The 57671-nt window shown below is 26.8% G+C and carries 62 protein-coding genes and 3 pseudogenes (1 of these 65 running past the window's edge); 50 read left to right on the top strand and 15 right to left on the bottom strand.

The annotated features are described in order from the left end of the window. Window positions 1-520, bottom strand: partial view of a tungstate ABC transporter permease TupB gene (gene tupB / locus GQV94_RS05100; protein ID WP_200169965.1) — the 5' portion only. 167 nt of this gene lie to the left of the window's left edge; the window shows 520 of its 687 coding nt (coding positions 1-520); it begins with the start codon at window positions 518-520; the stop codon falls past the left edge of the window. 82 nt (window positions 521-602) lie between these two features. Here tupB and tupA point away from each other — a divergent pair, with 82 nt between their 5' ends. The 4 genes from tupA (at window position 603) to cydB (ending at window position 4534) form a co-directional block, all read left to right on the top strand. After that, window positions 603-1412 carry a tungstate ABC transporter substrate-binding protein TupA gene (tupA, locus tag GQV94_RS05095; RefSeq protein ID WP_200169964.1) on the top strand — a complete coding sequence of 270 codons (810 nt, stop codon included), beginning with the start codon at window positions 603-605 and terminating at the stop codon, window positions 1410-1412. A gap of 217 nt (window positions 1413-1629) precedes the next feature. After that, window positions 1630-1860 (top strand): DUF4492 domain-containing protein, encoded by a 231-nt coding sequence (locus GQV94_RS05090; RefSeq protein ID WP_200169963.1) that lies wholly within the window; start codon window positions 1630-1632, stop codon window positions 1858-1860. Next, a complete protein-coding gene (locus GQV94_RS05085) occupies window positions 1860-3410 on the top strand; it encodes a cytochrome ubiquinol oxidase subunit I (protein WP_200169962.1) in 1551 nt (516 codons plus the stop codon). The genes GQV94_RS05090 and GQV94_RS05085 overlap by 1 nt, the downstream gene beginning before the upstream one ends. Continuing rightward, entirely contained in the window at window positions 3410-4534 is a 1125-nt protein-coding gene (gene cydB, locus GQV94_RS05080) for a cytochrome d ubiquinol oxidase subunit II (RefSeq protein ID WP_200169961.1), read from the top strand. Before GQV94_RS05085 ends, cydB begins: the two co-directional genes overlap by 1 nt. A gap of 335 nt (window positions 4535-4869) precedes the next feature. On the opposite strand, the gene rplQ is transcribed toward cydB, so the two are convergent. The 8 genes and pseudogenes from rplQ to GQV94_RS05040 all read right to left on the bottom strand — a co-directional run. After that, window positions 4870-5223: a 50S ribosomal protein L17 gene (gene rplQ, locus GQV94_RS05075; protein WP_200169960.1), complete on the bottom strand. Its 354-nt coding sequence runs from the start codon at window positions 5221-5223 to the stop codon at window positions 4870-4872. 3 nt (window positions 5224-5226) lie between these two features. Next, on the bottom strand, window positions 5227-6240 hold the full coding sequence (locus GQV94_RS05070) for a DNA-directed RNA polymerase subunit alpha (RefSeq protein WP_200169959.1): 1014 nt from the start codon (window positions 6238-6240) through the stop codon (window positions 5227-5229). Window positions 6241-6252: 12 nt separating this feature from the next. After that, window positions 6253-6879 carry a 30S ribosomal protein S4 gene (gene rpsD / locus GQV94_RS05065; RefSeq protein WP_200169958.1) on the bottom strand — a complete coding sequence of 209 codons (627 nt, stop codon included), beginning with the start codon at window positions 6877-6879 and terminating at the stop codon, window positions 6253-6255. A 27-nt stretch (window positions 6880-6906) separates the two neighbouring features. Further along, a complete protein-coding gene (gene rpsK, locus GQV94_RS05060) occupies window positions 6907-7299 on the bottom strand; it encodes a 30S ribosomal protein S11 (protein WP_131163940.1) in 393 nt (130 codons plus the stop codon). A gap of 9 nt (window positions 7300-7308) precedes the next feature. Then, window positions 7309-7674, bottom strand: a complete 366-nt coding sequence (rpsM, locus tag GQV94_RS05055) for a 30S ribosomal protein S13 (protein WP_200169957.1) — start codon at window positions 7672-7674, stop codon at window positions 7309-7311. Between the two features lie 2 nt (window positions 7675-7676). Further along, complete coding sequence (gene rpmJ, locus GQV94_RS05050; RefSeq protein ID WP_131163938.1) at window positions 7677-7790, bottom strand: 50S ribosomal protein L36; 114 nt, start codon at window positions 7788-7790, stop codon at window positions 7677-7679. A 160-nt stretch (window positions 7791-7950) separates the two neighbouring features. Continuing rightward, window positions 7951-8169 carry a translation initiation factor IF-1 gene (gene infA / locus GQV94_RS05045; protein WP_027305093.1) on the bottom strand — a complete coding sequence of 73 codons (219 nt, stop codon included), beginning with the start codon at window positions 8167-8169 and terminating at the stop codon, window positions 7951-7953. A 63-nt stretch (window positions 8170-8232) separates the two neighbouring features. Then, a pseudogene (locus GQV94_RS05040) lies at window positions 8233-8727 on the bottom strand (WYL domain-containing protein); the annotation flags it as partial. A 120-nt stretch (window positions 8728-8847) separates the two neighbouring features. Here GQV94_RS05040 and GQV94_RS05035 point away from each other — a divergent pair. Beyond that, the gene (locus tag GQV94_RS05035) at window positions 8848-10485 is read left to right on the top strand and encodes a multidrug ABC transporter permease/ATP-binding protein (protein WP_200169956.1); all 1638 of its coding nucleotides are present in this window, start codon (window positions 8848-8850) and stop codon (window positions 10483-10485) included. A 7-nt stretch (window positions 10486-10492) separates the two neighbouring features. Here the strand turns inward: GQV94_RS05035 and cgb are convergent, their stop codons facing one another. The 4 genes from cgb to GQV94_RS05015 form a co-directional block, all read right to left on the bottom strand. Beyond that, window positions 10493-10921: a single-domain globin Cgb gene (cgb, locus tag GQV94_RS05030; RefSeq protein ID WP_200169955.1), complete on the bottom strand. Its 429-nt coding sequence runs from the start codon at window positions 10919-10921 to the stop codon at window positions 10493-10495. Window positions 10922-11308: 387 nt separating this feature from the next. Next, on the bottom strand, window positions 11309-12604 hold the full coding sequence (locus GQV94_RS05025; protein ID WP_200169954.1) for a Cj0814 family flagellar-dependent secreted protein: 1296 nt from the start codon (window positions 12602-12604) through the stop codon (window positions 11309-11311). Between the two features lie 9 nt (window positions 12605-12613). Then, window positions 12614-13900 (bottom strand): Cj0814 family flagellar-dependent secreted protein, encoded by a 1287-nt coding sequence (locus tag GQV94_RS05020; RefSeq protein WP_200169953.1) that lies wholly within the window; start codon window positions 13898-13900, stop codon window positions 12614-12616. A gap of 103 nt (window positions 13901-14003) precedes the next feature. Further along, window positions 14004-14435 (bottom strand): hypothetical protein, encoded by a 432-nt coding sequence (locus GQV94_RS05015; protein ID WP_200169972.1) that lies wholly within the window; start codon window positions 14433-14435, stop codon window positions 14004-14006. 290 nt (window positions 14436-14725) lie between these two features. On the opposite strand from GQV94_RS05015, the gene GQV94_RS05010 reads away from it, so the two are divergent. The 20 genes from GQV94_RS05010 to GQV94_RS04915 all read left to right on the top strand — a co-directional run bounded on the left by GQV94_RS05010 (window position 14726) and on the right by GQV94_RS04915 (window position 35306). Next, complete coding sequence (locus GQV94_RS05010; protein WP_200169952.1) at window positions 14726-16264, top strand: ABC transporter substrate-binding protein; 1539 nt, start codon at window positions 14726-14728, stop codon at window positions 16262-16264. Continuing rightward, window positions 16245-17201: an ABC transporter permease gene (locus GQV94_RS05005; protein WP_200169951.1), complete on the top strand. Its 957-nt coding sequence runs from the start codon at window positions 16245-16247 to the stop codon at window positions 17199-17201. The genes GQV94_RS05010 and GQV94_RS05005 overlap by 20 nt, the downstream gene beginning before the upstream one ends. Beyond that, complete coding sequence (locus tag GQV94_RS05000; RefSeq protein WP_200169950.1) at window positions 17194-17976, top strand: ABC transporter permease; 783 nt, start codon at window positions 17194-17196, stop codon at window positions 17974-17976. The genes GQV94_RS05005 and GQV94_RS05000 overlap by 8 nt, the downstream gene beginning before the upstream one ends. Continuing rightward, on the top strand, window positions 17976-18728 hold the full coding sequence (locus GQV94_RS04995) for an ATP-binding cassette domain-containing protein (protein ID WP_325099650.1): 753 nt from the start codon (window positions 17976-17978) through the stop codon (window positions 18726-18728). Before GQV94_RS05000 ends, GQV94_RS04995 begins: the two co-directional genes overlap by 1 nt. Continuing rightward, a complete protein-coding gene (locus tag GQV94_RS04990) occupies window positions 18712-19380 on the top strand; it encodes an ATP-binding cassette domain-containing protein (RefSeq protein ID WP_200169948.1) in 669 nt (222 codons plus the stop codon). Before GQV94_RS04995 ends, GQV94_RS04990 begins: the two co-directional genes overlap by 17 nt. Before the next feature lie 115 nt (window positions 19381-19495). Then, window positions 19496-19885: an NAD(P)H-quinone oxidoreductase subunit 3 gene (locus tag GQV94_RS04985; RefSeq protein WP_200169947.1), complete on the top strand. Its 390-nt coding sequence runs from the start codon at window positions 19496-19498 to the stop codon at window positions 19883-19885. Then, window positions 19867-20370 carry a NuoB/complex I 20 kDa subunit family protein gene (locus GQV94_RS04980; protein WP_200169946.1) on the top strand — a complete coding sequence of 168 codons (504 nt, stop codon included), beginning with the start codon at window positions 19867-19869 and terminating at the stop codon, window positions 20368-20370. The genes GQV94_RS04985 and GQV94_RS04980 overlap by 19 nt, the downstream gene beginning before the upstream one ends. Further along, window positions 20370-21161, top strand: coding sequence for an NADH-quinone oxidoreductase subunit C (locus GQV94_RS04975; RefSeq protein ID WP_200169945.1), 792 nt, complete (start codon window positions 20370-20372; stop codon window positions 21159-21161). Before GQV94_RS04980 ends, GQV94_RS04975 begins: the two co-directional genes overlap by 1 nt. A gap of 1 nt (window position 21162) precedes the next feature. Beyond that, entirely contained in the window at window positions 21163-22389 is a 1227-nt protein-coding gene (gene nuoD, locus GQV94_RS04970; protein ID WP_200169944.1) for an NADH dehydrogenase (quinone) subunit D, read from the top strand. Beyond that, a complete protein-coding gene (locus GQV94_RS04965) occupies window positions 22386-22619 on the top strand; it encodes an NADH-ubiquinone oxidoreductase subunit E family protein (RefSeq protein WP_200169943.1) in 234 nt (77 codons plus the stop codon). The genes nuoD and GQV94_RS04965 overlap by 4 nt, the downstream gene beginning before the upstream one ends. Beyond that, complete coding sequence (locus GQV94_RS04960) at window positions 22609-23313, top strand: hypothetical protein (RefSeq protein ID WP_200169942.1); 705 nt, start codon at window positions 22609-22611, stop codon at window positions 23311-23313. The genes GQV94_RS04965 and GQV94_RS04960 overlap by 11 nt, the downstream gene beginning before the upstream one ends. Beyond that, window positions 23310-25772: an NADH-quinone oxidoreductase subunit G gene (locus tag GQV94_RS04955; protein ID WP_200169941.1), complete on the top strand. Its 2463-nt coding sequence runs from the start codon at window positions 23310-23312 to the stop codon at window positions 25770-25772. Before GQV94_RS04960 ends, GQV94_RS04955 begins: the two co-directional genes overlap by 4 nt. After that, window positions 25765-26763 carry an NADH-quinone oxidoreductase subunit NuoH gene (gene nuoH / locus GQV94_RS04950; RefSeq protein ID WP_200169940.1) on the top strand — a complete coding sequence of 333 codons (999 nt, stop codon included), beginning with the start codon at window positions 25765-25767 and terminating at the stop codon, window positions 26761-26763. Before GQV94_RS04955 ends, nuoH begins: the two co-directional genes overlap by 8 nt. A gap of 9 nt (window positions 26764-26772) precedes the next feature. Then, entirely contained in the window at window positions 26773-27441 is a 669-nt protein-coding gene (gene nuoI, locus GQV94_RS04945) for an NADH-quinone oxidoreductase subunit NuoI (RefSeq protein ID WP_200169939.1), read from the top strand. Beyond that, complete coding sequence (locus GQV94_RS04940; RefSeq protein ID WP_200169938.1) at window positions 27438-27953, top strand: NADH-quinone oxidoreductase subunit J; 516 nt, start codon at window positions 27438-27440, stop codon at window positions 27951-27953. The genes nuoI and GQV94_RS04940 overlap by 4 nt, the downstream gene beginning before the upstream one ends. Then, on the top strand, window positions 27953-28249 hold the full coding sequence (gene nuoK, locus GQV94_RS04935) for an NADH-quinone oxidoreductase subunit NuoK (RefSeq protein WP_200169937.1): 297 nt from the start codon (window positions 27953-27955) through the stop codon (window positions 28247-28249). The genes GQV94_RS04940 and nuoK overlap by 1 nt, the downstream gene beginning before the upstream one ends. A gap of 1 nt (window position 28250) precedes the next feature. Next, window positions 28251-30047 carry an NADH-quinone oxidoreductase subunit L gene (nuoL, locus tag GQV94_RS04930; RefSeq protein ID WP_200169936.1) on the top strand — a complete coding sequence of 599 codons (1797 nt, stop codon included), beginning with the start codon at window positions 28251-28253 and terminating at the stop codon, window positions 30045-30047. A gap of 1 nt (window position 30048) precedes the next feature. Further along, window positions 30049-31539, top strand: coding sequence for an NADH-quinone oxidoreductase subunit M (locus GQV94_RS04925; protein ID WP_200169935.1), 1491 nt, complete (start codon window positions 30049-30051; stop codon window positions 31537-31539). Further along, window positions 31529-32923 carry an NADH-quinone oxidoreductase subunit N gene (locus GQV94_RS04920; protein WP_200169934.1) on the top strand — a complete coding sequence of 465 codons (1395 nt, stop codon included), beginning with the start codon at window positions 31529-31531 and terminating at the stop codon, window positions 32921-32923. Before GQV94_RS04925 ends, GQV94_RS04920 begins: the two co-directional genes overlap by 11 nt. Before the next feature lie 19 nt (window positions 32924-32942). Then, window positions 32943-35306, top strand: a complete 2364-nt coding sequence (locus GQV94_RS04915; RefSeq protein WP_200169933.1) for a tetratricopeptide repeat protein — start codon at window positions 32943-32945, stop codon at window positions 35304-35306. On the opposite strand, the gene miaA is transcribed toward GQV94_RS04915, so the two are convergent. After that, window positions 35295-36164, bottom strand: a complete 870-nt coding sequence (gene miaA, locus GQV94_RS04910) for a tRNA (adenosine(37)-N6)-dimethylallyltransferase MiaA (protein WP_200169932.1) — start codon at window positions 36162-36164, stop codon at window positions 35295-35297. The genes GQV94_RS04915 and miaA overlap by 12 nt on opposite strands. A 67-nt stretch (window positions 36165-36231) precedes the next feature. Between miaA and mqnP the strand changes: the two genes are divergently transcribed. From mqnP to trxB, 19 genes are all read left to right on the top strand, one after another. Next, on the top strand, window positions 36232-37107 hold the full coding sequence (gene mqnP, locus GQV94_RS04905; protein ID WP_200169931.1) for a menaquinone biosynthesis prenyltransferase MqnP: 876 nt from the start codon (window positions 36232-36234) through the stop codon (window positions 37105-37107). After that, window positions 37098-37595: a hypothetical protein gene (locus GQV94_RS04900; protein WP_200169930.1), complete on the top strand. Its 498-nt coding sequence runs from the start codon at window positions 37098-37100 to the stop codon at window positions 37593-37595. The genes mqnP and GQV94_RS04900 overlap by 10 nt, the downstream gene beginning before the upstream one ends. Continuing rightward, on the top strand, window positions 37592-38101 hold the full coding sequence (locus GQV94_RS04895) for a DUF6115 domain-containing protein (RefSeq protein WP_200169929.1): 510 nt from the start codon (window positions 37592-37594) through the stop codon (window positions 38099-38101). Before GQV94_RS04900 ends, GQV94_RS04895 begins: the two co-directional genes overlap by 4 nt. A 10-nt stretch (window positions 38102-38111) precedes the next feature. After that, on the top strand, window positions 38112-39074 hold the full coding sequence (gene moaA / locus GQV94_RS04890) for a GTP 3',8-cyclase MoaA (protein WP_200169928.1): 963 nt from the start codon (window positions 38112-38114) through the stop codon (window positions 39072-39074). Window positions 39075-39079: 5 nt separating this feature from the next. Continuing rightward, complete coding sequence (locus GQV94_RS04885) at window positions 39080-39829, top strand: 7-carboxy-7-deazaguanine synthase QueE (RefSeq protein WP_200169927.1); 750 nt, start codon at window positions 39080-39082, stop codon at window positions 39827-39829. Then, on the top strand, window positions 39826-40407 hold the full coding sequence (locus GQV94_RS04880; protein ID WP_200169926.1) for a 6-pyruvoyl trahydropterin synthase family protein: 582 nt from the start codon (window positions 39826-39828) through the stop codon (window positions 40405-40407). Before GQV94_RS04885 ends, GQV94_RS04880 begins: the two co-directional genes overlap by 4 nt. Beyond that, window positions 40407-40829, top strand: a complete 423-nt coding sequence (locus GQV94_RS04875) for a cytochrome c (RefSeq protein WP_200169925.1) — start codon at window positions 40407-40409, stop codon at window positions 40827-40829. Before GQV94_RS04880 ends, GQV94_RS04875 begins: the two co-directional genes overlap by 1 nt. Continuing rightward, entirely contained in the window at window positions 40829-41236 is a 408-nt protein-coding gene (locus GQV94_RS04870) for a hypothetical protein (protein WP_200169924.1), read from the top strand. Before GQV94_RS04875 ends, GQV94_RS04870 begins: the two co-directional genes overlap by 1 nt. Beyond that, window positions 41237-41890 (top strand): 16S rRNA (uracil(1498)-N(3))-methyltransferase, encoded by a 654-nt coding sequence (locus GQV94_RS04865; RefSeq protein WP_200169923.1) that lies wholly within the window; start codon window positions 41237-41239, stop codon window positions 41888-41890. A 62-nt stretch (window positions 41891-41952) separates the two neighbouring features. Then, entirely contained in the window at window positions 41953-42153 is a 201-nt protein-coding gene (gene rpmE, locus GQV94_RS04860) for a 50S ribosomal protein L31 (protein WP_200169922.1), read from the top strand. 3 nt (window positions 42154-42156) lie between these two features. Beyond that, entirely contained in the window at window positions 42157-42990 is an 834-nt protein-coding gene (gene rsmI / locus GQV94_RS04855; RefSeq protein WP_200169921.1) for a 16S rRNA (cytidine(1402)-2'-O)-methyltransferase, read from the top strand. A gap of 4 nt (window positions 42991-42994) precedes the next feature. After that, window positions 42995-43681 (top strand): 23S rRNA (guanosine(2251)-2'-O)-methyltransferase RlmB, encoded by a 687-nt coding sequence (rlmB, locus tag GQV94_RS04850; protein ID WP_200169920.1) that lies wholly within the window; start codon window positions 42995-42997, stop codon window positions 43679-43681. Beyond that, complete coding sequence (locus tag GQV94_RS04845) at window positions 43674-44612, top strand: hypothetical protein (protein ID WP_200169919.1); 939 nt, start codon at window positions 43674-43676, stop codon at window positions 44610-44612. Before rlmB ends, GQV94_RS04845 begins: the two co-directional genes overlap by 8 nt. After that, the gene (locus tag GQV94_RS04840) at window positions 44606-45409 is read left to right on the top strand and encodes a hypothetical protein (protein ID WP_200169918.1); all 804 of its coding nucleotides are present in this window, start codon (window positions 44606-44608) and stop codon (window positions 45407-45409) included. The genes GQV94_RS04845 and GQV94_RS04840 overlap by 7 nt, the downstream gene beginning before the upstream one ends. An 8-nt stretch (window positions 45410-45417) precedes the next feature. Next, a complete protein-coding gene (locus GQV94_RS04835) occupies window positions 45418-46626 on the top strand; it encodes an LL-diaminopimelate aminotransferase (RefSeq protein WP_200169917.1) in 1209 nt (402 codons plus the stop codon). Next, a complete protein-coding gene (locus GQV94_RS04830; protein ID WP_200169916.1) occupies window positions 46623-47876 on the top strand; it encodes a homoserine dehydrogenase in 1254 nt (417 codons plus the stop codon). Before GQV94_RS04835 ends, GQV94_RS04830 begins: the two co-directional genes overlap by 4 nt. Then, window positions 47876-48214 carry a YraN family protein gene (locus GQV94_RS04825; protein WP_200169915.1) on the top strand — a complete coding sequence of 113 codons (339 nt, stop codon included), beginning with the start codon at window positions 47876-47878 and terminating at the stop codon, window positions 48212-48214. The genes GQV94_RS04830 and GQV94_RS04825 overlap by 1 nt, the downstream gene beginning before the upstream one ends. Before the next feature lie 51 nt (window positions 48215-48265). Then, window positions 48266-48580, top strand: coding sequence for a thioredoxin (gene trxA, locus GQV94_RS04820; protein ID WP_200169914.1), 315 nt, complete (start codon window positions 48266-48268; stop codon window positions 48578-48580). Window positions 48581-48707: 127 nt separating this feature from the next. Next, the gene (gene trxB, locus GQV94_RS04815; protein WP_200169913.1) at window positions 48708-49646 is read left to right on the top strand and encodes a thioredoxin-disulfide reductase; all 939 of its coding nucleotides are present in this window, start codon (window positions 48708-48710) and stop codon (window positions 49644-49646) included. A gap of 34 nt (window positions 49647-49680) precedes the next feature. Here trxB and GQV94_RS04810 read toward each other — a convergent pair whose 3' ends face one another. After that, complete coding sequence (locus tag GQV94_RS04810; protein WP_200169912.1) at window positions 49681-51126, bottom strand: DASS family sodium-coupled anion symporter; 1446 nt, start codon at window positions 51124-51126, stop codon at window positions 49681-49683. A gap of 138 nt (window positions 51127-51264) precedes the next feature. Here GQV94_RS04810 and dapB point away from each other — a divergent pair, with 138 nt between their 5' ends. The 6 genes and pseudogenes from dapB to GQV94_RS07950 form a co-directional block, all read left to right on the top strand. After that, complete coding sequence (gene dapB, locus GQV94_RS04805) at window positions 51265-51993, top strand: 4-hydroxy-tetrahydrodipicolinate reductase (protein WP_200169911.1); 729 nt, start codon at window positions 51265-51267, stop codon at window positions 51991-51993. Continuing rightward, window positions 51994-53331, top strand: a complete 1338-nt coding sequence (purF, locus tag GQV94_RS04800; RefSeq protein ID WP_200169910.1) for an amidophosphoribosyltransferase — start codon at window positions 51994-51996, stop codon at window positions 53329-53331. It begins immediately after the preceding gene. A 117-nt stretch (window positions 53332-53448) separates the two neighbouring features. Continuing rightward, window positions 53449-54018 carry a cytochrome c3 family protein gene (locus GQV94_RS04795; RefSeq protein ID WP_200169909.1) on the top strand — a complete coding sequence of 190 codons (570 nt, stop codon included), beginning with the start codon at window positions 53449-53451 and terminating at the stop codon, window positions 54016-54018. 12 nt (window positions 54019-54030) lie between these two features. Next, on the top strand, window positions 54031-56544 hold the full coding sequence (locus GQV94_RS04790; protein ID WP_200169908.1) for a molybdopterin guanine dinucleotide-containing S/N-oxide reductase: 2514 nt from the start codon (window positions 54031-54033) through the stop codon (window positions 56542-56544). 59 nt (window positions 56545-56603) lie between these two features. Continuing rightward, window positions 56604-57341: pseudogene (locus GQV94_RS04785) on the top strand (cache domain-containing protein); the annotation flags it as partial. 210 nt (window positions 57342-57551) lie between these two features. Then, a pseudogene (locus GQV94_RS07950) lies at window positions 57552-57671 on the top strand (hypothetical protein); the annotation flags it as partial.

Here is a 57671-nt window from a genome sequence, read left to right as displayed (position 1 = left end):
CAACTCCAACTTCAGCAACAATGCGTCCATAGGCTAGAGCAATAACACTAATTAAAGCAAATCTTAACTCATAAATAATGGTTAAAATAAGTTTTGTAGAGCTTAAATGAAAAGATTTGATAAGTAAAAAATGTTTTGGATTCATATTTTCAATTAAATTTGAAAAAAGTGCTATGATTATAGGTAAAGCTAGAATAAATTGCCCTAAGATTAAAGCTTTTGTTGTAAAAAGTAAATTTAGATTTCCTAAAGGACCTTTATAAGAAATAAAAGCATAAATTATCAATCCTATAGCAACGGTTGGAAAAGAAAGGCTAGTATTGATTAAAAGTTTAATAAAACGTTTAAATTTAAAATTAAAAAATCCCAAAGCAAATCCTAAAGGAAATCCAATTAAAAGAGCTAAAATAATAGAAACACTAGAACTTAAAAGTGTGGTATAAATAGCAGAATAAATACTTTTATCTCCACTAAAAAGTAAAAATATGCTTTGTTTTAAACCTTCTAAAATATAATCCACATAAAACCTTTTTAATATTGAGAAATCTTAGCATAATTATGCTAAGATAAAAATATTTATTTACTTATAAAGGAAATTTCTAATGAAAAAATTATTTTTTTTATGTGTATTTATACTTAGCATTAATGCCATAGAGCTTAAAATGGCAACAACAACAAGCACAGATAATACAGGTTTACTTGATGCTTTAAAGCCTCTTTATGAGAAAGAAAGTGGAAATACTCTTAAATGGGTTGCTGTTGGAACAGGTGCTGCTTTAAAACTTGGTGAAGATTGTAATGCAGATGTTGTTTTTGTTCATTCTCCAAAGGTAGAAAAAGAATTTATTGCCAAAGGTTTTGGTGTAGATAGAACGCCTTTAATGTATAATGACTTTATTTTAATTGCTGATAAATCTTTAGCGCCTTTGTTTAAAGATAAAAGTTTAAAAGAAAGTTTAGAGCTTATTAAAGATAAAAAATTAACTTTTATTTCAAGGGGAGATAAATCAGGTACAGATAATAAAGAAAAAAGTCTTTGGAAAAATTTAACAGGCGAAGTTCCTGAGAAACAAGCTTGGTATCAACAAAGTGGTCAAGGAATGTTAGCTTCTATTATGATAACTGCAGAAAAAAAAGGTGTTATTTTAACAGATCGTGGCACTTATATTAAATATGAAGCAAATGAAAAAAATAATCCAAGTTTAGTTATAGTTAATGAAGGAGATAATAGTTTAAAGAATTTTTATTCTATTATAGCTGTAAATCCAAAGCATTGTAAAAATGTCAATTATATAGAAGCGAAAAAATTTATTGAATGGATAAGTAGTGATAAAACTCTTAAATTTATTAGTGATTTTAAATTGTTAAATAAGCCTTTATTTATAGTTGATTCTAAAACAAGAAAAGAATAATTTTTTATAAAAATTTCAAATTTTGAATTTACAAATTAGATTAGAAAATAAAGATAATTATAATTTTATAATTATCTTTATTCTTAGATATTTTCAATTTGCTTTAATTCTTTGTTTAATACTTTTAATAAAGTTTATTTTTAATTTAAAATATTTTATCATTTTTTAAAACAAAACATACTAAAATAGTCCTTTTAATACTAATGATTAGGTATAAATGTTTTTTAAATATTTCTATTCTATTTTAATCAAGATTTTTTGCTTTTATAAAGATGGATTTAAAAGTTTGACTCTTGGAAAAACTTTGTGGAAAATTATCTTCGTTAAACTTTTTATTATCTTCATTATTTTTAAAATTTTTCTTTTTGATGTTAATTTTAATTCTATTTTTAAAAGTTTTGAAGAAAAAAGTGATTTTGTATTTAAAAATTTATTAAAGGAAAATTGATGAGTGAGCTAAGTAGTGTTGATTGGTCTAGAGCACAATTTGCTTTAACGGCACTTTATCATTTTTTATTTGTGCCTTTAACTTTAGGACTTTCTTTTATTATTGCAATAATGGAAAGTATTTATGTTAAAACAGGAAATGAAGTTTGGAAAAAAATTACAAAATTCTGGCTTTCCTTGTTTGCTATAAATTTTGCCATTGGTGTAGCAACTGGTATTATTATGGAATTTGAATTTGGAACAAACTGGGCTAATTACTCTTGGTTTGTAGGTGATATTTTTGGTGCTCCTTTAGCAATAGAAGGTTTAATGGCATTTTTTCTAGAGGCTACTTTTTTTGCTGTTATGTTTTTTGGATGGGATAAAGTTTCAAAAAAATTTCATCTTTTTTCTACTTGGTGTGTAGCTATTGGAAGTAATTTAAGTGCTTTTTGGATTTTAGTTGCTAATGCTTGGATGCAATACCCAGTAGGCATGAGGTTTAATCTTGATAGTGCAAGAAATGAAATGGAGAATTTTTTTGAAGTGGCTTTTTCTCCGGTTGCTATTTCAAAATTTTTACATACCATAGGAAGTGGTTATGTAATTTCTGCACTTTTTGTTATGGGAATTTCAGCGTGGTTTTTACTTAAAAAAAGACATATATTAGAAGCTAAAAAAAGTCTTGTAGTAGGAGCTAGTTTTGGTTTAATATGTTCTATTTTTTTATTTTTTAGTGGAGATGAAAGTGCTTATCGTGTAACGCAAACTCAACCGATGAAACTTGCTGCTATGGAAGGAGTTTATCAAGGAGAACATAGAGCCGGCATTGTGGCTTTTGGAATTTTAAATCCTAGAAAAAATATTGATAATAATGAAAGTGTATTTTTGTTTAATATTAGCATTCCTTATGCTTTATCTATTTTAGGCAATCGTGATCCTAATAGTTTTGTTCCTGGCATTGAGGATTTAATATATGGCAATGAAGCTAAAAATATAGAACCTATGCAAAATCGTATCGATAGAGGAAAGATCGCACTTAAAGCTTTAAAAGATTATAAATTTGCAAAAGAAAATAATATGAGCGACTTAAAACATTCAAGTCAGATTTTATTTGAACAAAATTTTAAAGATTTTGGTTATGGATATTTAGAAAAACCTGAAGATGCTATTCCTCCTGTTGCTTTAACTTTTTATAGTTTTCACATTATGGTAGGACTTGGAACTTTCTTTTTCTTGCTTTTTATCATCACTCTTTACTTGAGTATGGCTAATGATATTGAAAAGTTTAAAAAAATACTTTGGATTTGTGTTTTTTCTATACCTTTTGGATATATAGCAGCAGAAGCAGGGTGGATAGTAGCAGAAGTAGGAAGACAGCCTTGGGCTATACAAGATCTTATGCCAGTAAGTATTGGCGCAACTCATCTTGGAAAATTAAATGTCCAAATTTCATTTTGGTTATTTGCTTTTCTTTTTACAGCACTTTTGATTGCTGAAATTAAAATAATGCTTACTCAAATTAAAAAAGGATTTAATACACATCAAGATCATACAAAGGAGGCTAAATAATGTTTTTTGGCTTAGAACTTTCTCATTTGCAAATTTATTGGTGGGTTATTATTAGTTTGCTTGGTGGTTTTTTAGTATTTATGTTTTTTATACAAGGGGGTCAAACTTTAATTGATGAGCTTTCAAAAAATGAGCTTGAAAAAACTATGTTTATAAATTCTTTAGGTAGAAAGTGGGAGTTAGGATTTACAACTTTGGTTATGTTTGGAGGAGCTGCTTTTGCTGCTTTTCCTCTTTTTTATAGCACCAGCTTTGGGGGTGCTTATTGGGCTTGGCTTAGTATATTGTTTTGTTTTATTATCCAAGCTATTTCTTATGAGTATCGTAAAAAAGATAATAATCTTTATGGTGCTAAAACTTATGAATTGTTTTTAAAGATTAATGGATTTTTGGGAGTATTTTTAATTGGTATAGCATTAAGTAGTTTTTTTAGCGGTTCTTATTTTAGACTTAGTGAATATAATTTTGTTTTTTGGGATCATCCTTTACGTGGTTTGGAACTTTTATTTAACCCTTTAAATTATTTACTTGGTTTTGCTTTGGTTTTTTTAAGTAGAATACTTGGTGCAGCTTATTTTATGAACAATATTAAAGATGATGAGATAAAAATGCGTTGTGTGCGTAAAATCTATATTAATACTTTTTTATTTTTACCATTTTTTATAGCTTTTATTATATGGATTTTTTTAAAAGATGGATTTTTTATAGATGAACAAAAAGTTGTTTCTATAAAATCTTATATCTATCTTTTGAATTTTTTAAATCATCCTTTAATATTGATATTTTTTATTTTAGGAATTTTATTAGTCCTTGCAGGAATTTTTCAAGCTATTAAAAAATGCACTAAAGCCATTTTTACTTTAGGTATTGGTGTTGTTTTGGTTGTTTTTAATTTATTTTTGAGCTTAGGGCTTGGAAATAGTCCTTTTTATCCATCTATAAGCCATTTGCAAAGTTCTTTAACTTTAGAAAATGCAAGTTCAAGTTATTATACTTTAAGTGTAATGTCTTATGTATCTTTGCTTATACCTTTTGTTTTGGCTTATATTATATATTCTTGGAATGCAATGGATAAGATTAAGATTACAAAAGAAGAAATGTCAAATAACGAACATATTTATTAAGGAGAAAATTTATGTTTCATGCGTTATTTTTATTGATTTGGCCTTTGGTGATATTTTTATCTTATAAATTTATTTTGCTAAATATTAATCATTTAGAAAAAGATAAAAAACTATAAAGTATTTTGAAAATATAACGATATAGTAATTGAATCTTTTCAAAATATTGCTTAAGACCTTATTTTTATAAGGTCTTTTTTCTTACTTAAATAAATTATATATTTTTAAATTAACTGTTTTAGAATTGATAATTTTATAATATAAATTATTTTTTAGAAGAAGTTAAATTTGAGATTTTAAAAAAGAAAGATTTGTTTAAAAAAGCTTAAGCTTAAAGCTTAAGCAACGAATTCGATAAAAGCCATCTCAGCTGCATCGCCACGACGGATTCTAGTTTTAATAATTCTAGTATATCCACCATTGCGATCTTTAAATTTAGGTGCAATTTCTGTTACTAATTTATTGGTTGCAAATTTATCTTGTAAGCTTGCAAAAACAACTCTATGAGCATTAAAATCTCCAACTCTTGCACGTGTAATTAATTTTTCTATATAAACTCTAAGCTCTTTTGCTTTTGGTAGAGTTGTTTCTATTTTATTATTATTTACAAGAGCTATAGTTAAATTCTTAAGTAAAGCAGCACGATGAGATGATGTTCTACCAAGTTTTCTATATCCATGTTTGTGTCTCATTTTTTATCCTTCATTTTGTGCTTTTAATTCGTTAATTTTTTTCTTAAGAGCTTCTTTGTTTTCATTTAAATTTGAAGTTCCTACAGGAAAACCTATATTTTCCATAATGCTTTTAATTTCATCTAAAGATTTTTTACCAAGATTTTTCAAGCCAGCTAGTTCATTAACACTCATTAAAGCAAGCTCTCCTATGTATATTATCCCAGCTTTTTCAAGGCAATTATAACTTCTAGCACTTAAATTAAGTTCTGTAATATTTTGTAATAATTTTGTGTTTTCTATCTCATTATTTGAATTTTGACTTTTAATTACATTTCTTACATTAGTGATTTTATCAAATACTGATAATTGTTTATACATAGCCTCTAAAGCATTTTGAAAAGCTTCATTAGGAGTGATTTGTCCATCTGTTTTTATTGTAAGAACGATTTTTTCATAATCTGGATTATCTTCAAATAAAACTTTTTCTATATCATAAGTAGCTTCTCTTACTGGTGTAAAAAAGGCATCTAAAGCGATAAATTTAGGATCATCTAAGAGTTCTTTAATTTCTTCGCTTGGAACATAGCCTATTCCCTTTTCTATAATAAGAGTAAATTTAAGCTCTGCATCTTCGTTAATAGTTGCTAAATAAGCATCATTATTAACAACTTCTACTTTATCATTGTTTAAATCTTTTCCATAGATCTCTTTAGGTCCATTAAAACTAAATTCCACTATTTCTTTGTTAGACTCACCTTTAATCTTGAAACGAAGTTTTTTAAGATTGATAATAAAAAGTGCAACATCTTCAAGCATTCCACGCATACTATCAAATTCGTGAGATACTCCATCAATATGGATAGCTGTTGGAGCATAGCCTATAGTACTTGTATAAAGTAGGCGACGTAAAGGATGAGCCAGAGTAATACCATAGCCAATTTCAAAAGGCCAAGCACTTATTTTAGCCATATTATCACTAATGTTTTCTATGGCAAATTCTGTTGGCGTATAAGCAGATGTAGTGATATTTCTCATATTCAGCCTTTATTATTTTGAGTAAAGCTCGACAATATATCTTTCCTCTACAGGAATGACGACTTCTTCTCTCTCTGGATTTCTTGTAAAAATTCCAAATCTCTTATCTTTTTCAACATCAACCCAAGCTACTATACCTGTTTGAGAAGTAAGTTCTAATGATCTTGAAATTTGAGGATTATTTTTACTTTTTTCAATAATTTCAATTTTAGTTCCTGCTTCAACGCGGTAACTTGGTATATCTACTCTTCTACCATTAACTAAAATATGTCCGTGTGTTACAAGTTGTCTTGCAAAGCGACGTGTAGTTGCAAAACCCATTCTATAAACAACATTATCAAGTCTTTGTTCTAGAAGTTGGATAAGTAAAACCCCTGTATTACCATCACGTCTAGCTGCTTCGCTAAACAATCTTCTAAATTGTTTTTCACTTACTCCATACATAAATTTAGCTTTTTGCTTTTCTCTTAGTTGGAGTCCATATTCACTGATTTTACCTTTTTTAGCTCCGTGTTGTCCTGGCCCATAAGGACGTTTATCAAGAGCACTTTTTCCTGCTAATCTTCTTTCCCCTTTTAATGCTAAGCTGACACCAAAACGTCTTTCTAGCTTTTCTACTGGTCCTCTATATCTTGCCATAATAATTTCTCCTAAATTCTTTTATTTTTAGACACGACGACGTTTAGGTGGTCTACAACCATTATGTGCTAATGGGGTTATATCTTTAAAGAATGTTACTTTAATTCCTTCCATAGCACCGACGCTTTTAACAGCAGTTTCTCTACCGCTTCCTGGCCCTTGCACCTTAATGCCTACTTCTTTAATTCCGTGTTCTTTTGCTTTATTTAATGCATCTTCAACTGCTTGTTGTGCAGCATATGGAGTTGATTTTTTAGAACCTTTAAATCCAAGTCCTCCAGCACTACTCCAAGCAATAGCATTTCCCATTTCATCTGTTACCGTAACCATAGTATTATTAAAGGTTGCACTAATATATACAATACCTTTAGCTATATTTTTCTTAACAACTTTTTTCTTAACAACTTTTCTTTTTGCCATTTTTAATCCTTATGATTTTGCACCAACAGTTTTTCTTTTACCTTTACGCGTTCTAGCATTTGTTTTTGTTTTTTGTCCGCGAACTGGCAAACCTTTTCTGTGTCTAAGACCTCTAAAACTTCCTAAATCCATTAGTGCTTTAATATCCATAGCAACTTGTTTTCTAAGATCCCCTTCAACTACATAATTTTCTTGGATCTCTTTACGGATAGCTGCTGCTTCATCTTCACTTAACTCATGTACTCTTTTATCGTACGAGATGCCTGTTTTATCTAAAATTTTTCTTGAGCTAAAAAGCCCTATGCCATAGATATAAGTTAATCCATACTCAATTCTCTTTTTTTTTGGTAAATCTACACCTGCAATACGAGCCATATTTATCCTTGTCTTTGTTTATGTTTTGGATTTTCGCAAATAATGCGGACAACACCTTTACGGCGAACTACTTTACATTTGTCACATATTTTTTTGACTGAGGGTCTAACCTTCATATCATCTCCTTAAGTAAATTCCACTTAACTTTGCGAAAGCATATTAGGTTTAAAACCAACTGTTTTCAAAATAAGTGGGACTTTGAAAACACTTCTTTCTATAGCTGAAAGCTTCGCAAAGTTATAATTCTAACCAAAAATAACTTTTAAATAGCTTAGGTTATTTATATCTAAAAGTGATGCGTCCTTTATCTAGACTATAAGGAGTAAGTTCCACTTTAACTCTATCACCTGGCATAATTCTTATATAATGCATACGCATTTTTCCAGCGATATGACAAAGTATTACGTGTTTATTATCAAGTTCAACTTTAAAATTTGCATTAGGTAAAGCTTCAATTACATTCCCATCAATTTCAATAACATCATCTTTTGCCAAAATACTCTCCTTTCGAAAATCAAAATTATGATTGTAGCAAAAAATGTTTGAATTTATAAGAAATTAATACTCTAAATAAACTTTTAAAATTTGATTTAATTTTTCTTTAAGTTCTAAAGGTTTTTCTATTTTGATATAAGGAATCCATTGTTTTACAATATTTAAAAGTTCATCATCATAAGAAAAACATACTTTTAAAATATAAGCTTGTTCATTTTTTTCAATGAGTTCAAAGTTATGGAAGATATTTTTTCTAAAAAAATACTCTTTTGCTTCTTTATTAAGTTTTAAAATTGCTTTTTTACTTCCATCTAACCAGATATTTTTATCATTTAAGATTTGATTTAAAAATTCTTCTTTTGGGGTAAAGTTTTTTGAAGTACTAGAAAAATCTTTAATCTTGCTTATGCTAAAATGTTTTAATTTTCCTTTTTCTTCAGCTATTAAATACCAAATTCCTTTATAATTTAAAAGTTTATAAGGTTTTATTTTTTTATTTTCCTCTATAAGTAAAGCAACTAATAAGATTAAAATTGCAATACTAATAGCTTTAAAATTTCATAATCATTTTTTAAGTCCATTATTTTTCTATGATGGTTTAAATTATTAAATTAATTTTTCTTAATATTTAAACAAGTAGCCATTCTAAATGTTATAATTATATTTTGGAGTTATTTGATGACTTTTATTATGGAACTATTGAAACAAAATAAATTAAAATTTATTTCTTTTTTAATATTTTCTTTTATAACTAGCATAATTGGTGTTTTAACTTTAGTATTTATTAATGAATACCTCTTAAAAAGTAAAGAGAATGTTCCTATTTTTTATTTTTTAGCAATTTTATTTATATTTTTTATCAGTTCTTTTTTTGTCGAATTATCTCTTAGTATTTTTGGTCAAAATTTTATTTTTAAAATGCAAAGACGTTTAATTAAACAGATTTTAGATAGCTCTTTAATTTCTATTATGGAAGTTGGAAAAGCAAAACTTTTAGCATCTTTAAGTTCTGATGTTAGAAGTATTTCTTTTGGAATTTTACGCTTGCCTGAATTTTTACAAGCTAGTATTTTGATACTTTGTACTTGTTTTTATCTTTTTTATCTTTCTCCTAAAATTTTTTTACTTTGTCTTATATGGATTATTTTTGTTTTTGTAAGTAATCATTTTTTAATGATGAATGTATATAAATATTTTAGAAAGGCAAGAGAAAATGATGATTCATTGCAAAATAATTATCAAAATATTTTAGATGGGCACAAAGAATTAAGTATTAATATTTTTAGAGCTAAGTATTACTACGAAAATGAGTTTGAAAAAAATGCAAAAGCAAAGCGTAGAAATAGCATTATAGGAAATATTTTAAATAATTTTTCTAACAATTGGACAAATATTTCTTTGCTTGCTTTAGTAGGGGTAGAATTTTATTTGGCTATCAATTTTAAATGGAGTAATCTTGAAGATGCAGTAACAATAGCTTTGTCTATACTTTTTTTAAGAACTCCTTTAATTTCAATGATAGGATCTTTTCCTACTTTAATTTTGGCAAAAATTGCTCTTGATAAAATTGCAAAATTAAAATTAGAAGATTATAAAGAAACTTTTAATTTGAGCGTAAAAAAAGAAAGATGGAGTCAAATTCATTTTGAAAATGTTAGTTTTTCTTATAATAATCAATTTATACTTAAACCTATAAATTTAACCCTTTATAAAGGTGAAATGATTTTTTTAATTGGTAAAAATGGAAGTGGAAAATCAACTTTTAGTATGCTTTTAAGCGGGCTTGTTAAACCTCTTAGTGGAGTAATTTATTTAGATGATAAAAAAATAGATTCTACTAATATTTATGAATACAGATCGCTTCTTAGTGTAATTTTTAGCGATTTTCATCTTTTTACTCAAACTTTAAGTAAAGATAAATTTGCAGATGAAGAAAAAATAAATTTTTGGCTTCAATTTTTAGAGCTTAAAGATAAAACAAAAGTTGAAAATAATCATTTAAGCTTTACAAAACTTTCTACTGGACAAAGAAAGCGCTTAGCAATGCTTATAGCTTTGCTTGAAGAAAGAGATATTTTAATTTTAGATGAATGGGCAGCTGATCAAGATCCTATATTTAGAAAATTCTTTTACCATAAGCTTTTGCCTTTTTTAAAAGAACAAGGTAAAACTATTTTTGCAATTACTCACGATGATAAATATTTTGATGTAGCTGATAGGATTTTTTTAGCTAAAGAGGGTGAAATTTCTGAATTAAAAGGAAAAAATATCAAAGAATTAGCTAAAAATATAGTAGAAAATTTTAATTTAGCTTGATATATCATCAAGCTTGTTTTTTATAAAGTTCTTCTTCTATTTTGATATAAAAGTCAGCTATTTTACCATAAGCTATTTCCCAAGCTTTTAATGTCTTTTCATCAGCATTTAAAAGATTTTTAATTGCTTTTAAAAGACAAGTTCCTACTATAGGATAGTGTTCTTTTTTTACATTTAATTTTACGTGAGTTTTTCCAATATGTTCAACATAAGCTTTTATATTTTCTAGGTTTTCTATATTTTGTGCAGCTTTCAAAATAGCCATAGCTAAAGCTTTTGGTTGCTCTCCAGAGGCTTGTTTTTCCATATTAAACATAGGTTTTACTTCAGGATAGTCATTAAACATAATTTTATAAAATTCTTTAGTTAAATCCTCTCCATTTTTTTGCAAAATGGGAATACAATTTTTTATGATTTCAATTTGATCTTTAGTCATTTTTTCTCCTTATTTTATAGTTAAAAATAAAAAAGATATTTTAACTCTTATTTAAAAGAAAAAAATTGATACAAGTTAAATTTATACTTTTAAGTTATTATTGAGGCTTTTATATTTTTTGAATGTAAAATTTTAAAGTTTAAAATAAAATATCAATATTATTTTAGAGTAGATTTTTAATTCAAATATTTAAAAATTGTTTTTTAAATTTAAAAAATCATCTGCAAAAGCATAACTTGAAATTAAAATACTTCAAATTAAAACACTAAATATTTTTAAATATAGTTATAAATATAATGTAAGTTTATTTTATTGCAAGGAGTATTTTAAGCCAAATTTTTGATATCTTTTTATATTGCTATATTAAAATTATTTATTATTTATCTATCAAACTCTAGTTTCACTCATTAGCTTATCTAATCTATCCATTATATTATTTACATAAGAATTTATACTTTCATTACTTGCTTTCCAACCATTAGCTTTTGCTTGATTAAATTCTCTATCAAACCAAGCTCCACCATAACCTATGCTTGTATTTTGCCATTTAACTCCTTTTTCCATTGCATATATACTTGCATCAAGCCAACCATCTTGTGCATAACCTTTTAATAAACTTGCAAAATCAACTTTACCTGTCATAATGTCGTCTAGAGAAACATCATTACCATTAAAACTCTCTTTAGCCATAGCTTTATTATAGCTTTCTACTTTTGGATTAAGAGTAGTTTTTAAACTTTCAACAGGTTGTCCACCTTGAGATTTTAAAAAACTCATAAATAAAGCTTCTTTAGAATAACTTCCATCATCATTTTGTGGATAAACTGACATATCAGGGTTAAACTGCCAATCTTCACCTTTAGAAACATTTTTAATTTCTTCTAAAGATAAACCAAAGCTATGACTGCTTATACCTTCTATATAAACCCCTGATTGCACAAACAAGCTTTCAGCTTCTTTTACTTGCTCGGAAGTTTTATAAACATTTAAAATAGAAACTTTGGAAAAATCTTTTAAACCTGTAATATTCATTCTATTGTTTGGATCATTATAATCTGCAGCTTTTATTCCACTCACACTATACCCCTTAGGCATAGAATTTATATCTGCTTCAGTGAAACTATTTTTATCACTTGGAAAGCTTTGACTTAGAGCATTAGAGAAAAGATTAAAGTATTGTTTTATAGTTTCTGCCATATCTATGTTTGTATAGTATTCGCTTATACCAAAATATTGCTTCATATCTGCAACATAAGGATCATTTTCAGCAGCTTTTTTAATCTCATCCAAAGTAGATTTATGTATCTTAAAATCTTCAGGCAATCCTGCAGCTTTATTAAAATCACTTCCCATATAGCCATCTTTATCTACACTATAACCATAAGCTGTATTAGTGCTTAAATCAGCTTGTTTGTATTTTAGAGTATAAATAGAGTTTTTAAATTCACTTGATATATTATAATTAGGAGTATCGGTATAAACATTATTTTTATTGGATAATACTTCATTAAATGCTATATTTTGAGTATTCTTGCTTTGAATTTCATTTAATTTAGTAACATTTTGTTTTAAAAAAACATTTGCAAAATTTATTTTTGAATTTTCTTTACTTTCTTTATTTACTTTACTTTGTGAAAGTATAGAGCCATAACTTGAATTATCATTTATACTAAAGATGCTCATATTAAATCCTTAAACTCTAGTTTCACTCATTAGCTTATCTAATCTATCCATTATATTATTTACATAAGAATTTATACTTTCATTACTTGCTTTCCAACCATTAGCTTTTGCTTGATTAAATTCTCTATCAAACCAAGCTCCACCATAACCTATGCTTGTATTTTGCCATTTAACTCCTTTATCCATTGCATATATATCTGCATCAAGCCAACCATCTTGTGCATAACCTTTTAATAAACTTGCAAAATCAACTTTGCCTGTCATAATGTCGTCTAAGGAAGCCAATGAGCCATCAAAACTCTCTTTAGCCATAGCCTCGGCATAAGACTTAGCTATAGGATTTAATGTAGCACTATCTTCTCTTGGTGATACACCTGTTGATTTTAAAAAACTCATAAACAAAGCTTCTTTAGAATAGCTTCCATCTTCATTTTGTGGATAAAATGACATATTAGGGTTAAAAGTATCTATTGCAGTATCTTTATCTAAATTTTGTGTTTGCATACTTTGTGGAGTGAAATTTAATGGTTGTAAGCCTATATTGATATGCCCGAATATTCCTAATTGTTCTGCTTCATCATACTGATTTTGTGTATTATAATAGTTTGTTATTGTTAGCTTATTATAATTTTTTGGCATAATGCCTATAGTTTTATCAGATGATAACTCGCTTATTCCTTTAGGCATAGAATTAATATCTGCTTCAGTGAAACTTGTTTTATTGGCATCGTTAAAACTATGATTAACAATTTGATTAAATTGATTATAATATTGTTTTATGGTTTCAGCCATATCTATGTTTGTATAGTATTTATCTATACCTAAATATTTTTTTATATCTGAAGTATAAGAGTTATTTTCAGCTACTCTCTCTATCTCATCCAAAGTAGATTTATGTATTTTAAAATCATCTGGCAATCCTGCAGCTTTATTAAAGTCTTCTCCCATATAACCATCTTTATCTACACTATAACCATAAGCTAAAGATATAGGATTACTTACATTAGCTAAAGGATCAGCTTGTTTGTATTTTAAAGTATAAATAGAGTTTTTAAATTCACTTGATATATTATAATTAGGAGTATTGGTATAAACATTATTTTTATTGGATAATACTTCATTAAATGCTATATTTTGAGTATTCTTACTTTGAATTTCATTTAATTTACTTGCATTTTGTTTTAAAAAAGTATTTGCAAAATTTATTTTTGAATTTTCTTTACTTTCTTTATTTGCTTTACTTTGTGAAAGTATAGAGCCATAACTTGAATTATCATTTATACTAAAGATGCTCATATTAAATCCTTTATTTAGATTTTTCTGCCTTCAATCTAAATATAAAATAATTCAAGCAATATTTATTCCATTTTGGTATAAAATGGAATAAATTTAGAAAGAATTAGTATTTGTTTTTAAATTCATTTAATATATTATAAGCAGGACTTCCTGCATAGGCCCAGATATTTGTGCCTGAACCATATTTGCTTGAAAAATATTGCAAATAATAATCTTTTTGATTATTTACATAGCGGTATTTAGCTACAATATAACCACTAGAGTAACCTAATGATTGTGTAACCGCATTTGAATCCTGATGAAAACTGTCGTTCATTACAACATATCCATAAGAACTTAAAGAGCCTGCATTATAATCAAAGGCACTATCTCTTTTAAAATAATACCCACCCTTAACCTCTTTCATCTCATCAAGAGTTAAAACTTTAACACCCGCACTATTATCACTAATTGCTCCATTGCTTATTTTAGCAAGAATATCCTCTGCAAAAGCAGAACTTGAAATTAAAGCACTTAAAGCTACAACACTAAATATTTTTTAAACATAGCTAGCTCCTTATTTTAAATATAATGTAAATTTATTTTATTGCAAGAAATATTTTAAGTCAAATTTAATAAAGTATTATTTTATAGATATTTAAATAATATTTATAATGATTTTATGATAGTTATAAAAGTTTTTTATTTTTTATAAAATGAGCAAATTTGTAATGTTTTTAATTTTATATATTTATAATTTTATTTCAATTAAACAATATGATAAATCATTTGAAAAATATTTAAATTTTGTTATAATGCAAATTATCTACAATATTAAGGACAATAATGTTAAGAACGATAATTATAGCTTTATTTTTTATTATTAGTTTAAATGCAAAAACCCCTAAAGATACTTTAGTTATTGCAGTAGAAAATGAAATTTCAAGGATAAATCCTGCTTATAGTGAAGATCACGATGTAGCTATATCTTTAGTTTTTTCAGGACTTACGCGTTTTGATGAAAATATGAATTTAAAACCTGATTTAGCTAAATCTTGGAAAATAAGTAGTGATGGCTTAAATTATGAGTTTGATTTAAGAGAAGATGTGCTTTGGCACGATGGAGTTAAATTTAGTGCAAAAGATGTTGAGTTTAGCCTTAAAGCTTTTATGGATAAAAAGAATAACTCTTCTATATATGTTAATTTTGAAGATGTAGATAAAATAGAAATTTTAAGCCCTTATAAGATTAAAATTAGTTTAAAAAAACCATATCCTGCTTTTTTAGATGCTTTAAGTATAGGAATACTTCCTTATCATTTGTTAAAAGATGAGAATTTAAATACTAGTTCATTTAATCAAAATCCTATCGGAACAGGGCCTTATAAATTTGAAAAATGGAAAAAAGGTTCTTATATGATATTTAATGCTAATGAGCATTATTATCTTGCAAAAGTAAAAAGTAAAAAAATTATTTTAAAACATATAGCAGATCCAAATATTAGTGTGGTTGAACTTAAAAATGGGCAAATTGATGTTGCTTTGATTGATTCTTCTTTACTTAAAGCTTTTGTAAATGATAAAAACTTTAAGATTTTAAAACAAAGTTCAGCTGATTATAGAGCTTTGATGTTTAATTTAAATAATGAATTTCTTAAAAATAAAAATATACGCTTAGCTTTAAATTATGCAGTTGATAAAGAAAGTATAGTAAAAAATATATTGCATAATTATGGTTTTATAGCTTCTCATCCTTTAGAAAAATCTTGGGCTAATCCTAAGGAATTTCCAAGTTATAAATTTGATTTGACAAAAGCACAAAAACTTTTAGAGCAAGAGGGTTTTAAAAAAAATAAACAAGGTTATTATGAAAAAGATGGAAAAGTTCTTGAATTTGATATTTATGCAATGAGTAATGATCCTTTAAGAGTTGTTTTGGCAGGAATTTTGCAAAATGATTTTAAAAAACTTGGAGTAAAAACAAGAGTAATTGCAAAAATAGCTGGAAGTTTTGACTATACCAAAGTAGATAGTTTTTTAGTGGGTTGGGGTAGTCCTTTTGATCCTGATTTGCACACTTTTAGAGTATTTGAAAGCTCACAAGATAGCGATATTAATCCAGCAGGATGGAATTTTGGTCATTATCATAATGCTAAGGTTGATGAAGCTTTATTTTTAGCAAGAAATTCTCTTGATGTAAAAGAAAGAAAGAAATATTATTCTAATTTTATCGAAGCTCTATACGAAGATCCTCCTTTTATTTTTTTAACTTATTTAGATTTTGCTTTGGTTTATAAAGCAAATATTTTAGGTATAAAACCTAGAATTTTAGGTCATCATGGAGTAGGATTTACTTGGAATGTTTATGAGTGGAGTAAAAATTAGTATTTATAAAATTTTTGCTACTTGTGTTTTAATGTTTCTTAGTTCATTTTTATGTTTTGTTATGCTTTATTATAGTAAAACAAGTGTTGTATTTGCTAGTGGAAATGATGTAGTAAGTTTAGAAACAAAAAATCGCATTGAAGCAAATTTGAATTTAGATAAACCTTTATTAGAACAATATAAAATGTGGTTATTAAAAGTTTGCAAAGGAGATTTTGGAACTTCTTTAATTAGCGGAGAAAAAGTATTTTTTTTGATTTTAGAACCTTTAAAAAATACTTTTATTTTAACCATAGCATCTTTATTTGTTTTATTTTTTTTAAGTATTATTTTAGCTTTAATTTGTGTAATTTATAAAGATGGCTTTATAGATAAGATGATTAATTTCTTTACCCTTAGTTTTTTTGCTTTGCCACCTTTTGCCTTAGCTTTAATACATATTTTAATTTTTGGATTTTTTTTAAAAATTTTGCCTATTTCAGGTATAAGTGATATAGGTTTTGAAAATGATTTATCTAATCGAATTTTGCATTTAATCTTGCCTCTTAGTACTTTAGTTTTATCACATTTGGCTATTTTTGTGCGCATAGCTAAAACAAGTTTTGTTGAGAGTTTTAATCAAATATTTATTCTTAATGCTTTTGCAAGAGGTTTAAGTAAAATAAGAATATATGGGCACTTTATTTTAAAGTATTCTTTGGGGGTGATTATTTCTTATTTTGGTGCTTGTGCTTTAAGTTTTATAATGGGTGCTTATGTAGTTGAGAGTATATTTTCTTATAATGGAATAGGTTTTTTAATGATACAAAGTATTATTTTTAAAGATTATCCTGTAGCAATGTTTTTAATTATGCTTAGTGTTTTAATGGTTAATTTTTTTATTTTAATTAGCACTTTGCTTGCTAGACTCATAAATCCAAGATTAAATTATGCGTAAAATTGGTATTTTTTTATTTATTTTTATAATTTTATGTTTATATTTTAATTTTTTATTAAGTGGATATGATCCTAATTTAATACACCTTGATTCTGTTTATCAAAGTCCTTCCAAAGAATATATTTTTGGAACAGATTCCTTGGGTAGAGATTTATTTATTAGGCTTTTATTTGCTTTAAAAACTTCTTTTTTAATAGGAATTTTTGCTTCTTTGCTTACCATTTGTTTTGCGTGTTTTTATGTTTTTTTAATGCGTTTAGTTTTTTATAGTTTTTTTATACGTTTGTTAAATATTTTTTTATCTTTACCAATTTTACTTTTGCTTATGTTTTTTCAAAGTTTTTTACAAGGTGGATTTTGGAGTATGATTTTTATTATAGCTTTAGCTCATTTTCCTTTTATAGCTAAAGTTTTAGAAGATGAGTTAAAACGTCTTGAAAAACTTGAATTTTATGAGTGTGCCCTTGTTTTGGGCTGTTCTAAGATAAGAGCTTTTTTTAAAGAATTGCTTCCACCTTGTTTTTCACTTTTAATGGTATTATTTGTTTTAAATGTGATTCATTCTATCAATACTGAATCTACTCTAAGTTTTTTTGGTTTAGGACTTGCTTTTGAAATTCCAAGTTTGGGTAATATTTTAAATGATGCAAGTAAGGCTATATTTCTTGGAGCTTGGTGGATGATTGTTTTTCCACTTTTGTTTATTTTAGGACTTATTTTACCTTTACTTTTTTTGGCACGTTTTTGGCAAAATACTTTTGGTGTAAGATTATGATAGAAATTGATAGTTTAAACCTAAGTTTTAAAAATAAACCCTTATTACAAAATATTACTTTTAGTTTAAAAGACAAAAAAACTTTGGCTATTATAGGAAAAAGCGGAAGTGGAAAAAGTCTTTTGGTTAAGTCTTTATTAAGACTTTTAAATCAAGATTATAAGATTGAAGCTAAGAAATTTAAGATTGATAATTTTGATATTTTAAATTTAAAAGAAAAAGAATTAAGAAAATTAAGATCTTTAGTAGCCCTTGTTTTACAAGATGCGCATTTAAGTCTTTATCCTTATTTGGATATTGGAGAATTATTTCATATTGTTTTGAAAACGCATACAAATTTAAATAAAATATCAAGAAAGCAAAAAGCTTTTTATTATCTTGATTTATTAGGGTTAAAAAATTTAGATTTAATCTGGCATTCTTATCCTCATCAATTAAGTGTTGGTATGGCAAGACGCATTAGTTTTGCCTTAGCTTTAGTAAGCGAACCAAAATATTTAATTTGTGATGAAATTAATTCTTCTCTTGATAAAAAGAATGAAGAAAAAATTATCAAGCTTTTATATGAACTTAAAGATAAAATAAATCTTATTATTATTACTCATAATTTAAAAATAGTTTATGATTTAGCCGATGAACTTTTGATAATGCATCAAGGTTTAATTTCTCAAAAAATAAGTAAAAATAATTTTTTTAAAGAAGAAAATGAATATACAAAGGCTTTTTGGAGTTTTTATGCTACTAGAAGTTAAAAATTTAACTCAAAGCTATTTATTAAAAAAGCATTGGTATTTAAAAAAAGAAGAAATATTTATATTTAAAGAATTAAATTTTAACCTCAAAAGTGGCGAAAATTTAATTATTACAGGAGAAAGTGGAAGTGGAAAAAGCACTTTAGCAAGGATTTTATGTATGCTTGAAATTCCAAAATATGGAGAAGTATTATATAAAGGAATAAATTTATGTTTGCAAAATGTTAAACAGAAAAAAGAATTAAGAAATAAAATTCAATATATTTTTCAAGATCAAAAACTTGCTTTAAACCCTTATAAAAATATAAAAAGATTATTATTTGATGTATATGAAAATTTTTCTTTAAAAAAAGACGAAAATGAAATTTTATATTTTTTTGATATTTTTGGATTAAAAAAAGAAATTTTTAATTTAAAACCTTTTAATTTAAGTGGTGGAGAGGCACAAAAAATAGGTCTTATAAGAGCATTGATTTTAAAACCTGAAATTTTAATTTTAGATGAAGTAACTTCTTCACTTGATATTTTAAATACACAAAAAATTTTAAATTTTTTAAAAAATTATCAGCAAAAACAAAAAGTTTCTTATATTTTTATAACCCATCAACAGGAGTTTTTTAATGATTTTTTGTATAAAAAAATAAACTTATAAAATAATTTTATAAGTTTCTATATAGAAAAAATTAAGTAAAATTTATATATATGTTTAATAAATTTTAAAGAATTAAAAGTGTTATAATACGTTTAATGCTTATTAAGGAGAATATATGTCTCATATAGAGATTTCTCATCCGTATTTTGGTATATTTTTAATGCTAATATTAGCTAGTGCTATTTTTTTTGGGTTGGTTTTTATTGCCTCTAAGATAGGTAATTCTTTTGCTTCTAAAAATCGTAAAAAATTAGGACTTGGAATGTATGAGTGTGGTCCTATTCCTGTAAAACAAGCTAATAAAATGAATTCTCAATTTTTTATAGTTGCTTTAGTTTTTATACTTTTAGATATTGAAGTAGTATTTTTATTTCCTTGGGCTTTAATTTTTAAATATCTTGGTTGGTTTGGACTTTTTGAAATTTTAATATTTATTTTACTTTTAGCAATAGGTTTTTTATATGCTTATAAAAAAGGGGCGTTTGAATGGCAGAGCATCAAGTAAATTATGCAAATGGACTTCCTGTAGTTTTAACTACAGTTGATAAAATTGTTCAATGGGGTAGAAGTAATTCTTTATGGGCTTTATCTTATGGTTTGGCTTGTTGTGCGATTGAAATGATGGCAGCAGGAGGATCAAGATATGATTTTGATCGTTTTGGAACAATTTTTAGGGCTAGTCCTAGACATTCTGAGGTGATGATTATAGCGGGAACTTTATCTAAAAAACACGCTGAATTTACAAGAAGACTTTATGATCAGATGCCAGATCCTAAATGGGTTATCTCTATGGGTAGTTGTGCTAATACAGGAGGAATGTTTAATACTTACTCGACTGTTCAAGGAGTTGATAGAATTATCCCAGTTGATATTTATGTACCAGGATGTGCTCCAAGACCAGAAAGCTTTCAATTTGCTTTAATGATTTTGCAAAAAAAAATAAGAAAAGAAAAAGCAAGTCGTAAAATTGCTCCAAAAAGGCTAGTGTAATGAGAAAGTATCAAGATAAAAAAAATGTTCAATTAAAAAATTATTATGAAGACAGGTTTTATCATGCTCCACAAAGTGTTAAAACTGATCCTAAGGAAAGTATTTTTAAAGATGATTTTTTAATTTTACAAGAAAAAATTAATCTTCAAGATGCTTTTATCGAATTTAACACTCTTGTTCTTGATATTAAAAAAGAAGATAATATAAAAGCTTTAACTTTACTTAAAGAATTAGGCTATGATTGTTTTATTGAAGCTAGTGCAATTGATTTTGTTGCGCAACGTAATGGTTTTGGCATTTTTTATCAGCTTCTTAATGTAAAAAAAAGATTGCGTGTTAGAATTAAAACTTTTGTAGCTTTAAAAGAAAGACTCCAAAGTGTTACAAGTGTTTTTAAAGGTGCTAATTGGAGTGAGAGAGAAATTTATGATATGTTTGGAATTTTTATTATAAATCATCCTAATTTAAAGCGTATTTTAATGCCAGATGATTGGTATGGACATCCTTTATTAAAAACTTATCCTTTAGAAGGAGATGAATTTGCAAAATGGTATGAGATTGATAGAATTTTTGGAAAAGATTATAGAGAAGTAGTGGGACCTGAAAATAGAGATCCAGCTTTTATTGATGATAAAGATACTTTAAATTTTTCAAGATTATATCATCAAGTTGAAAAAGCAAAAACACCAGTTGAAAGTTCTTTAGCTTTAGAGTATCAAGAGGAAGAGGGCGTGGCTTTTGTTAAAAAGATCAAGCGAGATAAAATTAAATTTTTAGATAAAAGGCGTTAATATGCAAATTCCTACCAAGTTAAAACCTTATTATGAAAATATAGCATTTGAGCGTGAAGACTCTAAAATGATTATAAATTTAGGACCACAGCATCCTTCAGCACACGGGAATTTACGTCTTATTTTAGAGCTTGATGGAGAGCAAGTTGTTAAAGCACGTCCTTGTATAGGTTATATGCATCGTGGTATGGAAAAAATGGCTGAAAATATGATTTATCAAGAATTTATTCCTACTACTGATAGAATGGACTATGTTGCTGCTAGTGCTAATAATTATGCTTATTGTGCTGCAGTTGAAAGATTATGTGGCTTAGAAATTCCTCGTAGAGCTGCTGTAATTCGTATGATAATTTTAGAATTAAATCGTTTGGCTTCTCATTTGCTTTGGCTTGCTACACACGCACTTGATATTGGTGCAATGAGTATATTTTTATATTGCTTTAGAGATAGAGAATATGTTCTTGATTTATTAGAAAAATACTGCGGAGCAAGACTTACGCATTCTTCTATGAGGATAGGCGGAGTAATGCTTGATTTACCTGAAGGTTTTTTAGATGAACTTTTAAGCTTTTGTAATAAATTTCCAAAAGATATTAAAGATTATGAAGCTTTGCTTGATGATAATAGAATTTGGCGTTTAAGAACAGAAAATGTTGGAGTTGTAAGCAAAGAGCAAGCCTTAAATTGGGGTTGTAGCGGAGTTATGTTAAGAGCGAGTGGAGTTTGTTATGATATACGCAAAGAAGAGCCTTATTTGCTTTATAATGAAGTCGATTTTGGGGTTCCTTATGCTACTCAAGGTGATTCTTATGCTAGATATAAAGTTTATATGCAAGAATTTAGAGAAAGTTTGAAAATTTTAAAACAATGTATAAAACTTTATAAAGATACTCCGCCAGAAATTTTAGCTGATAATCCAGAATATGTTAGTGCTTCAAAAGAGCAAATTTTAACACAAAATTATTCTTTGCAACAACATTTTGTTTTAATCTCACAAGGACTTAGGCCTCCAAAAGGTGAAGTTTATGTTCCAACAGAAAGTCCAAAAGGTGAGCTTGGTTTTTTCATTCATTCAGATGGAAGTAGCAGACCTTATAGACTTAAAGCTAGAACACCTAGTTATTGGCATTGTTCTTTTTTTGAAGAAATGCTTGTAGGATCTTATTTGGCTGATGTTGTAGCTATTATGGGAAGTGTAAATATAGTTTTGGGTGAGATTGATAGATGAGAAGAGTTGATTTAAGAAAGAGCAAAGATTTATTTTTAGAAATGGATGAAGTAATTACAAATGCTAAATTTGACGAAGTTTTAGTTATACTTTTTGAAATTGGAGATTTTTCTGCAGTAGAGAAAAGTTTTTCTTTTATAAAAGAAAAAAAATGCACCCTTTTAAATTCTTTGAAATTTAATCAAAAAGATTGGACTATAGTAATAAAAAAGGATAAAAATGCACTATAAAAGTGGCGATAATGCATTTTGTTTTGTAAATATGCTTAGTCTTAATAACACAATTTTATGCGAAAAATTACAAAAAAGTTCTAATATTAATATTTCTTGTTTGCAAGATAAAGCTCTAAATGCTAAATTTTATAAATGTGAAATAGCAAGCATTTCTTATGTTTTAGCATTACTTTGCAAAATACTCAATAAACAAAAATTTAAAGATTTAGATGAGGGTTTTTTAAGTGCGGAATCTTGTATATCAGAGGAAGAAGCTTTAGAAATTTTAGATTTTTTAAAAAAAGCTAAGGTTTTAATTTTTGATAAAAACTTAAAATTTTATAAAGATTTTGAAAATATTAAATATTTTATATATATTTTAAGTAAAGAATTTAATTTACAAATTTTGGATTCTTTTGAAAAAGAATATGATTTTTCTGATTCTAAGTTAGGAACTTTAAAAGAACTTGATAATTATGATGGACTTGTAGTTTTTAAAAGTAAATTAAATGATAATTTTTTACATTGTTCTAAGCAATTTTTACAACTTGCTAAATTTAAGCATTTAGATGAAGTAAATATTCAAGGTAAAAATTTAAATTTAAATACTAAGCTTTATCTAGATGAAAATTTAAGCGGAACAATAGGATTTTTAAATGATGAAAATGAGGGTTTAGATTTTGTTAAAATTTGCATAAAGGAAGCAAGATGACAATAACAATCAACGGCAAAGAGTGTTTCTTTGAAGAAGGTGAATATATATTAAATATTGCAAGAAGAAATAATATTTTTATCCCAGCGATTTGTTATCTTAGCGGTTGTAGTCCAACTTTAGCTTGTCGTATGTGTATGGTAGAAGCAGATGGCAAAAAAGTATATTCTTGTAATACTAAAGCTAAAGATAAAATGATTGTTGAGAGTGATTTAAAGAATTTATGGGATGAAAGAAATGAGATTATGCAAGCTTATTGTATTAATCATCCTTTACAATGTGGAGTATGTGATAAATCAGGAGAATGTGAGCTTCAAAATTTTACTCATAAAGCTAGAGTAAATGAACAAAAATACTGGATTAAAGATACACACAAACCACATAAAAAATGGGGATTTATCAATTATGATCCAGCACTTTGTATAGTATGCGAACGTTGTATTACTGTATGTAAGGATAGGATAGGTGAAAGTGCTTTAAAAACTGTCCCTAGAGGTGGTAATATGCCAGATATCACTTTTAAAGAAAATATGGGAAAAGATGCTTATGCTATTTGGACTAAATTCCAAAAAAGTTTAATAGGTCCTTCTAGTGGAGACAAACTTGATTGTTCATTTTGTGGAGAATGTACTAGCGTTTGTCCTACAGGTGCTCTTATTAGTTCTTCATTTCAATATACTTCAAATATTTGGGAATTAAAAAGGATTCCAGCTTCAAATCCGCATTCTAGTGATTGTGAGCTTATGTATTATGATGTGAAACAAACAAGTATCAATGAACAAAAAACAAAAATTTATAGAGTAAGTAATGATTTTTCTTTTGCAACTTTAAATAAGGCTGCAAGATATGGATTTGACACCCAAAGTGCAGGAAAAAAAGATAAAAAAGCTTTTGATTATTTAATTTCTTTAATTAAAAAAGGGGAAATTAAAAATATTAAATTTAATAGTTTTATCACAAATGAAGAAGCTTTGATTTTACAGAATTTGAAAAAGAAATTTGATCTTTGTTTGATTAATGATGAGGCAAAAGCTTTTAAAGAATTTTTAAATGATTTTATACAAAGTTCAGGAAGTATTTATAATGCAACAAGTGAAGATATAACTAAAAGTGACTTTTTAGTTGTTGTTGGAACTTTATTAAGATATGATGCACCAACACTAAGTTATAAGATTAATAATGCTTTAGTAATGAATAAAGGAGCAGGATTTTATTTTCATCCTTTAGAAGATGAAGGGGTGAAAAAATATTCTAAAAATTTCATTACTCACACTCATAAGGTGGGAGATGAAGAACAAATTTTATACTTTTTATTACAAAAATTTTCACAAGATGAAAATATAAAAAAAGCTTTAGAAGAATTTTTTATCCAAGAAAATAAAGAAATAGAAGAAAGTATTAATGAAGAATTAATAGAAACAATAATAGAAAAAGATGAAGAAGGTAATGAAATTCAAAAAGAAGTAAAAAAGATTTTGCCTAAGAAGATAAAAAAGCTTGTAGAGGTAAAAAAATCTGTTTTTGCTAAAAATTTAGGCATTGATGAGGACAAATTAGAAGATTTATTGCTAAAGAAAAATAATTTTACTTTGATTATAGGAAGTGATTTTTACTTTCATAAAAATTCTAAAAAACTTGCTAAACTTCTTGCTCTTATTCAAAATACAACTCCTTTTAAAATTTTCTTAAATCCAACACATACAAATACTTTAGGAGTTTCATTAATTTGTGATTTATCAGAAGCTAAAGAAGGAAAAACTTTAGGATATAATGAAAAAGGTGATTTTAGCTTTTCTTATGAGGAATACAATGATCTTAAAAGTTCTAGTTTGAATCAACAAGAAGGAACTTTTGTAAATTACGATAAAAGAGTAGTTCCAACTAATGCAGCCTTAGAATTTGATGGTTATTTTTTAAATGATTTAGCAAATGCTTTAGGTTTTGATGAGAATTTTACCATTGATTATACAAAGAGATTGCCAATCAATAAAGGATTTTTACCGATAGAATTTGATCATTTAGAAAATTATTATACTAATGGTGGAGAAAATAAAAGAGGTTATCTTTTGGATACAAAAGTTTTTGATAAAAATGCAGATTTAGAATGGATTTTACCTGATCTTAAATCTTCTCTTGCTTTAAAAGAAAATGAATTTATAGTTTATAGTGCCAATCCAAGTTATCAATTTGGAAGATATTCTAATCTAGCTAGTGCTTTAAAGGAAAGTATCTTTTTAGGCATGAGTGAAGATTTATCTCAAAAGCTTAATTTAAATGATAAAGATTTGGTTGAATTTTTTATAGATGATAAAAAAATAATCCTTAGTGTAAGGATAGATAAAGATTTAAAAAATAGTATTTTTTTACCTTATTTTGATAGCAAGATTGATACTTTAAGCTTTTTTAAAGAAAGATTTATTGTAGCAAAAATTAAAAAATTAGGAGCAAATAATGAGTGAATTTGCTTATTTTGCGATAGAAACTTTGATTAAATGCGTTGTAGTGCTTGCAGTATTTGCTACTTTGGCAGGTTTTGCAACTTATGCTGAAAGAAAAGTTTTAGCATATTTTCAAAGACGTATAGGTCCTGATATGGTTGGTCCTTTTGGATTGATTCAATTGGTTGCTGATATGATTAAGCTTTTTACAAAAGAAGATATTATCCCTTCAAATTCGCAAAAAATTATTTTTGCAATTGCTCCTTTAATTGCTGCTATTAGTGCTTTTGTTTCCTTATCAGCTATCCCTATTTTGCCCGAATTTACTTTATTTGGTAGAGTAGTTCAGCCAATTATTGCAGATATTAATGTAGCTTTACTTTTTGTAATAGGAACTTCTGGACTTTGTTTTTATGCGGTATTTTTAGGAGGACTTGCTAGTAATAATAAATGGTCTATCTTAGGTGCAGCAAGAGCTTTGGTGGCTATTATCTCTTATGAAAGTGTAGGGGCTTTAGCTTTAATTGCTATAGTTATGCTTGTTGGATCTTTTTCTCTTATAGATATTAATAATTATCAAAGCGATGGAATTCTTTCTTGGCTTATTTTTAAACAACCTTTAGCTTTTATTCTTTTTATCATCGCTTTATTTATAGAAACAAATAGAACCCCGCTTTGTTTAACTGAAAATGATGCTGAAATTGTTGCTGGATATGGAACAGAGTATTCAGGACTTCGTTGGGGTATGTTTTTTATTGGTGAGTATGCTTCTATGATAGCAGGAGCTATTCTTGTTTCACTTTTATTTTTGGGCGGTTTTAATGATTTTTGGATTATTCCTGGTTGGATTATGATAATTTTAAAATCTGTTTTTATTTTTTTCTGGTATTTTTGGGCTAGGGCTGCATTTCCTCAATTGCGTCCTGATCAGGTAATGAGAATGTGTTATTTGATTTTAATTCCTTTAGCAGTTTTTAATCTTTTAATAACAGCTTTTACAATTGTTTTTTAAGGACTTATAATGGAAAAACAATATTATTTAGTTGATGAGAAAAGAAAAAATCCTCAAACAACTTGGCAAAAAATTTCTCAAACTATAAAAAGATCTATTAAGTTAGAACTTTTTGTGGGACTTTTTGTTCTTTTAAGAGAATTAATAAAGAAAAATAATAGTGCGACAATAAAATATCCTTTTGAAAAAATTAAGCTTGATTCAAGGTATAGAGCTGTTCATAGACTAATGCGTTTTATTGAAAGTGAAAATGAAAGATGTATAGGATGTGGTCTTTGTGAGAAAATTTGCATTAGTAATTGTATAAGAATGGAAACTTCTTTAGATGAGGAAGGTCGTAAAAAAGTAAGCAATTATAGTATTAATTTAGGACGTTGTATTTATTGTGGATTTTGTGCTGAGGTTTGCCCAGAACTTGCTATAGTCCATACAAGTGAGTATGAGAGTGCATCAGAACAAAGAGCTTATTTTGGTTATAAAAATGACTTTTTAACTCCTATTGATCATCTTAAAGCTCAAAAAGAATTTGAAGGTTCTGGAAGCTTGAGAAAAGATGCTGATTTGTTTGTTAAAAAAACTCCAAACTATTATGAAGTTTTACAAGAAAGAGAAAATAATTTATGCACTGATGAAGAATGTATATTGCCAAATTTAGCCTCACAGGGAGAAAACAAATGATAGAAAATTTAGCTTTTGTATTTTTTAGTGTGGTGGTTTTAGGCCTTTTTTTGGTGGCTGTTTTAAGTAAAAATGTTTTATATTCACTTTCGGCTTTAGCTGGTGGAATGGTTTTTTTATCAGGGTTTTATTTTTTATTAGATGCTGAATTTATTGGAGTAATACAAATTATCGTTTATAGTGGAGCAGTTTTAGGACTTTATAGTTTTGCTATAATGTTTTTTGATTCTTCTAAAGAATTAAAAGAAAAAATAAAATACAAAAAAATATTTTTCTTTTTAGTTGTTTTAAGTGCTTTGCTTCTTTTGTTAATGATTGGTGGGTTTAAATATCAAAATATTAGTACTGATTTAACTCTTAAAGATCCTCTTATTTTTGATTATAGTAAGCAACTTGCTTTTGCTATTTTTTCAAAATATCTTTTGGCTTTCGAATTTATAGCTGTTTTACTTTTAATAGCTTTAGTATGTGCTATTGTTCTTACGCATAAAGAGTTTGGCAAGGAAAAATAATGATAGAAAAATATTTTATTATTGCAATTTTAATGTTTATAGTTGGACTTATAGGTATTTTAAAAAGACAAAATTTAATTATGCTTTTTATTTCTACTGAAATTTTACTTAATGCTGCAAATTTAATTTTAATTGCTGCTTCAAAAATGCACAATGACTTAAATGGACAAGTTTTTGCACTTTTTATTATGGGTATAGCAGCTTGTGAAGTAGCAGTAGGAGTAGCTTTGTGTGTTCTTTGGTATAGAAAAAAAGGAAGCTTAGAATTAAAAAGTTTAAAAGAAGTAGAGGTGTAATATGCAAAATTTAGCTTTAATTTCTCTTTTTGCGCCTTTTATGGCATTTATTTTAGCTTCTTGTTTCTCTTTGAGTAAGAAAAAAATTATTGTAGGATTTTTGTGTTCATTTTTTATAGCTTTAAGTGCTTTGAGCTCATTAATACTTCTTTTTGAAAATCAAAGTTTTAATATTGCACTTTTTGAATGGATTCCTACTATAGGTCTTTCTTTTGGATTTGATATTGATGCTGTTTCTTTAACTATGATGAGTGTGGTAAGCATAGTTGCTACTTTAGTTCATTTTTATAGTATTTTTTATATGCAAGATGATGAGGGATTTAATAAATATTTTTCTTATTTAGGTCTTTTTGTTTTTTCTATGATGTTTTTAGTTATGAGCGATAATTTCTTAGGATTATTTATAGGCTGGGAAGGAGTTGGTTTATGCTCTTGGCTTTTAATCGGTTTTTGGTATAAAAATAATAAATATTCTTTTGCAGCTAATGAAGCTTTTATTATGAATAGAATTAGTGATCTTGGAATGCTAATTGGAATTTTTTGGCTTTATTTGCAAACAAATACTTTAAAATATGATGAAGTTTTTTCTTTGATTTCAAGTATTGATCATTCTGCTTTAGTTCTTATAGCAATTTGTTTATTTATAGGTGCTATGGGAAAATCAGCACAATTTCCTTTTCATACTTGGCTTGCAGATGCTATGGCTGGACCTACTCCAGTTTCAGCTTTAATTCACGCAGCAACTATGGTTACTGCAGGGGTTTATTTGGTAATTCGCGCTAATATAATTTATGATTTAGTTCCTGAAGTAAGCTATATAATAGCTTTTGTAGGAGCTTTTGTAGCTTTATTTGCCGCTTCTATGGCTTTAGTAGCTACTGATTTAAAGCGTATTATTGCTTATTCAACCCTTTCTCAATTAGGTTATATGTTTGTTGCGGCAGGATTAGGGGCTTATAGTATAGCTTTATTTCATTTAGTAACTCACGCTTTTTTTAAATCTTTGTTATTTTTAGGTGCTGCAAATGTAATGCATGCTATGAATAATAATTTGGATATTAGAAAAATGGGTGGACTTTTTAATCCTATGAAAATTACAGCCATTTTTATGCTTATTGGATCTTTGGCTTTAGCAGGAATTTATCCTTTTGCTGGATTCTTTTCTAAAGATTTGATTTTAGGCTACTCTTTTATAACTTTTCATCACGGGATTTTTTTGGTGCTTTTAATAGCAGCTTTTATGACAGCATTTTATAGTTTTAGACTTTTAATGCTTGTATTTTTTACCCCAAAAAGACATAATACTCATCCTCACGAAGCAAGTAAATTGGCTCTTTTATCAATGACTCCTTTGGCGATTTTAGCTATTATTTTAGGATTTTTTGAGCATAAATTTTTTGATTTTATAAGTATTAAACTTGTTTATATTAATGCGCAAAATTCTCTTGTAATGATTCTTGCAAGTATTGCTGCTATTTTTGGAATACTTTTAGCTATTGTTGCTTATAAAAAATCTTGGTTTAAACCAAATTTAGAGCAAAAAAATATTTATAAACTTTTAAGCAATGAGTATTATATTCCTAAGTTTTATCATAATTTTTTAATTAAAAAATATGCAAGTTTGTGTGCAGTAATGAAGCATTGTGATATTTATATTTTTGATGCTTGTATAGATAAGATTGTTTTAAATCTTAATTTATTGTCTAAAAAAATTATTATGTCCAATTCGCTTTCATTAATGCTTAAATTTTTAGTTGCCGCTTTTGTCATTTTACTTTTTTTAGTATGGATGGTTTAATATGTTAAATTATTTGATTTTTTCTCCTTTAGTTGCCGCTTTTGTCATTTTACTTTTAAAACGTGGTGGGATTAAAATTTTTAGCGTCTTGGCAAGTTTTATAGTTTTGGTGCTAAATATCAAAGTTTTTTTAGATTTTTTATCAGGAACTGATTTTGAGTATAAAGTTTCTTTTGAAATTTTAAAATTTTTTAATTACCATATTGGAATAGATAGCATAGCTTTAATTTTGATGCTTCTTTGTTCTTTAATGGTATTTCTTTCTTTTGTATTTTTAAAGCTAGAACAAAAAGATATTGTATTAAATATATTTTTATTAGAATTTGCAATGCTAGGACTTTTTAGTGCTTTAGATGCTTTACTTTTTTACATTTTTTGGGAATTTTCTCTTTTACCTTTAATTTATATTATAGGAATTTATTCTAAAGAATTTAAATATGGAATCAAGTTTTTTATCTATGCTTTTATAGGTTCTATCTTAATGCTTGTTGCTATGATTTATTTAGCTTATTTAAATTATCAACTTTTAAATATTTGGACTTTTGATTTAGAAATTTGGAAAAATAATGTTTCTGGGGCAAATTTAAATGAACAACTTATTCTTTTTGCAGCTTTTTTTATAGCTTTTGCTATAAAATCGCCTTTATTTCCTTTTCACACTTGGGCGCCAAAAGTTTATGCAAAATCTCCAACAATTGTTTCTGTAATGCTTGTAGCTTTTAAGATGGCTCCTTTTGGTTTTTTAAAATTTTGCTTAGTACTTTTCCCAGATGCTAGCGTGTATTATATGCCTTTAATTGCGGCTTTGTGTATAGTAAGTATTATTTATTGTGCTTTAATTGCTTATAGGAGTGATGATTTAAAAGAATTGGTTGCTTATAGTTCTTTATCTCATATTGGTGTTATTGTTCTTGGTATTTTTTCTTTTAATGTTTTAGGTATAAGCGGAGCTGTATTTTATATGTTTGCACATGGACTTGTAACGGGAGTTTTATTTTTAATGATGCAAAGCTTATTTCAAAGATATAATACTTATGAAATTTCTTTTTACCATTCTTTAGCAAGTAAAGCGCCTTTATTTGCAATTTTCTTTGCTATTGTTTTATTATCTAGTATTTCTTTACCTTTAACTTTATCTTTTATCGGTGAGTTTTTAGTATTATTAGGTATTGCCAAGATCAATCTTTTATATGCATTTTTAGCTGGTTTGGTGATTATACTTGGAGCTATCTATATGCTTAATTTATTTAGAAAAATATTTTTTATGCAAAAAGATAATGGTATTGCAGGCTTTAAGCTTTATCCTAGGGAAATTTTTGTTTTAAGTATTGCTACAATTTTAATTTTTTATCTTGGAGTTGCCCCTAAGATTTTTTTACAACCTTTACAAGAAAATAGTAAAGAGTTGATAAATACTATGAATATTAAAGCTATTGAAAAAAGTACAATAGAATTTTTATCTAATTTAAAAGGAGAAAGTTATGCTAAATGAATTTATTAATTTTGAAGCACTTAATATAGCTTTGGCATATCCTTTTATTTTTTTAATTATTATTGCAATTATTCTTTTATTTTGTTCAGCTTTTTATAAGCTTCATAGAAGTTTTTATATAAGCATTAGTATTTTATCTTTAATTTTTTCTTTTTTCTTAATTTTATCAAATATGAGTATGCAAGGTATAGAGGCTAAAGCATTTTTGGATACTTTAAGAAGTGATATAGTATCTTTTTATGCATCTTGTATTATTTTATTTTTTTCCTTTTTATACCTTTTAATGGATAGAGAAAAAAATAAAAGTGAATTTTATCCTTTATTTTTATTTATGGTTTCTTCATTATTATTGATGGTTTCAAGTTCTAATTTGATTTTAATTTTTATTGCTCTTGAAGGATCTTCCTTAGCCCTTTATACATTGATTGCTATGAGAGGAACGCAAAATGCTATTTCTTCTAGTATTAAATATTTTAGCGTTGCTGCTGTTGGAGCAGGATTTTTTACTCTTGCTTGTGCATTATTTTATATGAAAACAGGCAGTTTAGATCTAAATTCTACCCTTGCGTTAAAAAATGAATTTCAAAAAGATCCTTTATTTTTAAGTATAGGGGTTATTATTTTTATTTTATGTGCCATCAAGCTTTCTTTAATACCTTTTCATTTTTGGTTAAAAGATGTTTATTATGCGGCCCATACAAATTTGGTTGCTTTTATTTCAGTTGTTCCAAAAGTTGCTATACTTGTTGTTATATTAAGAATTTTTAATTTTATGAGTAATTTAGGATTTGAATATATTATAATGATAATAGCAGTTTTTTCTATGATATTAGCAGCTATAAGTTCATTAAGCCAGCAAAATATTAAAAAAATGTTAGCCTATAGTTCTGTGGTTCATTCTTCTTTTGTATTATGTGCTTTAATTCCTTTGTTGCGATACAATCAAGAAGATTTTAGTTTGAGCTTAATTCCTATTTTTGGATATTGGGTATTGTTTGCTTTTGCTAACTATGCTATCTTTTTAATTTTAAGTCTTTTAAAGAAAAGTTCTTATGAAGATTTGCAAGGAATTTTAACTAAAAGACCTTTAATAGCTATTTGTTTAGGAATTTGTGTTCTTTCTTTAGCTGGGATTCCTCCTTTTGGGGTATTTTGGGGTAAGGTTATGATTTTAAAATCTATTATAGAAAATGGCTATGGATATTTAGCTTTATTTATTGCTTTAAGTTCTATGATTATGCTTTATGCCTATATTAAAATTATTATTAATGCATTCTTTATAAAGAAAGATAAGATTTATATCACCAAATTAAATTTTAGACAAAATTTAGTATTGATTTTATGTATTGGCGTAAATATTTTAGCACTATTTTTCATGTTGTAGGAGTTTTTGTAATTAATTTATGAAAATTTTAATTTTAATATTATTAAGCATTATAAAACTTTTTGCATTTGATTTAGTGTTAAATACAGGTCGTGAGAATAATCAACCTTTTGCAATTTTACATATTAATAATGATCAAGAATTTACATGCAAAAGTGTTATTGAAGATACTAAAATTCACTACGAATGTGAAATTTTAGGTGTAGTAAATAATGAGTTAAAAGATCAAAATTTTGCTTTATTTGATCTTAGATTTATTAAAGAAGATCAAAAAATAAAATTATTAATCTTTCCAAAAGTTGATACTAAAGTATATAATTTTTCGCAAAATATTTTTATGGATACTGAAATTCGCACTGATAATTCTTTAAAATCAAAAAGTCTTACATTTGCTTTTGTGCCAAATATTGCTAATACTAAAGAGTACAATGGTTTAGAATTTCCCATAGATTTTCCTCATCAAAGCCTTCCTTATATAGGAGCTCTTGATTTAAACTCAGATCCGGTATTTATCCCTCAAAGTGCTGACATTAATACTTTTTTACGTATAGAAAAAGACTATCAAAAACAAAATTATGAACAAGTTATTACAGATGCAAGAAATGCTATTAATCGTTATAAAGGTAGTATTTTTATGAGTGAATTTGCTCTTTATAAATTAAGGGCACAAAATAAAATTTATACTCAAAATTCAGATTCTAGAGATCAACAGATTTTAGAAAGTATGATTGATGATGCTAAAAATTGGATGAGGACTTTTACAAGTGATAAAAATTTTCCAGAAGTTTTATATATCATGCTAAGAACATATATAGCACTTTCTCAAAAGGCTGATGTTGATTATGTAATGTCGATTTTAAATAATGAGCAAGCAAATAATTATTTTACAGATCTTGCAAGACTTGATTATGCTGATTACATTTATGATTTAGGAGATAAAGAAAGAGCAATTTCAATTTATGAAAATACTTTCTATAATAATAAAAATTTAGATCTTGCAGCAAGATCTGCTTTATCTTTATCAAAAGATTTGATAACAAATAATAAAATAAAACAAGCAATTGATTATATTGATATTGTTTTAAAAGCAGATCCAAAATATTTTGGAAAAGATATCTCAAGAGCATTAGATCTTGCTAATCTTTTTTATAAAAATCAAAAGTATGATACAAGTTCTTCAATTTATGAGGATACTTTTGAACAAATGGATAAAACAGATCCTCGTTATGAAAATGTTTTAAAAAATTTAATTTTTTCTTTGCTTCATACTAAAGAAGCTTTAAAGGCAAAAAAATATATAAATTTATATATGAATGAATTTGTAGATGGGCTTTATATTGATGAAATTAGAAAAGCTAATGATGAAGTTTTTTTAAAATTAGATGATAATAATGCAACCTTACTCCATCAACGTTATGAAGAAATAATAAAACAATATGAACAAAGTGATCAAGCTATTAGTAATAAAGCCTTAGAAGAAGACATTAAACTTTATTATAAAGAGAAAAATTATCCAAAAATAATTACTTATAAAGATCAAATTGAGAAAATCAAAATTCCTTCAACTCTTAAAATTTTAGAAGATTCTGCTACTTTTTTACTTAGCGAGGAATTACAAAAAGATGATTGTATTAGAGCAAGTGAAATTTTTGAAGAATTTAAAGCTTATGATATAGGGCAAAAAATTAGCAATAAAAAGAAAATGCTTACTTGTTTTCAAAGAACATCTAGATTAGATGAAGCTTTGCAATACATTGATAAAAATTATCACGAAGATAGTATTTTTTATGGATTACAAAAAGCGCAAATTTTATTTGATAATAAACAATATACTCAAGTGATTAAAATTGCTGATGAAATCATAAATTCAAGAATATTAAAAAGCGATGAAGAAAATTTTAAAGCTTATTATTTAGAATTTTTATCTTATTTGCGTTTAAATGATTATAATAAAGCAATGGATATTTTACAAATTTTAGAGAGTTTTCCTATGAATTTTAATATGGTAGAGCTTTATGATGCTTTACTTACTTATGCAAATGATCATAATATGCAAACAACTATTTTAACTTATGCGCCAAAGGCAATTGATTATCAAAATTTAAAAGGGATTAATCTTTTTAGTCCAAATTTAGAATTTATTTATTTAGATACTTTACAAAATACCAATCAAAATGAAAAGGCCTTGAGTGTTTTAACCGATCTTTTAAAGCTAAAATTATCACCAAATGATAGGGCTAGGGCTTTATATATACAAAGTGGAATTTATGAAAATTTAAAAGATGTTAATGCACAAAAAGAAAGTTTAAAACAATGTTTAGATATCAATGCAAGTTCTAGCTGGCAAAACTTATGTAGTCAGAAAAATCAATTAATTCAATGATTGAAGTTTTTTTTGCAAATACAAAAAAGCTTCATCATAATTAAGATCTATTTTTTCAAATTGTTTATTAAAAGTTCTTTGTCTTTTTGCAAGTTGTGCAGTGTGGATATTGATTAAATTTTCTAATTCTTTATACGATATTTGATTATTTAAATAAGCTTTACATTCTTTTAATCCTATAGAATTTAAAGGTTTTAAATTTGCATCATATTTTTCAAAAAGGTTTTTAGCTTCATCTACTAAGCCTAGATCTAACATTAATTTAGTGCGTTTTTGTATGTTTTTTCTAAGTTCTTCTTTATCCCAAGATAGATTATAAATTTCCATTTTTTCAATTAAAGGTTTTTTTTGAGTTTTCTTTAAAAAAACGCTTGGTATTTCTTTAGTGCTTTCATAAATATTAAACCATTTTTTTAGACGATAAGTATCATTTTTTTCGATTTTAAAAGTAGGATCTATTTTTTGTAAGAGTTCATATATTTCATTATTGCTAATTGTAATTTCTTTTTCTTCTATTTTTTCGCTTAATCCTTGCATTAAAATTTTAAGATAAAAGCTCGTTCCACCAGTTATAATAAGAATTTTCTGTTTGTCTTGGGCCCATTTTTTTGCTTTTTCATATTCTTGCATAAATAAAGAAACATTAAAATGTTCATTTACATTTAAAAGATTTACTCCAAAATAATCAAGCTCATTTAAAATTTTATCTTCACTTTTAGCGTTTGCTATATTAATTTGTTTATAAATACAAAGGCTATCAAGACTTAAGATAGCAGCTTTAAATTCGTAAGCTAAAGCATTTGCAATAGCAGTTTTTCCGCTAGCTGTAGGACCAATGAGTGCAAATTCAAAAAACATTATTAAACTTTCTAAAAATTTATAAAATTTTAGTAAAATCATAACAAAAATTTATAAAAGAGTTTTAATGAGTTTAATATGGAATAAATTTAAAGATATTTTAGATTTGATTGTATTTAAACATTCTATTTTTGCCTTACCTTTTTTATTAAGTTCTATGCTTGTTGCTTCAAAAATAGCAAATGATAGTGCTTGGTTTGGATTTAAAGCCTTAATTTTAGGAATTATTTGTGCCATTAGTGCTAGAAATTTTGCTATGGCTTCAAATCGCTTGATGGATGAAGATATTGATTTAAACAATCCTCGTTGTAAAGATAGACCTAATATTAATGGTCGTATTGGTAAAAAAAGTATATGGATTTTTATCGTTTTTAATGCTTTGGTTTTTATTCTTTGCTCTTATTTTATTAATAATTTAGCTTTTATTCTTTCCTTTCCTGTACTCTTTATTTTGGCATTTTATTCAGCTTTTAAACGTTTTAGTTCTTTTGTGCATTTAGTTCTTGGTTTTTGTTTGGGTTTGGCTCCTATTGCGGGAAGTATTGTGGTATTAGGAGAAATTCATATTTTTAGTATATTCTTATGTTTAGGAGTTACATTTTGGACAGCAGGTTTTGATCTTTTATATAGCCTTCAAGATATGGAGTATGATAAAAAAATGGGACTTTATTCTATACCTGCTAAATTTGGAAGTCAGACTACTCTTTTGTTTTCAGCTTTTTTTCATATTTTAGCTGTATGTTTTTGGCTTATTTTTGTTTTTGTCTCTCCTTTAGGAAATTTTGCTTTAATAGGTGTAATTCTTAGCGCTTTAATTTTATTTTTTGAACATAAAATTGTCCGTAAAAATTTTTCTCATATTAATAAAGCTTTCTTTACTTTAAATGGATATTTGAGTATTATTTTTTTTATTTTTATATGGGTTGATTTATTATGGAATTAAATCTTTTTAAAACAGATTTAAAGATAGAATTTGAAGCTTGTGATATAAATAATAATTTATTTTTGCAAGAATATTTAAATATTAACACAAATCATCAATTAGCCAAATGGAAAAAAATAGCTTATAGGATTGATTTTGAAGATTCTGAAAAGATAATCTTTGATTTACTTTTAAGTTTAAAAGAGGATATTTCAAGAATTGAAAATCGTTTATTTAAAGAAAATAAATTGCTTGCTTTAGCTCAGTCAGATATTATAAGTTTGTTAAATTTTGAGCATATAGGTTTTGAGAATGAAATTTTAATAGAAGGCCAAGAATATTATGCTAGATTCGAGATTAATGATCAAAAAATAGCTTTTTATTTTAAAGCACTAAATAAAAAGTTAGCTAAAATCATTAAGATTAAATCAGGTGATCAAGATATTTATAATGCTTTTGTAGTAGAAATTCAAAGAGATATCATTAGAACTTTTAAAGGAAATAAATGAGTGTAGATGTGCTTTATCTAGTCTTTATGATTGTTTTATTAGTTGCTTTTTTAGCCTATATGAATATTAAGGATAAAGAAAATACAAGTAAAATTACAAAATTGCAAAATGCTATGGAAGATCTTACTAAGGAGTTACATTATCTTAAAAAAGATTTAGATTTAAAAGATGATAGTGAGGAAAAGTTTAATATAGATCTTTTAAAAGATGAAGTAAAAATAATGCTTGAAAAAGAAGTTTCTCATAAAATTTATCCTATTTTGCAAAGTTTGCAAAATGTTGAAAGTATTATAGAAGAATTTCAAAATGAACAGCAAAATAGAATTTTAACTTTAGAGCAAAAAACACAAAGTATAAGCAAACTTACGCCTAATTACGATACAGAAGAGCAAAAAATTATAGAATTATTTCAGCAAGGTAAAAGTATAGAGCAAATTGCAAAAGATCTAAGAGTAGGTATAGGTAATGTCGAGCTTGTTTTAAAATTTAAAAAAATGATTAAGTAGGGTTTATTAAATGCTAATTGATAAGTATGGAAGAAAAATTAATTATATGAGAATTTCAGTTACACAAAGATGTAATTTTCGTTGTCTTTATTGTATGCCAAAAATTCCATTTGATTGGGTTCCAAAAGAAAATTTATTAACTTTTGAAGAAATGTTTTTATTTGTTAAAGTAGCTATTGATGAAGGAATTTCTAAGATTAGAATTACAGGCGGTGAGCCTTTATTGAGAAAAGATTTAGATATATTTATTTCAATGATTCATGATTATAAAAAAGATATTGATTTAGCTATTACTACAAATGGATATTTTCTCAAAGATTATGCAAAAGATCTTAAAAAAGCTGGTTTAAAACGTATTAATATTTCTCTTGATACTCTTGATTCTAAAAAAGCAAAAATAATTTCTCAAAAAGAGGTTTTAAATAATGTTTTAGCAGGAATTGAAGAAGCTGTAAATTTAGATTTTAAAGTCAAAATTAATACAGTAGCTCTTAAAAATTTTAATGATAATGAGCTGATTTCTTTATTAGAATATGCAAAAAGTTTAAATATACAAATTCGTTTTATAGAATTTATGGAAAATAATCATGCTTATGGAAAACTTCAAGGTTTAAAATCTAATGAAATTCTTGAAATTTTAAAACAAAAATATGAAATAATTTCTTCAAGAAAAGCACAAAATTCTCCAGTGACTTTATATGAAATAAATAATTATACCTTTGGTATCATTGATCCTCATTCTCACGAATTTTGTGATACTTGTAATCGTATAAGACTTAGTGCCGAGGGTCTTTTAATACCTTGTTTGTATTATGATGAATCTTTAAGTATTAAAGAAGCAGTAAAAAAGAAAGATATTAAAACAGCAGCTAAAATTCTTAAAGAAGTTTTAAAAAATAAACCAGAAAAAAATAAATGGAGTGTTGTAGATAATGAAACATCCTCTAGGGCTTTTTATCAGACGGGAGGTTAAATTTTTTGGATATTGTTGAAAGTTTTATAAGCATACAAGGTGAGGGAAAATTTAGTGGAAGATTAGCTATTTTTGTAAGATTTGCTGGATGTAATTTTAATTGTTATGGTTTTGGAGTGCATAAAAATATAAATGATAAAAAATTTTTAGGTTGTGATACTATTAGAGCAGTTTTTACAAAAGATTTTGCTGATCAATATACAAGATTTACCCCTTTAGAGCTTTATAAAAGAGTATGCTTTTTAAAAGCAAAATTAAACCCTATTGTAGTTATTACAGGTGGTGAGCCTTTATTGTATTATAATAATAATGATTTTTTAAAGTGGCTTGAGCTTTTATTAAAAGATAATTTTGAAATTCATTTTGAAACTAATGCAAGCTTAAAGATAGATTTTGAAAAATTTCCTTTATATAAAAAATGCATCTTTGCTTTGGGTGTAAAATTAAGTAATAGTAAAATACCTAAAGAAAAAAGATTAAATTTTGATGCTATAAAAGCTATTGTGCAAAATGCTAAAGATAGTTTTTATAAATTTGTTTTAGATAAAGAAATGATAAAAAGTAATAAAGCTAAAATAGAAATTGATGAAATTTTAGCCAAAGTGGATAATGAAGTTTATTGTATGCCTATGGGCTATAATGAAGAAATTTTAAAAATTAATGCTTTAGAGGTGGCACATTTTTGTATAAAAAATGGATATAATTACTCCGATAGAATGCATATAAGACTTTGGAATGATAAAGAGGGAGTATGATTATTAGAAAAGAATTTGAATTTGAGAATGCTCATATCGTTCGTTTTTGCAGTTCTAAGCGTTGTAAAAGTAGTATTCATGGACATTCTTATAAAGTTGAAGTATTGCTTGAAAGTAAATATTTAGATAACGCTGGAATGGTATATGATTTTGGACTTTTAAAGCAAGAAGTAAAACAAATTATTGATAGTTTTGATCATGCTATTACTCTTTTTAAAGATGATAATGAAGAATATTTAGAACAAATGAAAAAATTTTCTAGTCGTTGGATTATTTTACCATTAAATGTTAGTGCTGAAAATTTTTGCCGTATTTTTTTTGTTCTTATTGATACTTTATTAAAACAGACTAAGATGATAAATGGCGAACAAGGGGTTTATTTAAAAAGTATTATAGTTCATGAAACAAAAAGTGGTTATGCACAAGGATTTAAGGAGGATGCTTATAGTGAATTTTTGCCTTCTATAAAATTAGAAGATATAGAATTTTCAGAAGCAATTCAAGAAGATTGGAAAGATAAGAATTTCTATGAAAAATTAAAAAATTCTTATATTTTTATTAACCCAAAGGAAGTTTAATGCCATATTTAATAATCATTTTCTTATTTTTTGTTGGATGTTCTAATAATGAAGATAAATCTCTTAAATCCAAATCATCAGATCAAGAGATTGTTCAAATAGAGCAAAATGATGAAAAAACTCAAGTAAATGATGATAATTTACCATTACCAGTTGGTGACGATTCTTTAGATGATACTCAAGTTTTAAATATGAATTTAAGTATTATTAGTTCTTTATATAAACAAAAATGTGCAAATTGTCATGGAAAAGAAGGAGAATTAAAATTAAAAAATAATATTAGAATTAAAAATTTAAGCAAAGAAAATTTTATGCGAAAATTTAATCTTTGTCAAAAACAAAATGATAAAGATCATTGTATTAATTTAAATTTGGATCAAATTGAAAATTTGGCTAAATATATCACCAACAAAGGGAAATGATGGATCAAAGTTATGAGTTTATTTTAGCCTTACATCTTTATAGTCTTTATGCAAGCGGTTTTTTAATGCTTTTTTATTTAGTTTTAACTCAGGGAAATTTTAAAACAGAATTTATCTTTACAAGAAGAATTCGTTTATTTTTACCTATTTATTATTTTTTTTTAATCTTAATCTTTTTTACAGGAATGTTACTCTTAGCTCTTAATCATTTTGAAATGACTTTAAATTATTGGTTGATGATTTTAGCTAATATTTTAATTTTTGTTTTAGCTATATTTCATTTTAGACAATTTAAAAAAGCACGTGAAAATAGAAGATATATTTTTTTTAGATGGATTAGTTTTTTAATCTTACCTATAGAAATTTTTTTATTATTTTTACCTTTTTTGTTTAAAAAATTTTTCTAAATGCGGTTCTTATTTTGCAAAGAAAGCGGTGTGGAGTTTTTATATTTAAAAAATGAAGAATTCTCTCATCTTAAAGTACGTCGTGTTAAAGAAAAGGACATTATTTATTTGAGAAATTTAAAGGATAATTTTTTATATTCTTATGAAATTTTAGAAATAACTAAAAAATTTTATGCTTTGAAATTAATAAGAAAAGAAGAAAAAATTACAACGAAAACCCATTTTACTTTAGCATTAGCGGTAATTGATCCTAAAATTTTAGAAAAAACTTTACCTTTTTTAAATGAATTGGGTGTAGATAAACTTATTTTAGTTTATACTCAATATTCTCAAAAAAATTTTAAAATTGATTTTAAACGTTGTGAGAGAATTATCATACAATCGTGTGAGCAATGCGGAAGATCATATATGATGCAAATTGAACTTTTTAATAATATTGAAGAGTTTTTAGAAAAATATCAAAATGTTGTTTTAGTTGATTTTTCTGGAGAAAAAAAAGAATTTTTTAAAAATAATATATATTTTATAGGACCTGAGGGTGGTTTTAGCGAAGAAGAAATTCAAATTTTTAAAAATAAAATTTCTTTAAATACTCCAAATATCCTAAGAGCTCATAGTGCGGCTCTTGCTATAAGTTCTAAAGTTTTACTTTAATTTATCTTTGTTTTATTTATATTTTTATATAATAAAAACTTTAAAAATTTCAAGGAATTGTAATGAGAAAAGAAATTCATCCAGAATATGTAGAGTGTAAAGTAAGTTGTGCATGTGGCAATACTTTTACAACAAGATCAAATAAAAGCGAATTAAGAGTAGATATTTGTTCAAGTTGTCATCCATTTTTTACAGGAAGTGAAAAAATTGTTGATGCAGCAGGTCGTGTAGAGAAATTCAAGAAAAAATACGCAATGCAATAGTAAATGCTTTATTTTATTCCTACTCCCATAGGAAATTTAAATGATATTTCATTTCGTTCTTTAGAAATTCTAAAGACTTGCGAAGTAATAGTTTGCGAAGATACTAGAGTTTGCAAGTCTTTAATTTCTCTTTTGAATTCTAAATTTAATATTCAAATTAAACCTAATAAATTTATTTCACTTCATACTCATAATGAAATTCAATTTTTTAAAAATATTACTTTAGATTTTTTTGATAAAAATATCGCTTATATGAGCGATGCTGGTATGCCAGGTATTAGTGATCCTGGAGTTTCTTTGATAAAATATGCTTTAGATAATAATTTATCTTATGAGGTTTTACCTGGTGCTAATGCTGCTTTGATCGCTCTAGTAAGTAGTGGTTTTTGTAAGAAAGAATTTATTTTTATGGGTTTTTTATCAAATAAGGGCAAAGAGCGTCAAAAAGATATAGAAAAACTTTTAAATAATCCTTATCCAAGTATAGTTTATGAATCCCCAAAACGTATCTTATCTTTAATTGAAACAATAGCTAATTTAGAAGAAACAAGAGAGATTTTTCTCATCAAAGAAATTAGTAAAAAATTTGAAACTAAATTAAGAGCTAGTGCCAAAAATTTATTTGAAATTTTAAAAAATACTAATTTAAAAGGTGAATGGGTTTTAGTTTTAAAAGAAAAAGAACAAGAAGAGCAAAAAAATTTTTTAAATGAAAAAGATATTTTAGAACTTGATTTACCTTTAAAGGTTAAGAGTAAGCTTTTATCAAAAATTTATGGTAAAAATTCAAAGGAACTTTATAAAAAACTGCTTTTAAGTCAAGATGAGATAAAATAATAAAATGTTAGTTTATGGTAAGCAAGTATTTTTTTATATTTTAGAACATTATCAAGATATGATTAACGAAATTTATTTAGCTAAAGAATGTGATTTTAAAACTTTTAATAAAATTGCAAAGTCTGGTTTTAAGATTAAAAGGCTTGATTTTAAAACAGCTCAATCTTATGCTAAAGGTGGAAATCATCAAGGTTTTTTAATGGATATAAAAGAATTTGTATTTGCTGATTTTGATACGATTAAAAAAAATGATTTTTTAATTATACTTTGTGGTGTAACTGATATGGGAAATATAGGTGCTATTATTAGGACTGCTTATGCTTTAGGTGCACAAGGTTTAATTTTTTGTGGAAATCAGCTTGCAATGCAAAATATAATAAGAACTAGCAGTGGAGCAGCTCTTGGTTTGCCTATTGTAGTAAAAAATGATATTTTAGGATTAATTAATGAGCTTAAGCAAGTAAATTTTAAAATTTATGCTGCCGATAAAGAAGGAAAAGAAATTCATACTTTAAAATTAAAAAATGTTAAAAAGAAAGCTTTAATTTTAGGCAGTGAAGGTTTTGGCTTGAGTGCAAAAATAATTAAAAAATGTGATGAATGTATAGGTATAGCTATGAAAAATCAATTTGATAGTTTAAATGTAAGTGCTGCTTTTGCAATACTTTGTGATAGGATGATAAATGAATAGTTGGAAAAAATTACAAGATTTAGATTTAAGAGAAGTTGCTGCTAGAACGCAAATTGAAATTGATTTTTTAAAGGCTTTAATTAACCAAGATTTTGATACTTTGAATCATTTTAATGTGCGTGGTTTTATTAAAATTTTAAGTCGTGAATATGATCTTGATTTTACAGATTTTAATGAATTGTATGAAAATTATTTAAATGAAAATAACCTTAATAATTCTTATAATCTATCAAAAGGTAAAATTATCACTCCAAAAATTGATACTTATACAAATAAGTCTTCAGGTTTTTGGATTTATATTATTGTTGCAATTATTGTAATTTTAATTTTTGTGTTTTATTATTTAAGCGGATTTAATTTTTCTTTAAAAACTGAAGAAAATAAATCAAGTGCTGCAATTGTAAATATTATAGGAGAAGCTAAAACAAATTTAAAAGAAGTAACAAATAACGTAAAAATTATCGATAATACACAAGAAGTAGATGAAGAAAAAAGTCCTAAAGTTGAAGAAAAAGAGGAAAATAATTTAACCAATCAAGATAATTTTCTTGATGAAAATACTACAATAAATCAAGAACAAAATTTAAGCCAAGAAGATAATGTGACTTTTCAAAATGATGAACTTAATATTATAGAAGAAAAACCATTAGATGAAGTTACTTTTAAGACAGATGGTAAAATATGGGTTGGTTTAATTAATCTTAAAAATTATAAAAAAACTAGTTTTGTTAAAGATAAGGATTTTAATCTTTCTTTAAAAGAAGATCAGCTTGTTTTAATGGGAGCTTCTGCTTTAAGTTTTATAGATGAAGATGGAAAAGAAAAAAGATTTCCAGCAGGAGGTTCAAAGCGCTTTTTAATTAAAGACGGAAAGATCTCAAATATTACTTTAAGTGATTTTATAAAGCTTAATAAAGGAAAAGAATGGTAAAAATTTTATTTTTGATAGTTTTTACCAGCTTAGCTTATGGTATATCCTCTTTAGAATTGGCTAAAAATATTGTTAATTCCTCAAGTAAAAAAACCCAGCTTGAGCTTTTGTTTGCTAATCAAAACTATCAAGATTCACAAGGTAATTTAGATATAGAAAAAATATCTAATATGTTAAAAGCAAATTCTTTACTCAATCTTATACTTCCAACTCCAGAAACTTTGAGATTAAATTTTAAGGCACAAACAGATTTTATTTTATTTTTTGAAATTATTAATGATGCCTTAAATAATGCAGGTTATGTATATTTTATTCCAACAGATTTGGTTTTAAGAGAGGGAAATATTGATTATACTATACAAGTAGAATCTCAATATATTCTAGATCCTGGAATATTTTATAGGCTTTTAAAAGAAAATTCTGTCTATATTAATAATATAAAAAGAATAGGTTTAAATGACTATGAGTATGATTTGAATTTTGATCAAGTAAAATTAAAAACCAATGCAAATGTTAATTTAAACACAGCTACTTTTTTAGAAAAACCTTTGCAAGATTATATTGTTTTATTAAAAGGTGCCACTTCACTTAAAATAGATGCTAATGATACTGATGAATGGTTTCCAAAAATTTTATTTTTAGATAAAAATTTAAATTTAATCAAAAGTATTAAAAGTCAAACAAAAAATAATCATTTTTCAGAATTTGTTCCAGATGGATCAGTATATGTAATAATTAGTGATGTATATAATCTTGATAATATTAAAAGAGGTTTAAAAATATATCTTAAAAAATAAGGAAAAATATGTTTGATGAAATCCGTTTTCATACTATAGAAAGATTACCAAATTATGTTTTTGCTGAGGTAAATGCAATAAAAATGCTTGCTAGACGCAAGGGAGCGGATATTATAGATTTTTCAATGGGGAATCCAGATGGCAAAACCCCGCAACATATTATAGATAAACTTTGTGAAAGCGCTAATAAAGATAAAACATCTGGATATTCAGCTTCTATTGGAATTTATAAATTAAGACTTGCTATTTGTAATTGGTATAAAAGAAAATATAATGTTATTTTAGATCCAGAAAATGAAGTTGTAGCTACTATGGGTTCAAAAGAAGGCTTTGTAAATCTTGCTCGTGCCATTATCAATCCTGGTGATACAGCTATAGTTCCAACTCCTGCTTATCCTATTCATACTCAAGCCTTTATTATAGCAGGTGGAAATGTTGTTAAAATGCCTATTTGCTATAATGAAAATTTTGAGCTTAATGAAAATCAATTTTTTAAAAATTTAGAACAAACTTTAACTGAAAGCATACCAAGAGCTAAATATTTGGTTGTTAATTTTCCTCATAATCCGACAACAACAATAGTGCAAAAAAGTTTTTATGAAAAACTTGTTCAGTTTGCAAAAAAAGAAAGATTTTACATTATTAGTGATATTGCTTATGCTGATTTGACTTATGGATCTTATAAGACCCCTTCTATTTTAGAGGTTGATGGTGCTAAAGATGTTGCTGTGGAAACTTATACTCTTTCAAAATCTTATAATATGGCTGGTTGGAGAGTTGGTTTTGTTGTGGGTAATCAACGTCTTGTTAATGCTCTTAAAAAAATCAAATCTTGGTTTGATTATGGTATGTATACACCTATACAAGTTGCAGCTACTATAGCTCTTGACAGCGATCAAAGTTGTGTTGAAAATATTAGATTAAATTATGAAAAAAGAATGCAAGTTTTAGTAGAAGCTTTTGGTAATATAGGTTGGAATTTAGTAAAACCAAATGCAAGTATGTTTATATGGGCTAAGCTACCACCTAGTAAAGCTCATTTAAAAAGTCTAGAATTTTCAAAACAACTTTTACAATATGCTAATGTTGCGGTAAGTCCAGGGGTTGGGTTTGGTGAAGCAGGAGATGATTATGTGCGCATTGCTTTGATAGAAAATGAAAATCGCATTCGTCAAGCTGCAAGAAATATTAAAAAATATTTTAAAGAAAATATATGAGAGTTGCTATTTTAGGTTATGGAACAGTAGGAAGCAATGTTGCAAAAGTTTTAATAGAAAATAAAAAAATTATAAAAGCAAGATGCGGTCAAAGCATTACTCCGGTAATAGCTTTAGCAAGACATATTAAAAAAGATGCTCTTATTCCTATTACTTTAGATGTAGATGAAATTTTAAATTTTAAAGATATTGATGTATATGTAGAATTAATGGGTGGAATTAAGCAACCTTTTGAAATCATTAGTGAATTACTAAAGAGAAAGAAAAATGTTGTAACTGCTAATAAAGCTTTGCTTGCTTATCATCGTTATGAACTTGAAAGATTGGCTAAAGATTTAGCTTTTGGTTATGAAGCAAGTGTTGCAGGTGGTATTCCTATTATTAAAGTTTTAAAAGAGGGTTTAAGTGCAAATAATATTATTAATATTAAAGGCATTTTAAACGGAACGTGCAATTATATTTTAACTTGTATGCAGCAGGTTGGAATGGATTTTAATAGTGCTTTAGAAAAAGCACAAGAATTAGGCTATGCTGAAGCTGATCCTAGTTTTGATATAGAAGGACAAGATGCTACACATAAGCTTTTAATTTTGGCTAGTCTTGCTTATAATCTTGATATAAAACCTGAAGAAATTTTAACTCAGGGCATTAAAGATATAAGTTCTGAAGATATGTATTTTGCTAATGAATTTGATTTTACTATAAAACTTTTAGGTATAGCTAAATTAAAAGATTCAAATATTGAATTAAGAGTGCATCCTACTATGATTAGTAAAAATAAAATGCTTTCAAAAGTTGATGGAGTTATGAATGCTATTTCTATAGTAGGTGATGTATTAGGAGAGAGTTTGTATTATGGTGCTGGAGCTGGAGGTTTGGCAACTGCTAGTGCTATTGTTGCTGATTTAATGGATATAGCCAAAGGAAATTTTAAAACTCCTATGTTAGGTTTTAAAGAAAAATTAGAATTTAACCTATTAAAACCAGAAGAAATATATACAAAATATTATTTAAGAATTAAAGTAGAAGATAAATTAGGAGTCTTATCTAAAATTACTTTACTTATGTCTCAAAATTTAATTTCTATTGAAAGTTTTTTGCAAAAACCTAAAAAAAATAATGAAAATTGTACTACTATATTTTTTACAACGCATTTTACTTATGAAAAGAGCATACAAAATTTATTAAAAATTTTAAAACAGCAAGAATTTGTCAAAGAAGAACCTTTTATGATGCGTATAGAGGATTAATGGGCGTATCTTCTTATATCCTTGGTATCAAAGGAGAAGATAAAGCCTGTGATTTTCTTAAAAAACAGCAGTTTCAAATTTTGGAAAGAAATTTTCATTCTAAATTTGGTGAAATAGATATTATTGCCTTAAAAGATAATATTTTGCATTTTATTGAAGTTAAATTTACTCAAAATGACTATAATGTTTATGAGCGCATTAATCGTAAAAAATGTCAAAAAATCATTAAAACAATAGAATTTTATTTTTTGAAAACACGTAAAAATAATGATTTTCAAATAGATCTAATTTGTGTTAAAAATAATATAATAGAATTTATTGAAAATATAACTTTTTAAGTTAGTTTTTTATTTAGTTAAAATACAATAAATTTAAAAAAAGGAGAAATTATGGGAAAATATATAGAACTTACTTCAGAAAATTTTTCAGAAGTGAAAGAAGGTGTTGCTTTAGTTGATTTTTGGGCTCCTTGGTGTGGTCCTTGTAGAATGTTGGCACCAGTAATTGATGAGCTTGCAAATGATTTTGAAGGCAAGGCAAAAATTTGTAAAGTGAATACAGATGAGCAAGGTGATTTAGCTGCTGAATACGGAGTAAGATCAATTCCTACTTTAATATTTTTTAAAAATGGTGAGGTAATTGATCAACTAGTTGGAGCACAATCTAAGCAAGCTATTGCTGATAAAATTAATTCCTTACTTTAATCTTCTAAAAGTCGCTTTAGCGACTTTATCTAATTATATTTTATATTAAATAATAATTTTTATTAACTACATATTAAGAAAAAATTCTATATCATAATGAAAATAATTTTTTTAAAAAGGAATGTAAATGTTAGATTTAGCAATTATAGGAGGAGGACCTGCTGGACTTAGTGCAGGGCTTTATGCAACTAGAGGAGGTTTAAAAAATGTTGTTATGTTTGAAAAAGGTATGCCAGGTGGTCAAATAACCTCAAGCTCTGAAATAGAAAATTATCCTGGGGTTGCTACTATAATGGATGGTATTTCTTTTATGGCTCCTTGGAATGAACAATGTATGCGTTTTGGTTTAAAACACGAAATGGTTGGAGTTAGTCAAATTTTAAAAAATAATGATGGTAGCTTTAATATAAAATTAGAAAATGGAAAAATAGAACAAGCTAAATCAGTTATTGTTTGTACGGGATCAACTCCACGTCGTGCAGGTTTTAAAGGGGAGGATGAATTCTTTGGAAAAGGCGTAAGCACTTGTGCAACTTGTGATGGTTTTTTTTATAAAAATAAAGAAGTTGCAGTTTTAGGAGGGGGTGATACAGCCTTAGAAGAAGCTTTATATCTTGCCAATATTTGTTCTAAAGTTTATCTTATCCATAGAAGAGATGAATTTAGAGCAGCGCCTTCTACTATAGAAAAAGTGAAAAAAAGTGAGAAAATAGAACTTATTACAAGTGCAAGTATTGATGAAGTATATGGTGATAAAATGGGTGTTAGCGGTGTAAAGGTTAAATTAAGAGATGGTAATATCAGAGATTTAAAAATTCCCGGAATTTTTACTTTTGTTGGGCTTGATGTGCGTAATGAAATTTTAAAACAAGATGATGGAAAATTTTTATGCAATATGGAAGAAGGAGGTCAAGTTAGCGTTGATCTTAAAATGCAAACAAATATTAAAGGGCTTTTTGCTGCAGGAGATTTAAGAAAAGATGCTCCAAAACAAGTTATTTGTGCTGCAAGTGATGGAGCTATTGCAGCACTTAGTGCAATAGCCTATGTAGAAAGCTTACATTAATTTTTAAATTTTACCTCGTATAGAGGTAGAATTTTTAATGAAAATTAAGATAAGTACTTATAAATTTAATCCAAGGTATTCCAATAATAATATAAATTGCAAGATATACACAAGCAAATATTCCTCCTAGTAGGAAAAATTTAGCTCCTTTTACATACCCGCTTCCAAACCATAGAGGCGAACACCCTGTTCCATAAGGAGTAATAATACCCATAAATCCCATGCTTAAAGCAAGAATTAACATTACTTCTTGAGCATTTGCTCCTTGAATTTGTCCTGCTAAACTTGCAAAAATAGCAATAATCGCAGTTACATAAGCTGTCCCAGATGCAAAAAAATATCTAAGCCATGAAAAAAGCAAAAGCAATAAAATACTTGCAAATAAAGGAGAAAAACCAAGTAAATATTTGCCTAAATTATTTGTTAAAAAATCTAATATTCCCATATTTTTAAGCCCACTAGCTAAAGTAATAAGGGTAGCAAACCAGATTAAGGTATTCCAAGCACTTTTATTTGCTAAAAAGTCTTGCCAAGTAATTATTTTAAGACCTATCATTAAAATAATCATTATTAAAGCTGTTGTTGTAGCATTGATTTTAAAAAAACTAGCTCCAACCCATAAAATCAAACCGATTAAAGCAACTATAATCATATAAATTTGTTTTTTATCCATTTTTCCTAAAGCTTTATATTTTTCATTTGACCATTGTGCTATTTCTTTTGAACCTTTAATTTCTGGTGGATATACAAAGTATCCAAGTAAAGGTGTTAAAAGAAATATAACAATTCCAACAGGAAGAAAGGATAAAAACCATCCAAGCCAATCTACAACTTCAATACCATTTTTTGAAATTAAAGATAGAGCAAGAGGGTTAGGCGCTTGTCCGGTTAGGAAAATTGAACTATTTACACACGAACTTGCTAAACCCATCCAAACTAAATATGAACCTATTTTTCTAGGATTTTTATCAGGATAACTTTCGAACATAGGAGCTATATTTGTTACTATAGGGTAAACTGTCCCTCCGCTTCTTGCTGCATTACTTGGAATAAAAGGAGCTAAAATAAAATCAACTATACAAATAGCATATCCTAAGCCTAAAGTTGATTTACCGAGTTTTGAAACAAGATAAAGAGCTATTCTTTCACCTAATCCAGTTTTTGAAAAACCAAGACCTATGGTAAAAGCGGAAAAGATTAACCAAACAACAGAGTCAGAAAAACCACTTAATCCCCATTTTATGGCAGCACTATCACTTATAATACTTTTATCACTTCCTACAGGACCTATTTTGAAAATAACAACCAAGGTTATAGCAATAACTCCTATTAATGCCGGTGGAATAGGTTCTAGCATTAAACCTATAATTAATCCAATAAAAATACTTAAATAAAGCCAAGAATTGTTACTCAATCCTTCCGGAGTAGGTATAAAATAAAATACTACAGCTATTATAATAGGCAAAAACAGCTTCCACATTATTTCTCCTTCTTAAAATTATTTATATTACATTTTAACAAAAAGTTAAAATATTTAAAATATATTTTAAATATTTTAAAATAAATAATTTATTAATTTAATTTTATATAATTTTAGTATTAATTAAGAAGGATGAAAATGATAAACATTGGAATTTATGGAGCTTATGGAAGAATGGGAAGACAAATACAAGAGTGTTTAAAATCTGATCAAGAAGCAAAAACATCTATACTTTATGATAAAGATGGAAATTTAGAAGAACTTTTTAAAAAAAGTGAAGTGATTATTGATTTTTCTTCACCACAAGGAACAAATAAACTTTTAGAATTTTCAAAAAATAATCATAAACCTTTGGTGATTGGTACAACAGGATTAGATGAGAAAACTATACAATTGATACACAATTTAGGTAAATTAATGCCAATATTTTATGCTACAAATATGTCATTAGGAGTTGCTGTATTAAATTATCTTGCAAGTAAAGCAAGCATTATGCTTAAAAATTTTGATATAGAAATTGTCGAAATGCATCATAGACATAAAAAAGATTCTCCAAGTGGTACAGCTTTAACTTTGGCTGAAAATGTAGCTAAAACTAGAAATTTAGAGCTTCAAAATGTTAGAGTAAGCGGTAGAGATGGCATAGTTGGAGAAAGAAGTAAAGATGAGATTGCGGTAATGAGTTTAAGAGGAGGTGATATAGTAGGACGCCATACTATAGGTTTTTATGAAGAAGGAGAATACTTAGAATTAACTCATAATGCTACTTCAAGGGCTACTTTTGCTAAAGGTGCAATTAAAATTGCTAAATGGCTCGTTCAAAAAGAGCCAAAATTATATTCAATGAATGATTTTTTAGGAATTTAAATGTGTGCAGTTGTAGGGGTGATTAATTCTAAGAATGCAAGTACTTATGCTTATTATGCTTTATTTGCTATGCAACACCGCGGACAAGAAGCAAGTGGCATAAGTGTAAGTGATGGAAAAAGCATAAAAACTATTAAAGCTAAAGGAGAAGTAAATCAAATTTTTAATCCTTTAAATTTAAAAACTTTAAATGGTGAAATTGCTATAGGACATAATCGCTATTCTACGGCTGGAAATTCAAGTATTGATGATGCACAACCTATCTATGCTAATTGTTCTTTTGGAGATATTTCTTTGGTGCATAATGGAAATTTAGTAAATAAAAATGAAATAAGAGATACTTTAATGCAAGATGGTGCAATTTTTCAAACAAATTTAGACACAGAGAATTTAATCCATTTAATTGTTCGTAGCAAAAAACAAGATTTAAAAGATCGTTTGATAGAAGGTTTAAAAAAATGCATAGGAGCTTATTGTTTTATGTTGGCTAGTAAAGATAAGCTTTATGTGATAAGAGATGCTTATGGAGTTAGACCTTTATCTTTAGGACGTTTAAAAGATGGAGGTTATATTATAGCTAGTGAAACTTGTGCTTTTGATTTAATTGAAGCTGAATTTATCCGTGATATAGATGCGGGAGAGATGCTTATTTTTACACAAGGCAGTGATAAATTTGAAAGTATAAAGCTTTTTAATGAAAAACCTAGAATATGTGCTTTTGAATATATCTATTTTGCACGACCTGATAGTATTATAGAAGGAAAAAGTGTTTATGAAGTGCGTAAAAAAATGGGGGAAACTTTGGCAAAAAAATTTAAGCAAAAAATTGATTTTGTAGTACCTGTTCCAGATAGTGGAGTAAGCGCTGCTATAGGTTTTTCTCAATATCTTAAAATTCCACTTGAAATGGCTATTGTTAGAAATCATTACGTGGGTAGAACTTTTATAGAGCCAACTGAGGAACTTAGAAATTTTAAAGTTAAATTAAAACTTAATCCTATGTCTAAAGTTTTAAAAGATAAAGAAGTTGTAGTAATTGATGATAGTTTGGTACGTGGAACAACTTCTAAAAAAATTATTTCTTTGCTTAGATTAGCAGGTGCAAGTAAAATTCACTTGGCTATTGCTTGTCCTGAAATCAAATTCCCGGATATTTATGGTATAGATACACCTACTTTTGAAGAACTAATTAGTGCTAATAAAAATATAGAAGAAGTAAAAGAATTTGTTGGTGCTGATTCTCTTACTTTTTTAAGCATAGATGAGCTAGTGAGTAGTATAGGAGATGAGAGATTTTATTCTTTGGTAAGCTTTGATGGAGATTATTTTATAAAATAAATTTCTTAATTAAATATTATTTTATTTTTATTTTAAAATATAAATATTTTATTAATGTATAATTAATAAAATATTAAATATAATAAAAATGATTTAATATTTATTTAAGGAAAAACAATGAGGCTTTTTTTATTAACATTTTTTTTAATCACTTGCATGTGGTCTAAAAATATAGCTTATAGTGATGAGGTTGTATCACTTTATCTTTCTCAAGATGATACTAAAGTAATTGGTAGATTGCTTCCTACAAATTCTTTTGAAATTTTAAAAGAACAAGGTAATAAAGTTTATATAAAAATTGAAGGTTTTGTAAATCCTAAATCACCTTCTATTATTTATTATAATGATGTCCAAAGAATTATTGTAGCTGCTTTTTCTAGAAATACTAAATTAAATTTTAATGAAAAAAACGTTTCCAAAGATAAATGGGATAGGGTAAGTTTAGAAATTTGGGCAGATAAAAAAGAATTTTTTAAGAGTGATAAAGAAATGTTAATTCGTGCAAAAGATCTTTTTGTTAATAATTGTGGAATCTGTCATACTTTACATAAAGAAAAAGAATTTAATGCAAATGCTTGGCCATCAATTTTTAGATCTATGGTTGATAGAACAGCAATTGAAAAAAAAGATAGATGGCTTGTTATAGAATATTTACAAAAAAATTCAAAAGATTTCAAAGCAAACTAAAAAGGAAATAAGATGCTAGATAGAAGAAAATTTTTAAAAGTGAGTGCAAGTTTAGGTGCTTTATCTTTTATACCTACTTTTAGTATGGCAAAAAATATTGAAGCTTCAAAAGTAAGTCTTGGTATTGTAAAAAATGGAGAAATAGTTACTGCAGCCCATTGGGGAATTTTAAAACTCACTATAAAAAATGGAAAAGTTATAAAAAGTGAACCTTGGGAAAAACTTACTAAAATGGATAATCCTTTGCAACATTATACTTCTGATTTAATATATAAATCTCGTATAAAATATCCTTATGTTCGCAAATCTTATCTTGAAAATCCTAATAATCCAAAAAGAGAATTAAGAGGAAAAGATGAATTTGTCCGTGTAAGTTATGAAAAAGCATTGAATTTAATTGCAAATGAACTTAAAAAAACAAGAGAACAAAAAGGATCAAGTGCTATTTTTGGTGGAAGTTATGGTTGGAAATCAAGTGGAAATATGCAGAATGCCAGAACTTTACTTCATAGATTTTTAAATATTACAGGAGGTTTTGTTGGAGTGAGTGGAGATTATTCAACAGGTGCTTCGCAAATTATTATGCCTTATGTAGTGGGTTCTATTGAGGTTTATGAGCAACAAACTTCTTGGGAAAATATTTTAAATCATTCTAAATATGTTGTTATTTGGGGAGCTGATCCATTAACAACATTGCGTATAGCTTGGACTTCAAATGATCAAAGAGGTTTAGCTTATTTTGAAAAGTTGAAAAATAGTAAAATAAAGGTTATTTGTATAGATCCTATAAAAACAGATACAGCTAAATTTTTAAATGCTAAATGGATTTCCCCACGTCCAAATACTGATGTAGCTCTAATGATGGGTATAGCAAGTCATTTAATCGCTAAAAATAAAGTAAATTATACTTTTTTGGAAAATTACACGATTGGTTTTAATCAGTTTAAGGATTACTTAGAAGGCAAAGAAGATGGTATAAAAAAAGATGTTAAATGGGCAAGTGAAATTTGTGGTATAAAAGAAAAAACTATTAAAGAATTAGCTGAAACATTTTATGATAATCCAACAATGATAATGAGTGGTTGGGGTATGCAAAGAGCTCATCATGGAGAACAACCTCATTGGATGTTGGTAACTTTATGTTCTATGCTAGGGCAAATTGGAACCAAGGGTGGTGGTTTTGGACTTAGTTATCATTATAGTAATGGAGGTGTACCTACTTGTAAAGGAGGTGTAATAGGGGGTATGAATGCGGGTGAATTAGGAGTTTGGAAAAATGGTAAATTTAAAGGTCTTGCAAAGTCAAAAGAAGAATTAAATTCCGCTGAGTGGTTGCAAAATTCTGCTAGTTTATCTTTTCCTGTAGCAAGAATAGCTGATGCTTTGCTTAATCCTGGAAAAACTATAGAACATAATGGGACTAAAATTACTTATCCTGATATAGATTTTATTTACTGGGTAGGAGGAAATCCTTTGGTGCATCATCAAAATACTAATACCAATGTAAAAGCTTGGAGAAAACCACGTACTATTGTTGTAAATGAAATTTATTGGACTCCAACGGCAAAGATGGCAGATATTGTAATGCCGGTTACTTCATCTTATGAAAGAGATGATATTACTATGAGTGGAGATTATTCTAATATGCATATAATTCCTATGAAACAAGCTGTTTTACCGGTAGAAGAGAGTAAGGATGATTATGAAATTTTTTCTGATCTTTGCAAGATTTACGGAAAAGATGTTTTTAATGCTTATACCCAAAATGGTAAAAAAGCAAAAGATTTAATTAAAGATTATTATAATATTGCCTTAAAACAAGTAAAAAGTTATGGAGAAGCTTTTAGTATTCCTATGCCTAATTTTGAAGAATTTTGGGCAAAAAATGAACCTATTGTTTTTGAACCAACAAGTGAAAGTTTAGAATATGTTCGTTTTTCAGAATTTATCGAAGATCCTATTTTAAATGCTTTAGGAACTTCTTCAGGGCTTATTGAAATTTATTCAGAAACAATTAAAAATTATAATTATGATGATTGTAAAGCACATCCTACTTGGTTTGAACCTATTGAATGGCTTGGGAATGCTACTAAAGAAACACCATTTCATCTTCTAACTTCTCATCCAAGTAAAAGACTTCATTCTCAACTTTGCCATACAGATTTAAGGACAAAATATACCATTAAAGAAAGAGAACCTTTGCTTATAAATTCTAAAGATGCTAAAAAACTTGGTATTAAAAATGGTGATGTTGTAAGAGTATTTAATAAGCGTGGAGAAATTTTAGCTGGAGTTTTGGTAAGCGAGGATATAATGCAAGGAGTTGTGAGAATTTGTGAAGGAGGTTGGTATGATCCTGACGAAAATGGATTGTGTAAATATGGAAGTGCTAATGTTTTAACATTAGATTTGCCTACTTCAAAACTTGCAAATGGCAATATCTCACATACTACACTTGTAGGAGTTGAAAAATTCAACGAAAGTCTTCCTAAAGTTACGGCTTTTAATGATCCAAAAATTTTATAAGTTTTTGATAAATTTTTGTTATAATATTAATAACAAAAATTTATTTTTAGGAGCCATAAATGCAAACAAAAGATCCAAAGAATTCTTTTAAAGTGTCTTCAAAATTAACTTTATATGTAGGTATTTTGATAGTATTAGTATTAGTAGCAACTACTACAATAACTTATTATCAATCAAAATCAAATGCTTTTGAATTATTGCAAGATAATCAACTAAAAGTTATGGATGATGTTCAAATAACTTTTGATAATTATGCTCGTTCTAAAAGAAAAGCTTTGGAAATTTTAGCAAATGAAATTTCTAATAACCCTAAAATAACTATACAAGAGATTGTAACTTTGCTTCATGTTTTTAAGGAAGCTAATGGATTTGATCTTGTTTTGATGGGTTTTGAAGATTCTGAAAAAACATATTTATCAGATGGTTCCATATTAGACGCTTCTAAAGGCTTTGATACAAAAAATTCTATTTGGTTTAAATTAGCAAAAGATAATGGAAAAATCAGTGTTACAAGACCTTATAAATCAATTAGTGGTCATATTACTTTAACTTATGCAACACCTGTTTTTCAAAATGGCAAATTTATTGGTGTTGTTGGAGGAGATTATGATTTAAGAAGTTTTTCTAAAAATGTTCTTGCTTTAGGCCATAGTGCAAATTCTTATGCTGCTGTTTATGATATAGAAGGTAATATTATATTTCATGAAGATCTTTCAAGAATTTTAACTAAAAATGCTTTAAGTGAAAATATTGCAGCAGCTATTAAAAATGATCCAATGTTGATAGATCCTAAGCAAAAAGATACTTTATTTTATGCAAACAATGATCAAGGTCAAACTCAAGCAGTTATGTGCAATCCTACTTCAATCAATCCTTTATATAGGGTTTGTAGTGTAGTGGATAAAAAATCTTATGATAATGTTATTAATAGCATATTATATAGTCAGCTTATAGTTGGTTTTTTAGCTTTAGTGATAGTTTTAATATTTGCAAGAATTCTAATTGCTAAAAATCTCTCCCCGCTCACCACTATCCAAAATGGTCTTAACTCATTCTTTGATTTTATTAATCATAAAACAAATAATGTATCAACCATTAATATAAAAACAAATGATGAATTTGGTCAA

Source organism: Campylobacter sp. TTU_617 (assembly GCF_016599045.1).
In the GTDB taxonomy this organism is placed as follows: Bacteria; Campylobacterota; Campylobacteria; order Campylobacterales; family Campylobacteraceae; genus Campylobacter_D.
The sequence above is the reverse complement of the archived record's forward strand: the minus strand, read 5'-3'. Positions and strand labels throughout refer to the sequence as shown.

Excerpts from the sequence above, each read along its gene's own strand:
- GQV94_RS04955 (WP_200169941.1), top strand. The coding sequence starts at position 23,310 with ATGACAATAACAATCAACGGCAAAGAGTGTTTCTTTGAAGAAGGTGAA.
- GQV94_RS04865 (WP_200169923.1), top strand. The coding sequence starts at position 41,237 with ATGCGGTTCTTATTTTGCAAAGAAAGCGGTGTGGAGTTTTTATATTTA.
- trxA (WP_200169914.1), top strand. The coding sequence starts at position 48,266 with ATGGGAAAATATATAGAACTTACTTCAGAAAATTTTTCAGAAGTGAAA.
- GQV94_RS04830 (WP_200169916.1), top strand. The coding sequence starts at position 46,623 with ATGAGAGTTGCTATTTTAGGTTATGGAACAGTAGGAAGCAATGTTGCA.
- GQV94_RS05000 (WP_200169950.1), top strand. The coding sequence starts at position 17,194 with ATGCGTAAAATTGGTATTTTTTTATTTATTTTTATAATTTTATGTTTA.
- mqnP (WP_200169931.1), top strand. The coding sequence starts at position 36,232 with ATGAGTTTAATATGGAATAAATTTAAAGATATTTTAGATTTGATTGTA.
- GQV94_RS05005 (WP_200169951.1), top strand. The coding sequence starts at position 16,245 with ATGAGTGGAGTAAAAATTAGTATTTATAAAATTTTTGCTACTTGTGTT.
- rsmI (WP_200169921.1), top strand. The coding sequence starts at position 42,157 with ATGCTTTATTTTATTCCTACTCCCATAGGAAATTTAAATGATATTTCA.
- tupA (WP_200169964.1), top strand. The coding sequence starts at position 603 with ATGAAAAAATTATTTTTTTTATGTGTATTTATACTTAGCATTAATGCC.
- GQV94_RS04965 (WP_200169943.1), top strand. The coding sequence starts at position 22,386 with ATGAGAAGAGTTGATTTAAGAAAGAGCAAAGATTTATTTTTAGAAATG.
- GQV94_RS04790 (WP_200169908.1), top strand. The coding sequence starts at position 54,031 with ATGCTAGATAGAAGAAAATTTTTAAAAGTGAGTGCAAGTTTAGGTGCT.
- rplQ (WP_200169960.1), bottom strand. The coding sequence starts at position 5,223 with ATGAGACACAAACATGGATATAGAAAACTTGGTAGAACATCATCTCAT.
- rlmB (WP_200169920.1), top strand. The coding sequence starts at position 42,995 with ATGTTAGTTTATGGTAAGCAAGTATTTTTTTATATTTTAGAACATTAT.
- moaA (WP_200169928.1), top strand. The coding sequence starts at position 38,112 with ATGCTAATTGATAAGTATGGAAGAAAAATTAATTATATGAGAATTTCA.
- GQV94_RS05010 (WP_200169952.1), top strand. The coding sequence starts at position 14,726 with ATGTTAAGAACGATAATTATAGCTTTATTTTTTATTATTAGTTTAAAT.
- GQV94_RS05020 (WP_200169953.1), bottom strand. The coding sequence starts at position 13,900 with ATGAGCATCTTTAGTATAAATGATAATTCAAGTTATGGCTCTATACTT.
- rpsM (WP_200169957.1), bottom strand. The coding sequence starts at position 7,674 with ATGGCTCGTATTGCAGGTGTAGATTTACCAAAAAAAAAGAGAATTGAG.
- GQV94_RS05025 (WP_200169954.1), bottom strand. The coding sequence starts at position 12,604 with ATGAGCATCTTTAGTATAAATGATAATTCAAGTTATGGCTCTATACTT.
- cydB (WP_200169961.1), top strand. The coding sequence starts at position 3,410 with ATGTTTTTTGGCTTAGAACTTTCTCATTTGCAAATTTATTGGTGGGTT.
- GQV94_RS04810 (WP_200169912.1), bottom strand. The coding sequence starts at position 51,126 with ATGTGGAAGCTGTTTTTGCCTATTATAATAGCTGTAGTATTTTATTTT.
- GQV94_RS04795 (WP_200169909.1), top strand. The coding sequence starts at position 53,449 with ATGAGGCTTTTTTTATTAACATTTTTTTTAATCACTTGCATGTGGTCT.
- GQV94_RS04880 (WP_200169926.1), top strand. The coding sequence starts at position 39,826 with ATGATTATTAGAAAAGAATTTGAATTTGAGAATGCTCATATCGTTCGT.
- rpmE (WP_200169922.1), top strand. The coding sequence starts at position 41,953 with ATGAGAAAAGAAATTCATCCAGAATATGTAGAGTGTAAAGTAAGTTGT.
- GQV94_RS04960 (WP_200169942.1), top strand. The coding sequence starts at position 22,609 with ATGCACTATAAAAGTGGCGATAATGCATTTTGTTTTGTAAATATGCTT.
- nuoH (WP_200169940.1), top strand. The coding sequence starts at position 25,765 with ATGAGTGAATTTGCTTATTTTGCGATAGAAACTTTGATTAAATGCGTT.
- trxB (WP_200169913.1), top strand. The coding sequence starts at position 48,708 with ATGTTAGATTTAGCAATTATAGGAGGAGGACCTGCTGGACTTAGTGCA.
- GQV94_RS04920 (WP_200169934.1), top strand. The coding sequence starts at position 31,529 with ATGCTAAATGAATTTATTAATTTTGAAGCACTTAATATAGCTTTGGCA.
- miaA (WP_200169932.1), bottom strand. The coding sequence starts at position 36,164 with ATGTTTTTTGAATTTGCACTCATTGGTCCTACAGCTAGCGGAAAAACT.
- GQV94_RS04825 (WP_200169915.1), top strand. The coding sequence starts at position 47,876 with ATGGGCGTATCTTCTTATATCCTTGGTATCAAAGGAGAAGATAAAGCC.
- GQV94_RS04915 (WP_200169933.1), top strand. The coding sequence starts at position 32,943 with ATGAAAATTTTAATTTTAATATTATTAAGCATTATAAAACTTTTTGCA.
- GQV94_RS04990 (WP_200169948.1), top strand. The coding sequence starts at position 18,712 with ATGCTACTAGAAGTTAAAAATTTAACTCAAAGCTATTTATTAAAAAAG.
- GQV94_RS04840 (WP_200169918.1), top strand. The coding sequence starts at position 44,606 with ATGGTAAAAATTTTATTTTTGATAGTTTTTACCAGCTTAGCTTATGGT.
- nuoI (WP_200169939.1), top strand. The coding sequence starts at position 26,773 with ATGGAAAAACAATATTATTTAGTTGATGAGAAAAGAAAAAATCCTCAA.
- nuoL (WP_200169936.1), top strand. The coding sequence starts at position 28,251 with ATGCAAAATTTAGCTTTAATTTCTCTTTTTGCGCCTTTTATGGCATTT.
- nuoD (WP_200169944.1), top strand. The coding sequence starts at position 21,163 with ATGCAAATTCCTACCAAGTTAAAACCTTATTATGAAAATATAGCATTT.
- GQV94_RS04975 (WP_200169945.1), top strand. The coding sequence starts at position 20,370 with ATGAGAAAGTATCAAGATAAAAAAAATGTTCAATTAAAAAATTATTAT.
- rpsK (WP_131163940.1), bottom strand. The coding sequence starts at position 7,299 with ATGGCAAAAAGAAAAGTTGTTAAGAAAAAAGTTGTTAAGAAAAATATA.
- GQV94_RS04835 (WP_200169917.1), top strand. The coding sequence starts at position 45,418 with ATGTTTGATGAAATCCGTTTTCATACTATAGAAAGATTACCAAATTAT.
- GQV94_RS04900 (WP_200169930.1), top strand. The coding sequence starts at position 37,098 with ATGGAATTAAATCTTTTTAAAACAGATTTAAAGATAGAATTTGAAGCT.
- GQV94_RS04875 (WP_200169925.1), top strand. The coding sequence starts at position 40,407 with ATGCCATATTTAATAATCATTTTCTTATTTTTTGTTGGATGTTCTAAT.
- purF (WP_200169910.1), top strand. The coding sequence starts at position 51,994 with ATGTGTGCAGTTGTAGGGGTGATTAATTCTAAGAATGCAAGTACTTAT.
- rpsD (WP_200169958.1), bottom strand. The coding sequence starts at position 6,879 with ATGGCAAGATATAGAGGACCAGTAGAAAAGCTAGAAAGACGTTTTGGT.
- GQV94_RS04940 (WP_200169938.1), top strand. The coding sequence starts at position 27,438 with ATGATAGAAAATTTAGCTTTTGTATTTTTTAGTGTGGTGGTTTTAGGC.
- GQV94_RS04980 (WP_200169946.1), top strand. The coding sequence starts at position 19,867 with ATGGCAGAGCATCAAGTAAATTATGCAAATGGACTTCCTGTAGTTTTA.
- GQV94_RS04895 (WP_200169929.1), top strand. The coding sequence starts at position 37,592 with ATGAGTGTAGATGTGCTTTATCTAGTCTTTATGATTGTTTTATTAGTT.
- rpmJ (WP_131163938.1), bottom strand. The coding sequence starts at position 7,790 with ATGAAGGTTAGACCCTCAGTCAAAAAAATATGTGACAAATGTAAAGTA.
- GQV94_RS04925 (WP_200169935.1), top strand. The coding sequence starts at position 30,049 with ATGTTAAATTATTTGATTTTTTCTCCTTTAGTTGCCGCTTTTGTCATT.
- cgb (WP_200169955.1), bottom strand. The coding sequence starts at position 10,921 with ATGACTAAAGATCAAATTGAAATCATAAAAAATTGTATTCCCATTTTG.
- GQV94_RS04870 (WP_200169924.1), top strand. The coding sequence starts at position 40,829 with ATGGATCAAAGTTATGAGTTTATTTTAGCCTTACATCTTTATAGTCTT.
- GQV94_RS05070 (WP_200169959.1), bottom strand. The coding sequence starts at position 6,240 with ATGAGAAATATCACTACATCTGCTTATACGCCAACAGAATTTGCCATA.
- GQV94_RS05035 (WP_200169956.1), top strand. The coding sequence starts at position 8,848 with ATGACTTTTATTATGGAACTATTGAAACAAAATAAATTAAAATTTATT.
- GQV94_RS04845 (WP_200169919.1), top strand. The coding sequence starts at position 43,674 with ATGAATAGTTGGAAAAAATTACAAGATTTAGATTTAAGAGAAGTTGCT.
- dapB (WP_200169911.1), top strand. The coding sequence starts at position 51,265 with ATGATAAACATTGGAATTTATGGAGCTTATGGAAGAATGGGAAGACAA.
- GQV94_RS05085 (WP_200169962.1), top strand. The coding sequence starts at position 1,860 with ATGAGTGAGCTAAGTAGTGTTGATTGGTCTAGAGCACAATTTGCTTTA.
- GQV94_RS04985 (WP_200169947.1), top strand. The coding sequence starts at position 19,496 with ATGTCTCATATAGAGATTTCTCATCCGTATTTTGGTATATTTTTAATG.
- nuoK (WP_200169937.1), top strand. The coding sequence starts at position 27,953 with ATGATAGAAAAATATTTTATTATTGCAATTTTAATGTTTATAGTTGGA.
- GQV94_RS05090 (WP_200169963.1), top strand. The coding sequence starts at position 1,630 with ATGTTTTTTAAATATTTCTATTCTATTTTAATCAAGATTTTTTGCTTT.